Annotated in this window: 40 protein-coding genes, 2 pseudogenes and 1 riboswitch (1 of these 43 running past the window's edge); of the genes and pseudogenes, 13 read left to right on the forward strand and 29 right to left on the reverse strand. The window is 49.5% G+C overall.

Features of this window, described 5'->3' with window-relative positions:
* Positions 1-775 precede the first annotated feature (775 nt).
* From ACFQ03_RS09740 to ACFQ03_RS09755, 4 genes are all read right to left on the reverse strand, one after another.
* The gene (locus tag ACFQ03_RS09740) at positions 776-1,660 is read right to left on the reverse strand and encodes a carbohydrate ABC transporter permease (protein WP_379287793.1); all 885 of its coding nucleotides are present in this window, start codon (positions 1,658-1,660) and stop codon (positions 776-778) included.
* Between the two features lie 18 nt (positions 1,661-1,678).
* Positions 1,679-2,629 (reverse strand): ABC transporter permease, encoded by a 951-nt coding sequence (locus ACFQ03_RS09745; RefSeq protein WP_379287797.1) that lies wholly within the window; start codon positions 2,627-2,629, stop codon positions 1,679-1,681.
* Between the two features lie 84 nt (positions 2,630-2,713).
* Positions 2,714-4,363: an extracellular solute-binding protein gene (locus ACFQ03_RS09750; RefSeq protein WP_379287799.1), complete on the reverse strand. Its 1,650-nt coding sequence runs from the start codon at positions 4,361-4,363 to the stop codon at positions 2,714-2,716.
* 239 nt (positions 4,364-4,602) lie between these two features.
* Positions 4,603-6,186 (reverse strand): stalk domain-containing protein, encoded by a 1,584-nt coding sequence (locus ACFQ03_RS09755; RefSeq protein ID WP_379287801.1) that lies wholly within the window; start codon positions 6,184-6,186, stop codon positions 4,603-4,605.
* A 639-nt stretch (positions 6,187-6,825) separates the two neighbouring features.
* Here ACFQ03_RS09755 and ACFQ03_RS09760 point away from each other — a divergent pair.
* The 5 genes from ACFQ03_RS09760 to ACFQ03_RS09780 all read left to right on the forward strand — a co-directional run bounded on the left by ACFQ03_RS09760 (position 6,826) and on the right by ACFQ03_RS09780 (position 16,713).
* The gene (locus ACFQ03_RS09760) at positions 6,826-6,966 is read left to right on the forward strand and encodes a hypothetical protein (protein WP_186328444.1); all 141 of its coding nucleotides are present in this window, start codon (positions 6,826-6,828) and stop codon (positions 6,964-6,966) included.
* 551 nt (positions 6,967-7,517) lie between these two features.
* On the forward strand, positions 7,518-7,916 hold the full coding sequence (locus ACFQ03_RS09765) for a helix-turn-helix transcriptional regulator (protein ID WP_186328445.1): 399 nt from the start codon (positions 7,518-7,520) through the stop codon (positions 7,914-7,916).
* A 554-nt stretch (positions 7,917-8,470) separates the two neighbouring features.
* Complete coding sequence (locus ACFQ03_RS09770; protein ID WP_379287804.1) at positions 8,471-12,559, forward strand: FIMAH domain-containing protein; 4,089 nt, start codon at positions 8,471-8,473, stop codon at positions 12,557-12,559.
* Between the two features lie 346 nt (positions 12,560-12,905).
* On the forward strand, positions 12,906-15,272 hold the full coding sequence (locus tag ACFQ03_RS09775) for a twin-arginine translocation signal domain-containing protein (protein WP_379287806.1): 2,367 nt from the start codon (positions 12,906-12,908) through the stop codon (positions 15,270-15,272).
* Positions 15,273-15,312: 40 nt separating this feature from the next.
* Entirely contained in the window at positions 15,313-16,713 is a 1,401-nt protein-coding gene (locus tag ACFQ03_RS09780) for an extracellular solute-binding protein (RefSeq protein WP_379287808.1), read from the forward strand.
* Between the two features lie 42 nt (positions 16,714-16,755).
* Here ACFQ03_RS09780 and ACFQ03_RS09785 read toward each other — a convergent pair whose 3' ends face one another.
* The 12 genes from ACFQ03_RS09785 to ACFQ03_RS09840 all read right to left on the reverse strand — a co-directional run bounded on the left by ACFQ03_RS09785 (position 16,756) and on the right by ACFQ03_RS09840 (position 32,391).
* Positions 16,756-17,529 (reverse strand): SDR family NAD(P)-dependent oxidoreductase, encoded by a 774-nt coding sequence (locus ACFQ03_RS09785; RefSeq protein ID WP_379287810.1) that lies wholly within the window; start codon positions 17,527-17,529, stop codon positions 16,756-16,758.
* A complete protein-coding gene (locus tag ACFQ03_RS09790; protein WP_379287812.1) occupies positions 17,513-18,778 on the reverse strand; it encodes a M20 family metallopeptidase in 1,266 nt (421 codons plus the stop codon). Before ACFQ03_RS09790 ends, ACFQ03_RS09785 begins: the two co-directional genes overlap by 17 nt.
* An 84-nt stretch (positions 18,779-18,862) precedes the next feature.
* On the reverse strand, positions 18,863-20,020 hold the full coding sequence (locus ACFQ03_RS09795; protein ID WP_379287814.1) for a mandelate racemase/muconate lactonizing enzyme family protein: 1,158 nt from the start codon (positions 20,018-20,020) through the stop codon (positions 18,863-18,865).
* Positions 20,017-21,351, reverse strand: coding sequence for an aspartate aminotransferase family protein (locus ACFQ03_RS09800; RefSeq protein WP_379287816.1), 1,335 nt, complete (start codon positions 21,349-21,351; stop codon positions 20,017-20,019). Before ACFQ03_RS09800 ends, ACFQ03_RS09795 begins: the two co-directional genes overlap by 4 nt.
* Positions 21,352-21,935: 584 nt before the next feature.
* Positions 21,936-22,988 carry a zinc-dependent alcohol dehydrogenase gene (locus ACFQ03_RS09805; protein ID WP_379287817.1) on the reverse strand — a complete coding sequence of 351 codons (1,053 nt, stop codon included), beginning with the start codon at positions 22,986-22,988 and terminating at the stop codon, positions 21,936-21,938.
* 167 nt (positions 22,989-23,155) lie between these two features.
* Positions 23,156-24,034, reverse strand: coding sequence for a carbohydrate ABC transporter permease (locus ACFQ03_RS09810; protein WP_379287818.1), 879 nt, complete (start codon positions 24,032-24,034; stop codon positions 23,156-23,158).
* Positions 24,035-24,046: 12 nt separating this feature from the next.
* Positions 24,047-25,018, reverse strand: a complete 972-nt coding sequence (locus tag ACFQ03_RS09815) for an ABC transporter permease (protein ID WP_379287819.1) — start codon at positions 25,016-25,018, stop codon at positions 24,047-24,049.
* A gap of 88 nt (positions 25,019-25,106) precedes the next feature.
* Positions 25,107-26,759, reverse strand: coding sequence for an extracellular solute-binding protein (locus tag ACFQ03_RS09820; RefSeq protein WP_379287820.1), 1,653 nt, complete (start codon positions 26,757-26,759; stop codon positions 25,107-25,109).
* 453 nt (positions 26,760-27,212) lie between these two features.
* Positions 27,213-28,610 carry an extracellular solute-binding protein gene (locus tag ACFQ03_RS09825; protein ID WP_379287821.1) on the reverse strand — a complete coding sequence of 466 codons (1,398 nt, stop codon included), beginning with the start codon at positions 28,608-28,610 and terminating at the stop codon, positions 27,213-27,215.
* Positions 28,611-29,410: 800 nt separating this feature from the next.
* A complete protein-coding gene (locus ACFQ03_RS09830) occupies positions 29,411-29,581 on the reverse strand; it encodes a hypothetical protein (protein WP_186328446.1) in 171 nt (56 codons plus the stop codon).
* On the reverse strand, positions 29,578-30,594 hold the full coding sequence (locus ACFQ03_RS09835) for a TIR domain-containing protein (protein ID WP_379287822.1): 1,017 nt from the start codon (positions 30,592-30,594) through the stop codon (positions 29,578-29,580). Before ACFQ03_RS09835 ends, ACFQ03_RS09830 begins: the two co-directional genes overlap by 4 nt.
* Positions 30,595-30,882: 288 nt before the next feature.
* Positions 30,883-32,391 (reverse strand): LysM peptidoglycan-binding domain-containing protein, encoded by a 1,509-nt coding sequence (locus tag ACFQ03_RS09840; protein ID WP_379287824.1) that lies wholly within the window; start codon positions 32,389-32,391, stop codon positions 30,883-30,885.
* 261 nt (positions 32,392-32,652) lie between these two features.
* Between ACFQ03_RS09840 and ACFQ03_RS09845 the strand changes: the two genes are divergently transcribed.
* Entirely contained in the window at positions 32,653-33,666 is a 1,014-nt protein-coding gene (locus ACFQ03_RS09845) for an NAD(P)H-dependent amine dehydrogenase family protein (protein ID WP_379287826.1), read from the forward strand.
* 516 nt (positions 33,667-34,182) lie between these two features.
* Here ACFQ03_RS09845 and ACFQ03_RS09850 read toward each other — a convergent pair.
* The 8 genes and pseudogenes from ACFQ03_RS09850 to ACFQ03_RS09885 all read right to left on the reverse strand — a co-directional run.
* Positions 34,183-34,473: pseudogene (locus tag ACFQ03_RS09850) on the reverse strand (ankyrin repeat domain-containing protein); the annotation flags it as partial.
* Complete coding sequence (locus ACFQ03_RS09855; protein WP_379287828.1) at positions 34,474-36,375, reverse strand: 3'-5' exonuclease; 1,902 nt, start codon at positions 36,373-36,375, stop codon at positions 34,474-34,476. It lies immediately after the preceding pseudogene.
* Between the two features lie 233 nt (positions 36,376-36,608).
* Positions 36,609-39,041, reverse strand: a complete 2,433-nt coding sequence (locus tag ACFQ03_RS09860) for a TOTE conflict system archaeo-eukaryotic primase domain-containing protein (RefSeq protein WP_379287830.1) — start codon at positions 39,039-39,041, stop codon at positions 36,609-36,611.
* A 547-nt stretch (positions 39,042-39,588) separates the two neighbouring features.
* Positions 39,589-40,776: an SLC45 family MFS transporter gene (locus ACFQ03_RS09865; RefSeq protein WP_379287832.1), complete on the reverse strand. Its 1,188-nt coding sequence runs from the start codon at positions 40,774-40,776 to the stop codon at positions 39,589-39,591.
* Between the two features lie 4 nt (positions 40,777-40,780).
* Positions 40,781-41,518 (reverse strand): glycerophosphodiester phosphodiesterase, encoded by a 738-nt coding sequence (locus ACFQ03_RS09870; protein ID WP_379287834.1) that lies wholly within the window; start codon positions 41,516-41,518, stop codon positions 40,781-40,783.
* 268 nt (positions 41,519-41,786) lie between these two features.
* Positions 41,787-42,650, reverse strand: coding sequence for a GNAT family N-acetyltransferase (locus ACFQ03_RS09875; protein WP_379287836.1), 864 nt, complete (start codon positions 42,648-42,650; stop codon positions 41,787-41,789).
* A 628-nt stretch (positions 42,651-43,278) separates the two neighbouring features.
* A complete protein-coding gene (gene htpG / locus ACFQ03_RS09880; RefSeq protein ID WP_379287838.1) occupies positions 43,279-45,171 on the reverse strand; it encodes a molecular chaperone HtpG in 1,893 nt (630 codons plus the stop codon).
* Between the two features lie 118 nt (positions 45,172-45,289).
* Positions 45,290-46,315, reverse strand: coding sequence for a PTS transporter subunit IIC (locus ACFQ03_RS09885; RefSeq protein ID WP_144940049.1), 1,026 nt, complete (start codon positions 46,313-46,315; stop codon positions 45,290-45,292).
* A 971-nt stretch (positions 46,316-47,286) separates the two neighbouring features.
* Between ACFQ03_RS09885 and ACFQ03_RS09890 the strand changes: the two genes are divergently transcribed.
* Together ACFQ03_RS09890 and ACFQ03_RS09895 are read left to right on the forward strand one after the other, a co-directional pair.
* Positions 47,287-47,667 carry an ATP-binding protein gene (locus ACFQ03_RS09890; protein WP_144941923.1) on the forward strand — a complete coding sequence of 127 codons (381 nt, stop codon included), beginning with the start codon at positions 47,287-47,289 and terminating at the stop codon, positions 47,665-47,667.
* A gap of 19 nt (positions 47,668-47,686) precedes the next feature.
* A complete protein-coding gene (locus tag ACFQ03_RS09895; RefSeq protein ID WP_379287843.1) occupies positions 47,687-49,213 on the forward strand; it encodes an ATP-binding protein in 1,527 nt (508 codons plus the stop codon).
* Positions 49,214-49,331: 118 nt separating this feature from the next.
* Here ACFQ03_RS09895 and ACFQ03_RS09900 read toward each other — a convergent pair whose 3' ends face one another.
* Complete coding sequence (locus tag ACFQ03_RS09900) at positions 49,332-50,174, reverse strand: nucleotidyltransferase domain-containing protein (RefSeq protein ID WP_379287845.1); 843 nt, start codon at positions 50,172-50,174, stop codon at positions 49,332-49,334.
* 464 nt (positions 50,175-50,638) lie between these two features.
* Between ACFQ03_RS09900 and ACFQ03_RS09905 the strand changes: the two genes are divergently transcribed.
* Positions 50,639-53,497 (forward strand): PAS domain S-box protein, encoded by a 2,859-nt coding sequence (locus tag ACFQ03_RS09905; protein WP_379287847.1) that lies wholly within the window; start codon positions 50,639-50,641, stop codon positions 53,495-53,497.
* A 187-nt stretch (positions 53,498-53,684) separates the two neighbouring features.
* Here ACFQ03_RS09905 and ACFQ03_RS09910 read toward each other — a convergent pair whose 3' ends face one another.
* Both ACFQ03_RS09910 and ACFQ03_RS09915 read right to left on the reverse strand, forming a co-directional pair.
* Positions 53,685-54,128, reverse strand: a complete 444-nt coding sequence (locus tag ACFQ03_RS09910) for a DUF2269 family protein (protein WP_379287849.1) — start codon at positions 54,126-54,128, stop codon at positions 53,685-53,687.
* A gap of 62 nt (positions 54,129-54,190) precedes the next feature.
* Positions 54,191-54,379: pseudogene (locus ACFQ03_RS09915) on the reverse strand (AraC family transcriptional regulator); the annotation flags it as partial.
* 264 nt (positions 54,380-54,643) lie between these two features.
* Positions 54,644-54,730: riboswitch (cyclic di-GMP riboswitch) on the forward strand.
* Between ACFQ03_RS09915 and ACFQ03_RS09920 the strand changes: the two are divergent.
* From ACFQ03_RS09920 to ACFQ03_RS09930, 3 genes are all read left to right on the forward strand, one after another.
* Positions 54,711-55,517, forward strand: a complete 807-nt coding sequence (locus tag ACFQ03_RS09920) for an EAL domain-containing protein (protein WP_379287851.1) — start codon at positions 54,711-54,713, stop codon at positions 55,515-55,517. (Overlaps the previous riboswitch by 20 nt.)
* Before the next feature lie 19 nt (positions 55,518-55,536).
* Positions 55,537-55,884 carry a hypothetical protein gene (locus tag ACFQ03_RS09925; RefSeq protein WP_379287886.1) on the forward strand — a complete coding sequence of 116 codons (348 nt, stop codon included), beginning with the start codon at positions 55,537-55,539 and terminating at the stop codon, positions 55,882-55,884.
* Positions 55,885-55,886: 2 nt separating this feature from the next.
* Positions 55,887-56,681: a GGDEF domain-containing protein gene (locus ACFQ03_RS09930; RefSeq protein WP_379287887.1), complete on the forward strand. Its 795-nt coding sequence runs from the start codon at positions 55,887-55,889 to the stop codon at positions 56,679-56,681.
* Positions 56,682-56,924: 243 nt separating this feature from the next.
* Here the strand turns inward: ACFQ03_RS09930 and ACFQ03_RS09935 are convergent, their stop codons facing one another.
* A complete protein-coding gene (locus ACFQ03_RS09935; protein WP_379287853.1) occupies positions 56,925-57,137 on the reverse strand; it encodes a hypothetical protein in 213 nt (70 codons plus the stop codon).
* Positions 57,134-57,337, reverse strand: a complete 204-nt coding sequence (locus tag ACFQ03_RS09940; RefSeq protein WP_379287855.1) for a helix-turn-helix transcriptional regulator — start codon at positions 57,335-57,337, stop codon at positions 57,134-57,136. Before ACFQ03_RS09940 ends, ACFQ03_RS09935 begins: the two co-directional genes overlap by 4 nt.
* A gap of 248 nt (positions 57,338-57,585) precedes the next feature.
* Here ACFQ03_RS09940 and ACFQ03_RS09945 point away from each other — a divergent pair, with 248 nt between their 5' ends.
* Positions 57,586-57,671: the 5' portion of a class I SAM-dependent methyltransferase gene (locus ACFQ03_RS09945; protein WP_150960508.1), read on the forward strand. Its footprint extends 463 nt past the window's final position; only the first 86 of its 549 coding nucleotides appear in the window; it begins with the start codon at positions 57,586-57,588; its stop codon lies beyond the right edge, outside the window.

Below are 57,671 nucleotides of genomic sequence, written 5' to 3' on the forward strand. Positions count from 1 at the left end.
TACAGTTAGACGTGCCGCTCCGCTTGCAACGATGCCTGCAGACGGTAAAATAGACGGATTTTCAAGGTAGTTTCGTTATTTTTGCAATTTGGCTCATTTTACCTGCATAAAATCCAGCTAGATCATCAGCAATAAAGATCACTTGGTTGTAAATGTGGTAAAACTTTTCCGCACCGCGCGAGATCCCATTGCGCGGTGTATGGCGTCGCATAACGGTGGTCAACCACCTTATGGAGCCACTTTTCCCTGTGTTAGGAGGCAGCTATGCCGTTAGGAATCTTTGGTTACTCACCCTGTGGTAAAAAAGACTGCACAGTCCAAGCAAACCGCTTAGACTGTGCAGTTCATTTTGAACGTGATACCTTCGCGGAATCCCCACAGGCGACTCAGCGTGGAAGGCAATGCATCCGACACCGTGTGGACGAAAGTGCGAGGCAATTCATCTGACGCCGTGAGGACGAAAGTGCAAGACATTGCAATGCATCCGCGACACCGTGTGGACGAAGATGTGAGACCTATGCTGTGCGAGCGAAGAAATGCGACAATGAGTGCGCCTATCCAACTTGGCCAATGCCGTGTAACCGAAGAAGTGTGCCGAGAAGGCAGACAATGAGCGCAGTATCCGGTCTAGCCATTGTAATGCACCCGCAGGAGCGTGGCCGAAGAAATGTGGACCATAATCGAAGGCTATCCAGCCAATCCAGTGCGGCCGAAGAAGCGTGCAGAGAAGTGTTGACGATCAACGAAGCCGATACACATGCCGTGCCTATTACGCTTATCCTTTCACCGCTCCGACCAGCTGACCGTGTATGAAGTATTTTTGCACGAAGGGATAGACAATGATAATAGGCAGGACGGTCAGCATTAGCGCTGCCATTTTGATATTCTCCGGATGAACACGCGGTTCGCCTCCGATGAGGGCCTCCTGGGTTTGCTGATCGATAAATTGAGAAGCACTGATCAGAATTTCCCGCAATTGCAGCTGAAGTGTCCACAGTTGGCGGTCACGGATATAAATCAACGCATTGAACCATTCGTTCCAATATGCGACAGCGCTGAACACGACGAAGGCCATCGTCATCGGCAGAACAAGCGGCAGAATGATATTCCACAATATTCGCCATTCACTGGCCCCGTCTATTTCCGCCGATTCCATCAGCTCCTGGGGCAGTTGATTGATTTGGTTGCGAAAGACGATGATATAGAAGATGCTGATGATTTGCGGCAGCACAAGGGCGGCGTATGTATTGGTCATCCCCAGACCATTGACAAGAAGATAAGTCGGAATCAAGCCGCCGCTGAAATACATCGGAATAATCAAATAAATGAACAGTGCCGATCTTCCCAGCAGATGCTTGTGAGCCATCACATAACCTGCCGCAAGCGATAAAGCAATCGTCAACACGGTATTCACCACAGTCAAGCCGACGGTATTAAGGAAGGTCCGCAAAAACTGCTTGCTGTAAGCGAGCTCGTGATAAGCTTTCAGCGAAAAGCCTTTAGGCCACAAGCCTATTTTTCCAGTGGCGAGGGCTTCGTAGTTACTCAACGAAATAGCTATCGCGTTGATAAACGGAACGAGAATCGAAATAGAAAAAGCAATGAACAGCAAGTAATTAAAAATAATAAAAATTTTGCGCACCGGTGATAGATAGCTCATCGCTTAGCCCCCGCCTTTCTAATATAGTCCCAATCCGACGAGCTTCTTGGAAATCCGATTTGCGGAAATAAGCAGAATGAACCCGAGCAAGCTCTGTACTAAGCCAATGGCTGTCGTCAAGCTGTACTGCGCCTCCACCAGACCGATCCGGTAAATATACGTGCTCGTTACATCGGAGACATCCAGAACCAGCGGATTCTGCAGTGTAAAAATCCGGTCAAACCCTACGGAGAATATGCCGGAAAGCCGGAGCAGCAGCAGTAGTACAATCATCGGCACCATCGCCGGAAGAGTGATATGCCAGATTTGACGAATGCGGCTCGCCCCGTCCATCATTGCGGCCTCGTACAAGCTTGTATCGATTCCCGCAATAACCGCAAAATACAGGATGGCGGACCAACCGACATTTTTCCAAATTTCCGCGAATACGGCGATTCCCCGAAACAACCCCGGCTCCGTCATGAAGAAGATCGGTTCGATACCGAACCATCCCAGAAGGGTGTTCACCATCCCCGCCTCCGGAGACAGCATTTGGTAAAATACGCCGGAAACAACGATCCACGACAGGAAGTGCGGCAGATATGAGATGGTTTGAATGATTTTTTTGAACCGCATGTGGATAATTTCGTTCGCCAATAAAGCAAACAGGATCGGTGCGGTAAAGCCGAAAGCAAGATCGTAAAAGCTGATGATCAGCGTATTTTTCAGTACCTTCCAGAACGTATCATCCTGCAAAAAATAGACGAAATGCTTGAAGCCCACCCAGGGGCTGCCCAAGATCCCTTTGTAGGGTGAAAAATCTTTAAACGAAATAATGATGCCATAGAGAGGAATGTAATGGAAAACAAATAATAGAAGGATAGTCGGAGCCAGAAGCAAATATAGCGCAAAAAGCGTTTTTTTATACACCCTCTTTTTCCGTATCGGAACGGGCGTGGCGGAAGATTGCGGTGTGGAATTGATAGCCATGATCCCACCTCCAATAGAGAATTCAGTCCGCAGAGCAGGCAGGAGACACTTGCCATGCGGATAAGCTTAGGATTTCGTCTGCCGTTACCAGTCTACCTCTTTCACGCCAAACCCTCTTAGTTTGTCTTTGTGATCATTCATGTATTTGGTATATTCCTCATAAATAAACCCGTACTTATTGCCGAATTCAGCCACCTTCTGGTCAAACTGCTCCATCGTAATGCGACCCATGATCGCCTCGAACGTCGCCTGTGAGATGAAATTATTCGCTTCACCCCTTTTTCGGTTGGCCTCGTCGGACAATTGGGCGAAATGGCTTAATCGGCGCCCCTTATCTTTGGCATAGCCTTCCCAGGTTTTCAAGCCTTCCATCCTTCTGTCAAACTCTTCTTTATTCATGACCTGTTGAGCAGCGGCTATACTGGAATCCTTGCGGTCGCTGAAACCGAAGAGAATGGCGAGATGCAGCTTATAATACTGGGTCTTGTCGGATAGACCCTTGCCTTCAATCGGCACCTTCTTATCCCCCTGGACTGTATAGTCCTCGCCTTCCTTGCCCCAGAAGATCATGTCGTGGAGTTCCTCTGAAGCCAATGCCTCTATAACCTTCCAGGCTTCGTCTGGATGCTTGGATTGGCTGGAAATGTAGATCCCGTGATCGGTAATAGGAAGTCCTTCGTAAGGTTGAGCATATTTCGGGTCCTTCAATACGGCCGGGTATTGCTTGAGGGCCGGGGATAACTGCCATTCCATATGCTGCTCCTGCGGCAGTTTCGCCTGTCCGGTCGGAATAAATTGATCTGCCTGATTGTATTCAAACAGAACGTCCCTGTTTCTTTTCTTGTCTCCATATTTCACGTTATCGTTCGTTGCAAATTCTTTATCGAGAATACCTTCTTCATACAACATCTTCATGGTTTGTACAGCTTCACGATATTCCGGAAGCATAAAATTGCTGATCACCTTGCCATCCTGTACGCGATAATCATACGGAAGCGCACCGTACCAGAAGAAAATAGGCAATCCGCCAAAGCCGAGCGCGGTGTCGGTATTGGCCACGCGATTAGAGAGGATTAACGCGTTCGGTTCAGCCTTATGCACCTTCCTCATAAACTCTATCCAACCATCCACTGATTCCGGATATTCACCGTCATTGTATTTAACCAGCATGTCATAGCGTACAGCGACTCCTGCGCCTTGGGGCGAGCTTGTATTGCGCATCGGTATACGGTAGTAATGTCCGCTCGGTGATTTGGCCAGCTCCATCATTTCCGGTGTAATCACTTTTTTCACAGCCTCGGATTGGTCGTAATATTTCTTCAAGTCGATAAAACCGCCCTGATCCGCTGTCCGGTAAGCTTCCGTCGGATACCAGCTATGAACGAGATCGGGCAAGGAACCGGAAGATAGCATCAGATTATACTTGGTTTTGAAATCCTGATATCCGGGCACCTCGAGCTCCAGATCAACCCCCGCTTTTTCCTTGATCAGGTTGATATACGGATTATCGCTCGGATTGACGCCATCGGGATGTGCCATTCCGGAATTGCCCATGAACAGCTTCAGCTTGACGGGTGCCGACGTTTTCGTCTGGGGGCTGGCTCCCGGCTTGGATTCGTCCGGTGTCGATGTAGCGCTCGGGCTGCCGGAATCCGAACATCCGGCAATCGTCATACTGCACACCAGGGCCGCCGCGGTCAACAGAACATTGGAATGCTTTTTGAATTTTGCCATGCTCAATAGACCTCTCCTCTCGTCTGTTACATGAATGGTTGCGCTTTCATAACATAGATAGAGGAATGTTATGCTATTCCAAGTACTATTATGACTGAATATGAAAGAAGGAACTGCTATGGCGAATCGTTAGGACCAGGAATTCATTTTGGTCTTCGCTCTGCGAATTTGGCAAAAAATAACTGCACAACCTAAGCTAACCGCTTAGACCGTGCAGTTTTCTTTGGACGCTAACGTTGCTATTTGGGCGACTCAATCTGATATCGATCGATTTCATACCCGACCTCGTCATACAAAATCACTTCGTCGTCTTCGCCGTCCCATATGCTCTCGGTAGTCCAGATAAAATATCGATTGCTAAATACCGTCCCGCTGCTCTCCCTTATCCCGCGAACAGCACTTTCTCCGGTCATGATAATCATTCGACTGGCTGAACCTATTACAGTGCCTTCAGGAAACTGAAACGTTGCTCCTCCCTTGGAACTGACCAATGTCCAGCCGGAAAGGTCTTTTTCGTCCATTTCGGGGAAGTTGGAGATGATGATTGCCCCATCGGCATCTATTCGCGAGATTCCTACCGGATGATACATAGAATGTACCCCATCCAAGAGCTTTTCGCCATTCACACCTATTTTTCTATCTATCGCTTGCCAGTTCAGTTCATCCAAGAAGGAGTACCAGATAGAGCTGCAGCAGACTGAACTCGCATACCCGCTGGAGATCATGGACGCGTCGAAAAATGTGCCGTCTTCCAGAAAGACAAAGCCTCGGGGGATGTCCAATGGCACCTCCTTCGATTCTACCCATTGGACCCAAACCACTTGATTATCTAAATGCTCTTTGGTGTATTGATAAGCCTTCTGGATAGCGATCTCTCCGTAACTTCTTTCCATCGATCCGACATTGACGCCGGCTAACCTAAGCTTCTGTTCTTCCCCGTTCCAATCCACCAGCAATGTAATTCCGTCTATAACCTCTTTCACCTTGACTTTGGTTTTAGGAGCGCAGCTTCCTACCACTTTATAAGCCTTGTCTTCCCAGCCTACCAAACAGCCTAACGCATCCCCCAGCTTCCTGACCGGAATATAGGAAACTCCATCTCGTATTTCTATCGGAAAATCCATAGGCTGACCGTTTCGAATCGCCAAACCTTGCTCTATGGAATAACGGATGACGCTTTCTCCCTTAGTTATTTCGATCTCATGAGTCGATGCTTCCCATGTCACGGTGGCTCCCATGGATTCTCCCGCCTGTTTCAGAGGAACATAGGTCGTTCCGTACTCAAGAAACGGAGAGCGTTCGAACTCAACTTGTTTACCGTCCACATACACAGCCGGAGGTCTTACGGCCCCATAATCGTTCGGGTTATACAAGGGCGCCTCGAAATCAACCGGGCTGATGAGAATCATTTCCTCCCAGGTTAAAAGCTGAGCCATCATTTCTTTGGTTAGCCGAGTATGGAAACGGATAGGATGTACTTTGGCCAATGCAGGCGAATCCCCGAAGGCCTCTCTGAATTTTCGCTCAAATTCCGAAGCCTTCGCTTCTCTTATGATCATGGCGGCTTCGATGGACTCTTCATCTTTTGCTGATTCCGCCCATTTTCTTAATTCCTTGCTAAGGAAAGGCTTCGAGTAATATTCGGGGTCCGCCCATTTCAATTCATCTATTGGGGTCACTTCGAGCTTATCAGAAGGAATAATCGTCCCATAATCTTCAATGATAGTTGATTGTAACGGCCCTTCTTCCGCCGATGATGCTTCGGGCATAAAGGCAAGGCCGAACAAAAGACTGACTAAAAAAAACATACACTTGAGGAACAATTCTATCACGTCCTTTCTATTGAACTTGCTCGAATCCTGGGAAATGTTTAAACAACCTGCCCCGTTTTTTTCCTCAAGGCAGGTTGTCTTATCTAAGGACGTACTTTTCCAACGATATCTAGGGAGATATAGGAATCGGCCATCACTCTTACTCCAATGGTGTAAACCCCAGATTTAGGCTTGGAAATGCTGACATGTCCATAAGGGTTTTCACGCGACTGACTTTTATTTTCCGTGAACTTCGGCTCTTGGGATATATCTTGGCCACCTCTTCAACAATTAATCTCACCCACCTACTAAAATTATCAATTTGTTTATTTGAATGCTGGCCAGCAGTTCAAACAAATAATTTTAAAAATAGTAAGTACATGTAAGGCAAGAAATTTATAACCACTATGCGTCTTGACAAGTCAATTCATATACCTCTCAATTGGAATATACCACATATATTTTGAAAATTATACCATAAATTCGACAAATTTGTTACATTTTAAATCAGCAACTTTCTAATATAGAAAATTCTACAAAAATATTCTATTCATCAATTTTTATATACAGATATTATGGCTCAAAACCATAATCAGTGCTTGAAAGAAATCCGTGGCTCCATAATAACTATATAACAGTCAAAGGATTTGGTTGAAAATATTGGTTTTGATGCCTGGCCATCCGATCGTGCAAATGTTAAGCCAGTATGAATGGGCGAAATTTCTGTTATTCGCTAATGTAGATTTAAGCCAATATGTCAACGCTTTTCAGCAATTGGGGGAGCAGTATTAGGACATACGGGTTTAGTTATACGTACTGCAAGCGTAGGTTCAATCGTTGTAGTAATTGCTTTAGTATTTGCTGGTATTTCCTTGACTTCATCTATGCCTAAAAAATCCGAGAGTTTTCTTTCTAAGGAATAAACGAAGAGACATACTAGGTGAGAGGCTGTTTGACTTTCAACTCAAAGGAGAAATCAATTATTCGCTTTCGCTTAGTGCACCCGCACGCTTTTGATTGGGAGCCAGTCGTACGAACTTAGGCCCGGGGACTTCGTGGTGATACCGCCGAATACGTTGTTTGCGACTGAATGGACCGCTGGCCTCCAGTGCTCCATGCACTATTTCTCCGTTGGCATATCGGCCTTCTGTCATGGGATGGAGTGGTCAGAACTGTATGGCATACCACGCCATTGTCGGCCTCCAGGTCAGGAGACCGCAAGCCTGTGCACCGTTTGGAGGCGACTGATACAAGCCTGGGAGCAGGCCCCCCGATCCCTCAGTACATCTGCAACCGGAGCGCTTTCTGCAGAGACGGCATCACGTCACCTGTACGCAGAGGCATTGAGCAAGCTGTGGCTTGCCGAGGCGACTAAGGTTTTGCAGCCATTCATGGCAACCCCGGAACCGCTCATCGATGAGCGTGTGCGGCGTGTATGCTTCTACATTCGGAGCGCGTACATGAACCCGATTCGTCTTACAGACATGGCCAAGTTGGTCAATATCAGCGAAGGACATTTACGCCTGCTGTTCCGAAGAGAGCTGTCTCAATCGCCTTATCAATATTTGTTGCTCGTCCGAATCGAGAAGGCGAAGGAACTGCTCCTTTATACCGAGCTGCTGCTAACGGAAATCTCTTACCGTGTCGGGTTCGACGAGTACGGCCATTTCATGTCGACCTTTCGCAAGCTTGTGGGGCTGTCCCCCTCAAAATACCGGAAGGCGAACAATCCATATAGTTAATTTCACCAAATAAGTCATCATTTTCTTAGCTATTTGACGAAAATAACGGTCATCAGGCATCTGTTGATCTATTTGGAATTCCCGTACACTTTTACCGCAAGCAATCAATAGTCCTTATCCAGCAGTTAGAGGGGGATTATTTGACGCTTACCTATCAACGCTGTAGATTAGGCCTTTCGAAATAAAACCTGAAGACTATCTTTGTAAAGATTTGTTATATTTCCATCAACAATGGTTGACGGAAGCCCGATCCGATAATATATTAAAAGTAACAAAGGATGAACCTAATTTGTGGTAATTAAGTAAATGACTGCACTACCAATTGCATAATTCGAAGGTGGAGACCATGAGAAAACCTTTGAAGCCAGCTTCTTCTCTTTTGGATGGAGACGGTTTCTTTGAATTTCTTATGGTCTTTTTTGTAATGCCTTTCCTATGGACGACCAAGCTTCGAAAGGGGGTGACGCCTTCCATCAAGGACAGGAATGAGAGGGTGACGGCAAGATCAAGCAATACCGTTAGTAGTAAGAACCATTAAGCCAAGGAGGTAGAAAATGATAAGAACAAAAGTAAATCGATGGCTGTCTTCCGCACTTGTTCTGTGCATGGTATTTTCTCTTCTGTTTTCTTTTTCCCCTGCCGGCTATGCATCCGCGCAACAGGTTCAGACCACGGTCAACTATGATCAACTGCCGCACTTTCTGATTACAGAGATCGTCCCCGATTCGTCAAATATTGACGGGGCCGACGGCTTTGAATTTGTTGAAATTTACAACAACACGGACCAACCTATCAACTACAAGGATTATAAGCTCATCTATCGCTACCCGAACGGCCTGGAGTATGACCAGTTATGGAAGACTATCCCTGAAGAAGTGATCATTGAACCGGGAGCCACCCTGGTCCTGTGGATCACGAACAATGCCAATCAGAAAGCGACAGTAGCCGATTTTAATGCCAACTATGGAACCAATCTGGTTGAGAACAAGGATATCGTCAGGACTGAAGTGAGCGGCGGAATGCACAACAGCCGCGAGAGGACGATGATCATCGCAACCAATACCGGTTACGAGCTTGTCCAAGCCAGCTATAACGTTGGAGTGAAGGATACGGCACCGGATAAAGGTATTTTCTACAAATATCCGGAAGACGGCTCCACCACCATGCAGTTGATCGGCAGCGCGACCGATCCGGCTACTCCCGGCTCCGTCAGTCCGGAACAAATTCCGCCTGAACCGGTCAAGATCAAGCCCGATACCGTTCCTCCGGTCATCGAAAATCTCACCGACCAGACGGGGATCGGGGACGCCCAGGACATTCATATCGTCGCGAGCACCCATGACGATGTCATGGTTCGAACCTTTACTCTGCATTACAGAAGTGAGAAGCAGAGCGAATATACCAGTGTCAACCTGAAAATGAGCCGGGAGGATTCCCTGTTCCATCACACCATTGATTTCCTGGAATTCCTCGGAAGCAACTATGTAGAGTATTATTTCACGGCTTTCGACGGTACGAACGAAACGGTTAGCGATATTTACAGAATAGATATTGTTCAGGAGCTTCCCAGCCCGAGATTGAATTGGCAGGACGGGGATATTCTGACGGGCCGTTCCACAATTGTGGCTTCAGCCGACGGGGTCAACCCGGATGAGTTGAAGCTGTTCATTGACGGGACGGAAGTGAACGATACTTACCGGTCCCTGGAGAAAAACGCCTATTTCGCCTTTGAAGCCGACGGCATAAATGCCGGTTACAAAAACTCGGTCAGCTTGGGAAGCGACATCATCCGCCTCGTTGACACGAATATTAACGGCTTTGAAACAGTCATTGTCCCGATCGATCCGATCCGGTTTCATCAGAACAATAACACCGTGACGCTTCGCGCCGGCTCTACCAAATCCGCCATCGAAGAAGATCCGCAAGAAAATCTTGATGATTTCGATGTGCGCAATGTCCGGCTCCTTCTAAGCGACGGAACCGTAGTCAGAGACCCCCGATACAGTGATCCTAACGAAATTCTGGATATGGGGGACAATGGAAGATACCTGCCGGTGGTCGACTTCACCTTCGACATTCCGCAGGACAAGCTGACTTCCAAAGCTTATGTATGGGATACCTCAGCCGTATCGGAAGGCGATCACCTGATCCGGGTAACGGCTCCGGAGCAAGGCGAAGCGGCAGCCCGCATCCGGGTCGACAATTCCGCTCCTTTCATCCAGACGACTCTGGAAGAGGGCAAGCTGTACAAAGGCGCCTTTACTATCGACGTCACCGTGACGGATAAAGTGGCCGGGGTCGACAAGGTAGAGATTCTGCTGGACGGCCAACCGATTGAAGTTCCTTACGCGACCTCCTCGGCGGCTATGAAGCCCGGCGAGCATTACCTGCAAGTTTCCGCCCTGGACAAAATAGGCTTGAAGAGCGAAAAGAACGTTCGGTTCTCGACGATAGAGGAAACCCCGCATCAGCCTGAACTGATCAGTCCGCAGGACGGGGCCGCGAATGTAGATCCTCGCCCGACTTTAAGCGTTAAAGTATCCGATCCGACGGATGACGAGTTGGACGTAACCTTCTATCAAGGTTATAAATACAATGCAGCCACCCCAGGCATGGTCCGGGTATATAAAAATGCTACCGATACGGAGCCTCCCCGCTCAGCCGCTCCGGACGGCGAAGAGGCCTTGACGGAAGCGGAGCTCGCGACTCTGGCGTCCGTGGATCAGCAATATGTCACTCTGGACTCGACTACCCAGTTTCCTTACCTGCGCTTTGAAGTCGAGTTGGACGGCAATATGACTGCACAGGATACGGTAGAGGTGGTCTGGAAAGGAAATTCCTTGGCCAACCGCAAAGTGACGATGTATGCCTGGAATTACACGGAAAACCGCTGGAAAGCCGTCGATTCCTTCGTGACCAAGTCCGAGGACGATTTTACGCTTAGCGGCACCGTTGACGTTAACGATTACGTGCGTGAACAGAAGGTTAACGTCATCGTTCAGGATCAGATTCCGACACCGGACGAGTACGATTATACCTTCGTGTGGATGACGGATACCCAGTTCTATACGGAGGTATTCCCGGGGATTTACGAATCCCAGGTTAACTGGATCGCCGAGCAGGTGGACAACATGAAGATCGATTATGTGATCCATACCGGAGACATCGTCAACGTGCACGATTACGAAATCCAATGGCAGCGTGCCGATCAGTATATGAAAGTGCTGGATCAGGCCGATATTCCGTACGGAGTGCTGGCCGGCAACCATGACGTCAAGGATTTTGGCCACAACGAGTTCGACTATTCGAACTATTACCGTTACTTCGGTGAGGACCGTTTCCAAGACAAGCCTTATTATGGAGAATCGTACAAAAATAACCGTGGTCACTATGATCTGATTTCCTCTCACGGCAATGACTATATTATTGTCTACATGGGCTGGGGAATCGGAGAGGAAGAAATCGCTTGGATGAATCGGGTGCTCGCGGAACATCCGGACCGCAAAGCCATCCTTTGTTTCCACGATTATTTGACGGCTAACGGCAGCCGGGCGGAGATTGGCGACATTCTGTACGACAGGGTGGTTGTACCGAATGAGAACGTCGTGCTGGTGCTGAACGGCCACCGCACCGGCAGCACGCTTAGAACGGACGAAATCGACGATAACGGAGACGGAATTGCAGACCGCAAAGTGTATCAAATTTTGACGGATTATCAAGGTCATGGGGAAGGCGGCGACGGCTTCATGAAGCTGTTCCATTTCGACACGGCCACGGATACCATCTATGTCAATACGTACTCTCCTTATAAGGAAAAGTATAACTACTATGACCCGATAGAATTTCCGGGTAAGGACGAGTTCACACTGGCTCTTAGCCTGGAGCCGCAAATCAAGCGGGTAGCCACGGATTACTTCGAAGTCAACCTTTACTCCGATACGGTAATCGGAACGGCGAACGGAATACCGAGCGGACAGACGGCCAGCATCGAATGGGATGGACTGGCTGCCGATCAAACCTATCAATGGTATGTAATCGCGGCGGATGCATTCGGAGGCCGGATCGTTTCCGACATCTGGAGCTTCACCACCGGAGCCGGTTCGGAGCTTCCCGCCCCAAGCCACCTGAGGGCAACCGGAACGACAAGCACCACCATCGATCTGGCTTGGGACCCGGTAAGCAGCAGCGGCCGGAACATCCATTATGAATTATATAAAGATAATCAGCTGCACGCTGCGGTCACAGAAGCTGTATATACGGTGACCGGGCTGGCTCCGAATACGGAATACCGTTTCTACGTGGTGGCTGCGGATGACCAAGGATATAAATCCGCGCCCAGCGAGGCGATTTCGGTGAAGACTTCTCCTCCCGCACCGGCTGACGGACTGCCTGCTATACGCCGGTTAGTGGACGACTATATCGCTTCCGGCGAATTAAGCGGCCCGTTGGCCAAGCAGTTGTGCAATACTCTGGACCAGGCCCGGCATCAGTATGATAAGGGACGGTTGGAGCAAGCCGCCAGAGATCTGGAGAAATTCCTGAAGCATTTGAATAACAAAGCCATGCAGCGTCACATTTCAGAGGAAGCGAAGGAGCATCTGGAGCGGCAGGTCAACTCGTTGCTGCAGCAGTGGCGTTCATAGTACGTTTGAAAAAGCCGGGGAAGCAAAGCTGCTTCTCTGGCTTTTTTGTTGAGTGCGGCATCAGATTCTGATTGTTGTGGTGTCCGTTTCTAGCTACGTTTTCTTGTATCTCGATTGTTTAACACAAGTTCGAAAGTCCCATTGACAACGCTTTCAAACAGTCCGTATACTAAATTGTAAACCAGAACTAAATCAGGGACTTTTTCCGATTGACGGTTATTGCATCATTCAAGAAGAGACGGCTGTCGCCCTTGTCCAAGGACGTACGGTTTCTCGAGGAAGTATAAGAACTTTAAAAAAGCTTCTGACGGAGCTCTATAAATATCCACTGGGAGGTTTTCAAAGAATGGATAAAGAACAGCTTCCACATGGCTTGGAAAAAGATACTAACCCGCAGGAAATCCCCTCTCCCTCCATCAGCCGAAGAAAGGTGCTCAAGGCCCTCGGCATGGGAGGTGCCTTGTTGGCGGGAAGCGCCGCACTCCGTCCGGGACTCGTATTCGCGGATAATCCGGATTCGTCAGGCAATTCCGATGCCGCCGCTCTGTCCGGAGGCAATCAGGCCCGTTCGGTGCTTCATGTGCCGAATGTAAAAACGCTTCTTGAGCTTCCCAAGGGGCAGCTCAAGGATGGCGTGAAGGTGCATGTAGGAGGATATTATTCAGACGGTGACGGAGGGGCCAAGCCGGTTCGCTGGGCGGCCTCGAGCACCAAGGCCGATAACGGGGGAACCGTTCACGCGCCAACCGGCACAGGACAACAGCCCGGACGCTGGGAAACCGTGCATAACGGAGTGGCGGATTTCCGCTGGTTCGGTCTGTTCGGCGCGGACAAGAATGCCGATGCGGCCTTGGATGCCATGGTGAACGACGCTTCCATTCACCGGATCGAAGCTCATACCGATCTGAATTTCGCCAAGCGCCATATTTTTCACCGCAGCGGCGTTGAAATCGACTTCCATGGACATACGGTCACGACGGAAGGAATCGAGCTGAATACGAGGGATAATCCGTTCGGAGCCGTTCTCTTCTTCCAGGGCACGGCAACCGGAGAAACCCAGACGGTAACGCTGAGTACGGATCTGGCCGAAGGAACGGACGTGCTGGAAGTAGCCAATGCCTCTGCCTTCCAAGTGGAGGACTGGTGGCATGTCCAGGTGAAAAATCTTCCGCAGGGCAGCACGCAGCGCGAACTGGATTATTTGCTCAAGGTTACCGAAATCATAGACGGCACCCACATTCGGGTCAATTACAAGCTGGGTTGGGCCATTGCGTCCGGCCGGCAGGTTACTTACCGGAAGATGGCCCCGGTCTTCCGCTGCAATGTGAGAAACATGAGGTTCGTTGGCATCGCCGTCCCTCCTAATGGATCGACTAACCAGAGACCGTTCGATACCTGGGACCAAATCGGCTCCAATCCGGTCGCCTACGAATTTGCAGTGGAATGTGATGTATCCGGTATTCGGGCCACCAAGGTGTTCTGGCCGGTGATTATGCGGCGATACTGCTCCCACTATGTGACAGAACGCTGTGAGCTAATCAACCCGGAAGAGAGAGACTGGGGAGGAACCGGCTATCTGACCCAGCAGATCAATGTGCTGTATGGGCACGTCAGAGATTGCAATACAAGTAATGCCCGTCACTTGAACGATTTTACCTGCGCCGCGTACTGCCTCGTAGAGAACTGCCATGGGGACGGCGATGATTACGGGCCGTTCGTTACTCACGGACAGTTTGAACACGATCTGGTTTACATAGGCAATTCCGGGCTGCTCTCTTTCGCCAATAGCGGCACGACCTGGGGAGACAGCGCCAAGCGGATCACCGTCAAGAAGCATATCGCATCGAGAATCGTAGCCAACAAAAGACTGACCGACCTCACCCTGGAAGACTGCCATGCCGTAATCAAGGAAGGCCTGTCCAATTCCGGTTCCATATGGGTAAATGTCGATGGCCTGAATATGAGGGGCTGCACAGCCAAGGCTATGATTACCCTTTCCAAGGGCTCCTCCCGTTCAAAGAGGAAAAATATATTGGACAGCTGCGGTTTCGGCATGCTGAAAGGGTACGAAATTGCCCGTCCTATCCGTAAAGGAACCGAGTCTGTCGGCTATACGCCGATCAATGGAGACCTTCTGATCCAGAATTGCGAATTTTACAATGTGGAAGAGGTCAATATCGGTAGTATTAACCGCCTTACCCTGATCAACACCTGGTTCAAGGGCCTGCCCCAGACTCAGGGCATCATCAACATCGGCAGCAGGGAAATCGTCATATCCGGCGGCGGATTGATCGATTGCGGCTTCGTGCTTACCGGTGCCTGGGACAAAACAAACCGGGACGGAACCAACCCGGAACACAAAACCGACCAGTCCATTACTATCGGCGGTGGGGCCGTGTTCAGCGGGACGAATGGGGAGAAGGCTTTTCTGAAGAGTATTGATCCGACCAATGTCATCCGTTGGAGCTTGGGCGATTACACCAGCAAGCCCTCCGACCCGGATACGGCGCACTTCCATATACAGGGCGGCAGGCATCAGTTCAAAGCGGTAGGCTCCAGCTATATAGGCGGCAAATATGTCATTCTCGAAAGCTCCTTCAGCCGCGATCAATATTTCTTCATGACATCCTGCATTGAGCAAAATGTCATCCGTGCATTGCTTCCTGCGGAAACGGAGAGAGTGAAGCACACCGAGGGAAATATGATATTATAGGCTGGAGATCGATCGGCTAGAAGAGGGTGTTTTCATACTTATGGAAAAACAGAACCAGCGCGAGCAGTCGCGCATGCGGTTGAACGACTTTATCCGGAGCTTGAGGGAGGATATTGTTTCCGGCAAGCGGCAGCCCGGCGAGCATTTGCCTTCCGAGAAGACTCTCTCGCAGCAATACAGATTAAGCAATCTAACCATTCGCAAAGGGCTGGATAAGCTTGTTTCGGAGGGGCTGATCGCCAAGATTCCGCGGGTCGGCAATGTCGTCATCGGCTCCTCCGGGAGCCCTCTCGTTACCGTCAAGCTGGGAACCCATTCTTCGGTTGCCGCCGAAGCCAGGCTGGAGCATCTGTTAGAGCTGTTTCATGAGAGGTTTCCGCACATCCGGGTTCAGACGGTACCGATTTCCAGCGAGAGCTATAGACAGCTTCCCGACTATTTGACGGGCGGCATTGCAGATGCCGTCATGATAAACTACACGAGCTTCCAGATGCTTATGGAAAAAGGCCACGGCGATCTGTTGGCCCCGCTGGAGCGTGAGAAGGACATCTATCCCTTCTTGTCCGACGGCTTCACGTACGACGGGGCTCTGCTGGCTCAGCCGTTTATTTTTTCGCCGCTTATTCTTTGTTATAACAGGCAGCACTTCGCGGAGAAGAACATTCCGGAGCCGGACGGCCGTTGGCGGTGGACGGATATCATCGCGAATTCCACCCGTCTAAGCGAGCCCGGCGAACGAATCGGATTCCATTGCGACCTGCTTTCCCTTCACAGATGGCCCCTGCTTCTGCTACAGACCGGCGAAACCTTCGAACGATACGGAGATGGAAGGATTAAGCTGGCCGGAACCGCCATGATGGAGGCGATTCGCTTCTGCCGGACCCTGATCCGGGAGCTCCCCTTGTTATCGGCGGGGGTAGTGACGGGAGAATCGGAACATCTGCTGGCCCAAGGCAAGGCATCCATGATTATGACGAGCTACTTTTATTTAAACTATTTGCGTGAAAAGTCCCTGCCGTTCGATATCGCCCCCGTCCCACACCAGGGTATGCCGGGGACTCTGCTGCTTAGTACCGGCCTGGCGATCAACAGCCGCTCCCCGGTGAAGGAAGCGGCTGTCCAATTGGTTAAGTTCCTTATTTCACATTCATCCCAGCTTATCATCCGACAGCATACATACAGTTTGCCGGCCCGGATAACGGCTGCGGAATGGTCCGGCCGGGAAACGCTCTATCGGCCCTCCCGCTTTGCGCTGTTCCGCGAAACGATCCCGGAATTCCGTTATTTCTCGGCCTTGCGCATCCGTGCATCAGAGCTTGCCGCCATCCATCAGGAAGCCAAGCTGTACTGGGCCGGTCTCGAAAGCGAGGAAGCCTTCTGCAAGCGGGTGGAGCAAATGCCGGCGCCGCCTGGGCAGCATGGGAGTCCAATGGATTTTTAATCCCGGAAGGAACTCCTTTTTGTACAATTAGGCACCGCAGTCTTAGAAGTCCGCGGCATTGGCCAAATGGCCTCCATCCACCAAAATGGTTGTACCTGTGACATAAGAGGCTTCGTCAGAAGCCAAGAACAGGAAGACGTTGGCCACCTCCCGGGGCGTTCCCAGCCGCTTCATCGGAGTGCGGGCCGCCAATTCACCGAGATTCAAGGGCTGTTCCCCATCCTTCTTCAGATCGTCATTGATGGAGGTATCGATAAAACCGGGGGCGACCGCGTTCACGCGGATCCCATACGGGGCCAGCTCCGCCGCCATCGAGCGGGTAAGCAGTTCCACCGCACCTTTGGATGCATTGTAATGCGCAAGATAAGTACTCCCGGCCAGACCGTTCTTGGAGGACATATTGATGATGACTCCTCCCTTTTCCTGATGTGCCATTATGTTGGAAGCCCATTGGCTCAACCGGAACATGGCGCCGACGTTGACATTCATAATCCGGTCCCAGTGATCTGCCGGAATTTGCAGGAAGGGCTCGCGCACGGCAATTCCCGCGTTGTTGACGAGAATATCCAGTGCTCCCCATTCCTGCTCGATGGCATTCGTCACTCTGTCGACCGAAGCTTCATCCGTCAAATCGCAGACGGCCGTTCGGCTGCCGCCTGCCGTAAATCCGGGAATCGCCTGCAGAGAGGACAGCTCTTCCTCCCTGCAGTCCAGGACGTATACCCTCGCCCCCTCACTGACAAAAAGCTCCGCGATCGCCCGCCCGATTCCCCTGGCGCCGCCGGTTATGACCGCTTTTTTATTGCATAGCCGCATCGTTGTCCCCTCCGGTCCACCCAACATATTTGCCGATGAGCGTCATATATACCTGGGCGGTCATTTCAAGCTCCCGAAGCTCCACATACTCCGTCTCTCCATGAGCGGACGTTTGGTCCGGGCCATGGCACAAGGCGGGGATTCCCCAAGCATTTACGAAAATTCCCGCATCGGTCACCAGCTTCTTGCCCACCTTGGGAGCTTCTGCGCCTCTGACTTCACGGATCGCTTCGATCAGCGCCTCGACAGCCGGACCGTCCCGGTCTATCCGGTAACCGTCACGCACCTTCTCGATAGCGAGCCGGATATCCACCTGATGCCGGTCGGCTACCTGCTTGACCATCTCGCTAAGCTCCCGTTCGATTTCCTCGAACCGCTCCTCCGGGCCATAGCGTCTGACGCCTTCCATGACGGCCCGATTAGGCATCTGGTTATAGAATTCCCCGCTGTGAACCGAGCCTACGAAATAAGATGCCGTCCCAATGTCCGCTATTTCCCGTTCCGCCAATTCCGCGTTACGCCGGTTCAGCGCCAGGATCATCTCCGCCGCTACGGTGATCGGATGGGGAGTCCCCTCCGGCGTATGAAGCTGATGGCTGGGCTCTCCCTCCCGAACCACTTCGATACGGAAGGTGGCAGAGCCCATCTGGGCGACGGTGCATTCGGTGGTGGCCCCTTCCATCACTACAACCGCATCCGCCTGCCAGTTGAACCGGCGGGTCAGCTCCGTCAAGTCTTCCCCTCTGCCTCCGGGACTCTCGTGCAGGCTGTTGGCAATGACCATCAGTTGTCCGTTCAACTGAAGCTTGTTGTCATGGAGGACTCGCAGCACTTCGACAATGGCGGCCAGAGAGCCTTTCATATCGCAGCTCCCTCGGCCGTACAGGCGGCCATTCTCGATTTTGGCCAGCGTATGCGGCAGCGGCACGACATCCATGTGCCCGTTGAAGACCAGCTTGCGCCCCTGACCCGGGCTGCCAAATTCAGCGACCAGGGTAGGGTTTCCGGGATACAGCTCGTGACGCTCCACCCGGCAGCCGACAGCTTCCAGCAGGCTTTGATAAAATTCGGATATAGCCACAGTATTTCCCGTAATGCTATCGATATTGACCAGATCCAGTGTATTTTGAACGATCCGGTCTACTTGGATCTGCGACAGCAACGATGCCATCCGTGAGGTGTCACACTTGCTCTGTTCGTTGCCGGGATTTCCTTCGCGGTGATTCCCTTCCGGCGATTCCGGTTTCATCCTGCAGCCTCCTCTCCTTTCCGGCTTCTCTTAGGCTTTTCCAATTTGAAGAAGCTAGGCAAATTCTCTCAATAAGCAGGATTTTTAAGCTTCTTCGGACACGGCCAATCTTTTCTCCCAACCATCCCTGAACAACGGCAGAAAATGCCCCGGATTATACGGATGCTGCTTCGCCAGCTCGATATTCAGCTCCGCTCCCCAGCCCGGTCGATCGCTCAGCTCGATATAGCCGTCCTTCACTTCTACCGGATGGCTGATGATCTGCTGCGTCCAGTCGCTATTGAAGTCGTCGAAGATTTCATGGATAAAAAAGTTCGGCGTCGCCGTATTCAAATGAGCGCAAACCAGGGAGCATAGCGGACCTTGCGCGCTGTGAGGTGCAATTACGCCGTTGTTCGCATGCGTCATGGCACAGATTTGCTTGGCGGCTGTAATGCCTAAATACTGGGGCTCCAGTTGGATGATATGCACGGCATTATGCGCCAGCAGCTCGGAGAACTGCTCCCGGCAGTAGTAATCCTCTCCGCAAGCAATCGGAACCGGGCTGCGCTTGGCCACTTCCACCATGGACGAAATTTTCTGCGGAGGAACCGGCGCTTCGAACCAGGTCGGCTCGTATTTCTTCATCGCATCGGCGAACTGGAGTGCAGTATGCACGCTAAACCGGTTATGGCCTTCGATCAAAATATCGGTATGCGGCCCTACCGCTTCGCGTACGGCCGCGATGATTTCCAGAGCAAGCTGAAAATCTTTGCGGTCGACGACTCTCCACGCCGAACCGAACGGGTCGAATTTCAGGGCGGTGTAGCCTTTGGCCACCACCTTCTTCGCCTGCTCGTAGAAGCCTTCGGGAGTGCGAGCCGTACGGTACCAGCCATTGGCGTATACGCGAAGCCGCTCGTGGCATTTGCCCCCCAGCAGCTTGTAGACCGGAACATTCAGTGCCTTGCCCATAATATCCCAGCAAGCATACTCGATGCCGGACAGTGCCGCCCCATGAATTTGGCCTCCGTCGGAATAGAAATCCCGGAACAGCTTCAGGGAATGCTGCTCTACGTCGAAAGGGTCCTTGCCAATAACAAAACGCTTCAATTCATGAATAGCCGCTTCCGTCGTTTTGGCAAATCCGTTCAATGTCGCTTCTCCGAGCCCGGTGATGCCCTCGTCTGTTTCTACCTGGGTAAAGACCCAGTTCTTCCATTCGTTTCCGACAATATAAGTTTTGACGTCCGTGATTTTCATGCTTTTCCGGCCTCCGTTCCTTGCTTGTAAGAAGATTTCAATTCTTTCAGCACGGTCTCGATCATTTCCAATGTATAGTCGATGTCCGCTTGCGTATGACTGTAGCTGATATGATTACGTTTCAGATTCATCGGCAGCTTGAAAATGCCTTTCTCCATCAATTTCTTGCGGTAAGCAACATAGAACTCGGCATCGTTATGCTGCAGCTCTGCGTAATGCTTGGGCTCGAAATCCATGAAGTAAGTGGTCCATACCGAGCCGAAGCCGCTGACCACACCCTGGATGCCCAAGCGGTCCAGAATGCCTCTAATTTCCGAGCGGACATGATCGCCCAGCCTGAAAATAGTCTCATGAACCGGCTCCTGCTCCATCAGCTCAATAGTAGCTATCGCCGCTGCAGTCCCGACCGCATGACCGTTATAAGTTCCGGCGAACCATACGTCTCCGCCCGGCTTCGTGTTGAAGCGTTCCATATACTTTCGCTTGCCGGCGACAGCGGCGATCGGAAAACCGTTGGCCATCGCCTTGCCCATCGTTGTCAAATCCGGAGTAACCCCGGCCACCTTCTGGAAGCCGCCGATATCATGCCTGAAGCCGGTAATGACTTCATCGAAAATAAGCAGCGCGCCGTGGGCTTCGCACAGCTTCTTCAATCCCGCCAGGAAGCCTTCGCGCGGCAGGATGCAGCCAATGTTATGAGGAATCGGCTCGACGATAATGGCCGCGACGCTGCCCTCTTCCCGCTGCAGCGTCTGCTCAACATCCGCCAGATCGTTGTAGGTGCAGATCAGCGTATTGTCCAGCGCTTCCTCAAGCATTCCGGCCGAACCCGGATCCCGCTTGCCGACCATATCCCAGGCGCTTAACATATTTCTGGCTACATAGTCATGCCAGCCGTGATAGCAGCCCTGGAACTTGATCAGCTTGGGCCGACCGGTTACCGCCCGGGCAAGGCGGATCGCATGGTAGGTCGCCTCTGAGCCGGAATTGCAGAACAGCACCTGCTCGGCGGAGGGCACATGCTTGCAAATTTTCTTGGCAAGCTCAATCTCCAGGTCTGTCGTTCCGTTGCCGAACAGATCGGTTCTCTGCAGCGCCTCTATAACCTTCCCGTTAACATACGGGTGGTTATGGCCGAGGATATACGGCCCGAAAGCCGCCTGATAATCGATATATTTATTGCCGTCCGCATCATAAATGTAGGCCCCTTCGGCTCTGGTGAAGACCAGGTGGGGCTCCACATTGCGGATGGAGGTGTGGACTCCCCCCGGCGTATAAAGGTTTGCTTCTTCGTACAATGCCTGACTGGCTTCGGTTTTCAACTGGATCACCGCTTGTTCCTCTCCATTCATCCTAAATTTTTTTTAACCAGGGCGTGGCGGTAGTTCACAATATTTGTTCGTATTATCGTACCGTACCGGCACATTCTTAGGCTTCCATCGCTCTAGTCATGTAAAATCCGGTTCCCCGAGACCGCCGCTGGCGCAATGCCTTAAAGACCGTCTTTTTGCCCGAATTCGATCAATCCCGGAAAAGACGAGCAAAACTGCAGGTCTTTCACCGCAAAAAACGGAAAATCAGCAAAATGGCGAAAAAGACCTGCACATTTGTTTGTCTTTGGCCCATTTTTACTAAAATCCATCTGAAGACCTGCATTATCGCTGGTCTTTTGGAGCTATGGGCGCTTTCGGAGCTTTAGGCGCTTTAGGCGCTTTGGGCGCTTTGGGCGCTTTACGAGCTTTACAAGGGTACCTCATGTGCTACAGGTGCTTTTGGTGCTTTAGAAGCCTTCGGGGCGTTATAAGCTTTATTTGCTTTAGTAGATTTAGTAGCTTTATCAGCTTTAGAAGCTCTTCCAGACAGTCCCGTCACAATTGCAGGTACTTGTCGCGGTGTACCCCAAGCCTAATCACCGTCATCTCTTCCCGCCGGCTGACGCTTCTTCCTTGCCGCCTTCCTGTTGAGCGGCCGCCGGATACTCCAGCACTGCGCCCAGTATATCGTGGGGTGCCTCGGCATACCGCCGAAAAGCGGCCGAGCATTGTTCGATCGGATAAACATCCGTAATCAGCGGCTCTACCCGGATATCTCCTTCAGCCATAAGACGAATATATTCCGCCATGTTCCTGCCTTCCGTCCAACGAACGTAGCCGATCGGGTAATCCAAGCCCCCCTTTTCATACAGCGGGTCATAACGCCCCGGCCCTCCCGCACGAGAGATGAGCACCTGAGCCTCCTTGGCAAACAGCCGCTCGCGGGAGAAATCCATCTTCAAGTCGCCCACCACCAGCACCTTGCCGCGGTCCCGGATCCACTCCAGCGACTGATCCATCAGTTCGCCGGTCTTGCCTCCGGCACAGAGAAGCACCGCATCGACGCCTTGGCCGTCTGTAAGCAAGCCTATCGTCTTCTCGACTTCCTCCGCACTCCGGCATACATGCCGGATGCCCAGTTCCTCCGCCTTCCGGCAGCGAGCCTCCAGCAGATCGTGAACAATGACGCGATATCCGGCCGCCCGGGCAATCTGGGCCGTCAGTTGTCCGAGGATTCCCGCACCGATCAAGAGCACGCTTTCTCCAAACTGGAGAGATGCTTGTCTAAGCGCATGCACCGCAATAGCACCCAAGCCGACCGTAGAGGCTTCCTTGAGGGTAACGGAATCGGGAACCGGAACGGCCAAATGCTTGGGAACCGCCAGCCATTCCGCATGCTTGACGTAGGGGGCTCCATAACAGGCGACTCTCTGTCCGACCTCCAAGCGGGCATCCTTCCCGACCTTCCGGACGACTCCCGACGCACTATAGCCTAATATGGTAGGTGCAGCGTAATTATGCCCGTTCATCATCAGCTCCGTTCCCGGACTGATTGCTGAATATTCCGTCTGAACCAGCACGAACCCTTCTTCCAGCAACGGATCGGGAACGTCTGCCATGCGGATGCTTCCTTCGTGTGATACAACAGCTTTCATGTGGTTCTCCCCTTTCCTTTCTGGACGAAAAGCTACCTGCACGAGTCTCTATCGGATTTGAGTTAAATCTAAGCAGACTGTTGAAAAAGTGCCTTCGGGACAAAACTATGCCTAAAAATGCGCATAAATACGGGTTCCCTGCCGTCATTTTTACGAAAATTCTTGGTCTATTCCTTGAGCGCCCCGATCATCACTCCCTTGACGAAATATCTTTGCAGGAAAGGATAGATCATCAGGATAGGCACGGTGGCCACAATGATGGTGGCGTATTTAATCGATTCACTTATGCGGTGGACCTCATCCTGCGTCGCATTGGTCAGCATGTTCTGGGCCGATGACTGAATGAGAATCTCCCTGAGAATGAGCTGAAGCGGAAATAAAGATCGGTCCTGCAAGTAAATCATTGCCGAGAACCAACTGTTCCAATGTCCTACCGCATAGAACAGCGTCATCACCGCCAGCACGGGCATCGACAGCGGGAGAACAATTTTCCACAGCACCTTGAAATCATGCGCTCCGTCTATCTTCGCCGATTCGATCAAGCTGTCCGGAATGGACTGGAAGAAGGTTCTCATGACGATCAGGTTAAAGGCATTGACCGCCCCGGGCAGAATCAAGGCCCAGCGAGTGTCGAACAAGCCCAATTCACGAATATTGAGGTAAGCCGGAATGAGCCCCCCGCTGAAAAACATCGTAAATACGATAAAAGCCATCACGAAATTTCTTCCGTGTAAATTTCTTCTGGATAACGGGTATGCGCCCAGAGTGGTCATAATCAGGTTAATGATCGTTCCAACAACCACATAGAAAATGGTATTGCCGTAAGAAGACCATATATTTTGATCGGAGAACACCAGCTTGTAAGCATTCAGATTGAAGCCTACAGGCAGCAGCTTGACCTGGCCCGAAGCGATCGCGTATGCATCGCTGAAAGAGGAGACCAGCACATACCACATCGGATATAGAAATAAAATGGAGCACAAGAGCAAAAACAGCAGATTAAAACCGTCAAACAACTTTTCTCCCCAGCTTTTTTTAACAACCAATGGAATGCCCCCTCACCATAAACTGCTCTCGGTCGTTTTTCTGCTGATGCGATTGGCGATCACTAACAGTGAAAAATTGATGACGGAGTTAAAAAGTCCGACGGCCGCCGAGAAGCTGTAGTCCGCCTCCATGATCCCTCTCCGGTAGACAAAGGTGGAAATGACATCCGCCGTATCGTAGGTGGCCGGGTTGTACAGCAGAATGATTTTGTCCCAGCCGACATTCAACAGCGTTCCCACATTCAGAATCAACAGGATCAGCACGGTAGGCATAATGCCCGGGATCGTAATATGAATCAATTGCTTCCAGCGCCCCGCGCCATCCACGACGGCCGCTTCATACAAGCTCGGATTGATGCCGGACAGAGCCGCCAGATAAATGATCGAGTTCCAGCCCACGCTCTGCCACAAACCGGAGCCGACATAGATCGTCCGGAACCATTCGGGAAGAATCAGGAACTGAATGGGCTCCTGAATGACACCGATCGCCTGGAGCAGCCCGTTAATAATCCCGTCCGGCTTGGTAAAATCGATAATCATTCCGCATATGACGATTAGCGATATGAAGTGCGGCAGATAGGAAATCGTCTGTACCACCGATTTGAACGCTTTGATTCGGATTTCATTCAACAGTAAAGCAAAAGTGATTGAGGCCGGAAATATAACGATTAGGGAATAGAAGCTCATCAAGAACGTATTTTTCAACAGACGCCAAAAATAATAGCTTTCAAAAAAGCGCTGAAAATGCTTAAATCCCGCCCACGGACTGTCCCATATTCCCTGATATGGATTGAAGTCCTTGAAGGCAATGATGGCGCCATACATCGGTTTATATTCAAAAATAATGAAATAAAGGATAACCGGAAGAAGCATCAGGTATAAATATCGATTCGCAATCAGCGGCTTCATTCGGCTAAGCATCGGCTTTTTCCTCATTGCAGGTTTGGCGCTTCCGATTTTCTCCACTTCCGTCGGTGATGCCATGAAGATGGTCTCCTTTCCCGGCAGTACTTCTTAATGAAGGAGGAGGACCCCCCGGATTCGGGGAGCGCCTCTGTTGCCAACTCTCGTCTTATTTTCCTCTGAACCGGTCATAGGCCGACTGATACTGCTCCAGCACCTTCGTAATCCCCATTTTCTCCAGTTGGCTGATGACATTGTCGTAGCTGTCCACCGGAATCCGGCCCATAATGATCCCGTTGATCGTTTCGTTCACATAAGTATCAATGTCGGCCATCATCGGCACGATCACGTCATTCTCCTGCGGAGTGAATTGAACGGGAGGCAGCTTGGCGTCGAAATCAATGTACTTTCCGTAGAGCTCGAGCGGATTTTCCGTCTGGCCGTTCGCTATACGGATCTGCTCGGCATAGCGGGGATCCGCTATCGTCGCCCACGTTCCTCCACCGATCGTATGATTCAGCAGCGCTTGGGTGTTGGTCAATCCGTCCTCCGGATGAGTGACCTCTTTCTTGTAAACGGGCTCCCCATTAACCAAATCGTAGGATTTCCCCTCTACTCCGAAGTTGTTGAGAAGAACGCCTTCCTCCGAGTATTGATAATCGAGCCATCGGATCACTTCCTCCGGATGCTTGGTCTGGGAGGAAACCGCCAGTCCCACTCCGGCAGCAGGCCAACGGAAGGAGACGTGTCTTTGGTCCCCGCGAGGCCCCTTGGGAGGCAGTGCGGGAGCGATTTCAAAGGTCGGATGCTTGCCTTCCATCAGAGTGGTGAAGTTGCCCATATAGGAGCCGGACCATCCGAACCAGGCCCCTGCCAGATCGGTGGTGACTTTCTCGGTCAAGGTCTGGAAGGTAGTATCCACCAAATAGTTGGGATCGAGCAGCTTCTCGTTGTACAGCTTGTTAAGGAATTCGACGACTTCCTTAAAGCGGGGGTCATGCGGACCGTATTTCACCTTGCCGTCCTCGACGAAGAATCCGAATTCCACCCCGAAGGCCGGAGCGAAGGTCATCATGACATTGTTGAGATTGACGGTGACGAACGGAATTTCATCCTGCTTGCCATTTCCGTTAGGGTCCTGCTCGCGGAACGCCTTCAGCATTTCGTACCAATCATCGATCGTTTCCGGCATCTTCAGCCCCAGCTTATCGATCCAGTCCTTCCTTACCTGCGGGAACATCTGGGTCAAATTCTCCGAATCCAGAACGAGGTTGGGAAGATAGAAGATATGTCCGTCCGGAGAAGTGATCTGCCCGCGGATCTCCGGATTCTCGTCCAGAATTCTCTTAATATTGGGAGCATGCTTGTCGATCAGGTCCTCTAACGGAAGCAGGGCTCCCTTCTGACCGTACTTGCCGGCTTCCCTGTCCCATGCTTCATTGAAGATCATGTCGGGAAGCTGGCCGGAGGACATTAACAGGCTGAACGCTTCCGCACTGGCTTCGGTAGAGTGCTGGAACTGAATGTGAATGTTGGTGTTTTCCTCCATTTTCTGAAAGGACAGCTTCTCGTTAAAATCCTTCCCCCTGAAGTTGCCACCGCTTGGCGCCCACAAGGACAATTCCAGCTTCTTATCTGCTATCGGCAGTTTAAGTCCGCCTACATCCCTTTTGTCGCTCGCGTTTTCCTGGCTGTTCCCCTGATTAGGTGTCTCTTCTTTAACCGATTCAGCCTTGCCGCCCGAACATGCGGATAATATAAGTACGAATACTAACAGGACAGCAATACTTAGATGGCTCTTGCTCCTTCTTCCGGTGCTCATCTGTTGACCTCCCTTAATCCTTATGTGGATGGTAATTCACACAAACATCAGTAAACATTAGAAATACATTAGGTCTGTTTTAAAGCGCTTACCTGATTGGCAGTTCCTTCTCTTCCCCGACCAACGACATCGCTCCCCGCTCTAAGCGGCAGCAGGCTGGTTCCAGCCGTCTAGGAAGCGTATCAATCGTTCTCAAACCAGACACAACGTCTGGAGAAGAACACCTCCCCTACTCAAAAAGTCAGCAAGTTGTATATAGAAAGAGAAATATTGATTCCAATTTGATTCCCACAATCGTTATTTTTGGGCAATATTATCCCATATCTGATATACAACTGATTTACATTGATTATATTTTGATAAGTAAGCGTTGTCAACGAAAACATCCAAGTCCCCGGCGCAAAAAAAAGAAGCGATAGCGGTCTTCCTTCACCGCTATCGCTTCGTCATCTGTCAAATTAATTGCTTCGATTGCCTCATCCACTTACTCAATTCCCGATGCAGCTCTTCTTCATCAATCATATTGGACCAATAGGCGTTCAGGCTTTTCCGGAAGCTTTTCAACGCATGGATGGGCAGGCCCAGCTCCCGGTGATAGTAAAACGTCGGAAACATTTCCCGGTACATCAAGTAGCGGGAAGGACGGTTGATATCGTTGTCGACATTCATTTCGGCCATGCTTTTCCGTGCGGGAATGCTGACCGTTCTTTCCCTTATTAACCTCTGCGCTTCCGGAGAGATGAGGAAATCAACTAATTTCCGGGCGGCTTCCTTCTCCCGCGAATTCGCGGCAACGGCCGCTCCTATCGTAATGATGAGCGTCTTCTGGGGGTCCCGGTGCTTCAGGGTCGGTAGAGGCGCCAAATCATAGTCCAGCGGCAAATGCTTGGTTTCGTTCAGGTTAAAGTAAGTGGTCAGAATCATCGAGACCTGCTCCTGCTCGAACAAAGGGATGGTCGCATCCTCGTAATCTCCGGCCAAATATTTAGGAAAAATCGTATGATTGTTGACCAGCTTGCTGTAAATTCTGAGGCTGTTCGCTGTTTGGGCAGCCAACCCCCCGTCCTCGGCCTCTTCCACGCAGTCTAGCCCGCTCTGAAGCAGGAAGACGGAATAGCGGTTTTCCGAAGCTGGGACGAAATAAATCGCATGCCGGCCCCGCCTCTCGGACAGCTTAACGGCGGCATCGATCAGATCCTCCCACGTCCAGTAGCTGTCAGGCTCAGGCAGCCCCGCTTCCCGGAAGTGCGCCCGGTTATAACAGAGCACCACGGGCGAGAAGGAGATCGGGTAGGCCAGCAGCTGGTCTTGATGGATAAAGGCTTCATTGGCGATCGGATAAAGGGACGTGTCCTTCTCCAGCGGCTCGAGCAATGAATCGAACCCGCTCTCCACCATTTCCTGAAACTGCAGACTGTTGAAGGAAACGACATCGAGGAGCCCGTTATCCATCAGCTCGCCTGCCGATTGAACGTGATCGAACCGGTTCAAGGTGATGGGCCGGACATGAATACCGGGATTCAACCGGTGGAATTCCACAAGCAGCTCGTCCAGCATGAAGTCGCTGGTCAATGAGGAGTTGCAGCCGAAATTAATTCTGATCTTCTCGCGCGCCGTTTCCATCACCATACTGCCTACCCGGTCGATTTTGACAATAAGGCCCTCTTCCACAAGCTGCTCCAACCCTCTGCGGACCGATTTATTGCTTAATTGGAACTGCTTGGCCAACGCGCTCTCGGAAGGCAAATAGGTTCCAGGCTGACGAATGCCGCTCAATATGTCCGTCCGCAGCTTGCCCACCATACGGTCCAACCGTTCCTGGAACGATTGGCGTCCTGATTTACTATTCATGTATGAAAACTCCCAACGGTTAATAGTTTTACATCAGATACCCTTATTTTCTACAAACGAAGATAACCTGTCAACTGAGGGGGAGCGGTGGCGTATAGAAGGGGCTTGCCCCCCTTAACCAGAAGCCGATCACTTTCCCCCAGCGAGCGGTGAGACGATTCCGCCCGTAACCGACATTGATCTTCACGCCGCCCGCAGCACCACCCGTTGATGCAAATTATGGCTGATTAATGGGAGCGATATTTTCCATTTTCGCCTGTGGGAAGTTGGGAGGAGCCATCTGGCTGGATCTAACTGGATTTTATACAGGTAGAATAAAGTGAATGGTAGAAAAGGATTAAACTAAGTGGAAAATATACAGTTAGAATCGAGAATTTTGGCCAATTTTCCACTTTTTATATAAAATATATGGAGGTTTTCCAGTTAGTTTTCGAATTTCACCCTAAAAGAGTAAAACTAACTGGATGAAATCCATTTAGACACCTACGCCGATTCCCCTGGCACTCCGACCTGTCAGATAAAGTGCACGTCCCGAAAAAGGTTACTAGAAAAATCGCTGCCTCCGCCGGAAAAATTAAAAAAGCTCCAAACGGAGCCCTGGAAAAAACCCCACAAGTGACGTATGACCTTCGAAGCTTATTCCGGGTACTTTGCGGGAAGCCCCTCTCGATGATGAATAACCCGGCATTAGCGGAAGCTTTTTGTGCCAGTAGGAATCTTTGTTCTGCACCACAATCACACCGTACATATTGCCGCCTAAGTAGTAAAACACCGCATCCTCGCGGATGCGGCTTGATATTTTACTTGTATATAGGCTTTCCGTATTCCGCCTTCTTCTCAAATAGGACGGTATACATCTCATCGTGTCCGTCTAAGGAAGGTGCAAGGACAATCTTGGTTCCCTCGTCATGCTTGAGCGTGGAAGGCTTAAGTGCAGATTTCCTGAATGCCTGCCTTGGTTTATGGCTCATGTTGATTCCCCTCCTAATAAATCATGGATTGAATCCAACAAAGGTTTATTGAGATAGCAGATTTCTTCAAAATGCCGGGGTGTAACCTGAGTGGTTCCTCTAAGATGAATAGTAAAGACGTATCTCTTAGCTAAAGGATAACATAAGATGTATTCCTTCACAACAGATTTGCGGTTGCGCTGGCTGAACGTGACATTTCCATTCGTATGAACGTCCACAACGTGGATAATTTCATCCCCGGGCTTCTTGTCTTTGTTGGCATTAAGGGAATATTCCAGCCCGATCCGGCCTACCCCGTCGCTTCCGACCTGCCGGATGACGTCCTCGAACGCTTTGAACAGGGCGGCTCCGCTCACGGTATAAGGGCTGGACAAGAAGGAAAGCCGGAGGGCTCTGCACATTTTATTATATAACGCCGTATCCAAGGCTGCCTTATCATTCAATTCTTCAAAAAAACCGATGATTTTCAATAATCGGTCCCTCTCCTCCTCGGATTCCCGAAGAAGCACTAACGGATCAGGCTCTTTGCGGCCGAGCCGTTCGATGATTCCGCCGATTTTCCCGCAGGCTACGCCGACGGCGGCATTCCAATTCTGTGAATGAAAGGGATAAGTGAGAGTGGTCATGCCGAATAAATCGGAAGGCGTTCGGAAGCCTTCAATCCGTGATTCATCACCGTCCTCCTGCTCGGGAATATCTTTAGGGACGAGGAAGAAGACGCGTTCTCTGCCCAGCTTGCTCCAGAACAACCCCATTTCAAAGACCGTGTTATCCCTCGTAGTATAATACAGCTTGCCGCGGAAGTTGGTGACATCGTCGGGATGAAAAACAAACACGGCAAAATCACTCTCTTGCATTTGCTGCTCCAAATCCTGCATCGTATAGCGATTCACTTGAAAGACTCCCCGGTGCCACGGAGTGACAACCGCGAAATGCTCCAGCTCCTCCTGGACGGCATTAACGATAGGAATCGCTTCCTTGGATGATCCTATAAATACGGCCGGTTTGCTCATACGCTCCCCCAGATAAGGTATGATCTACTTTCCACATTATAACATAAAAAGATTGGACAGGACCTTAGAATGAGGGGGAAGCGGGAAATGACATGCATTTTTGCGCGTCTTCTGCGAGTTTTACCGGATTTCCGTCAAAAGACATGTACTTCCTCTGCATGTCTTTTAACAATACGCGCCTCTCCCGGCCCTCGTTACGGCTTGGCAAGATGCGGTCTTCTCCAATTTAAGGGGCGACAACCCCTACTTCATTGTGGAAACCGACAGGAGCAAGTTAACCGGCGAACCTTACGGTACGAAGGCCAAGGTGGAAGAAAGCCCGGCGATATGCCCCCTATCCGCCCACAAGATAAAATACGGATAGACAGTCCCTCCGATAACAACCGGTCGCGGGTACCTGGCAATTAGCGCGCTCTGTCCTTTCATCTCCGCAGGCTGGTCTTTGGAGGGAAGGATGAAGCAGGCTTCCTGTCCGCTCACCCGCGCTTTAATGATTCGAGGCTGGGAGCCATAGGGCCTTAAAGGATGAAAGGCTTCCCCGCGGCACACCTGACCCAGATCAGCCTCCGCGGAAATGGCCGACACTTGAAAGAACCCGTCCGGCCCCTCATATCTTTCATCGTTTACCCTATGCCAATGCGAAGGATACAGCAGTCTGATCTTATAGACCGGACTGAAATAAGTGATTTTCTCCGGGCGTTCGACGTCAGCAGACGGCGACCACTGCAGGGCGGTGATCCTGATTCCGTCCAGCCATCGGATAGGCTCGGGGTGCCGAAGGTCGACCACCCACATTTCGTCAGCGAAATCCTGCTCCGTACAACCGGACAAATAAGCGATCTTCCGTCCATTCGGCGACCAGGAGACCGGTGTGGCAAAACAATCGGAGACCGCCCTTACCCGATCATTGTCTCCCCGGCGTCCTACGGTTCGGATCTGCGAGTAATACCCGCGCCCTTCTTCGAATGCGGTGGCGCTGTATGCAATATGCATAGAATCGGGGGACCATTCCGGGAAGTAGTTTTTGGCGAGCGGCCCCCCTTTCACTTCATACACTCGACCGGTCGCTAATTCCACAGTATGAATAATCGAAATACTGACGCCGGGAGTGGTATACAGAGCAAAAGCCCCATCCGGCGAAAGCCGGACATTGTGAAGAGGGCCTTCCGTATTCCGCGTTATCTGCTGCTGACCCGTTCCGTCCGTGCGTATTCGGTATAACTGGCTGATGCCGGAAGCATCCGGAGCCTGAAACAATAGCCGGGCACCGTCAGGGAACCATTGGACGTCCGTTGCCCCGGGCCGCTGAATGCTGTGCGCTTCATGTGTAGCAACGTCATAGATAAGAATGCGGTCCCGCTTAGTGTAAGCCAGCTTCCGGCCGTCTGGCGACCAATCCAATACGCCCCCCTCTCCTTCATCCAACTGATCGATGCCGGCAAGTGAGCCGGTTGTGACTCCAACCACATAGACGACTCCATTCTTGCCCGCGAACGCTATTCTGCGGCTGTCCGGCGACCATACCGGAGTGGAGAAGGAAGCCCCCAATCCGTTCGTTAACGGCCTGTTCGCCCCGGTACGGGGATTAAACAACCATAGATCGTCATGCCCGCCGCGACTGGAGAAATAGGCGATCAGCCCTTCGGCTCCAGAAGGAATGGAGAGCCGCTGGCCGACGTAAATCGTGTATGGCGAGCTTAGCAGGTTTGCCGATATAAGAGACTCCACCGGAATCTCCCACCGCTTGGCAATCTTATATAAGGTATCTCCCGAACGAACCCTGTATGATAACTGCATGGATCACATCTCCCGATGGTTTATTTGCCCATATACTATTCGTTCGGTTCGTGTCGGGTTCGAAATTCGGCTCTGTCATATGTAAGTTATATTAACCTATCATTTTTTCATATCGATGGCCGAAGAATAACCGGAAATGATATAATGGGAAAAAATGGGACAAACATCCTCGTAGCATTAGATTGTGGATACTAAACCATGCGATGAGCCGTTTGCAAACAATTGCTGCCGAACGCGCTCTTGGGAAAGGGGAATTAGCGAATGCCGTCTGAACCTATTCAAGTCCTGCCCTACGGCCTGGGACCGATCGGAATCAAGATCGTCGAGAATTGCCTGCTGACTCAATCCGTCCGCCTGATTTCCGCGGTCGATATCGATCCTGTCAAAATCGGGCGGGATGTCGGAGAATTAGCCGGAAGAGAGCATGCCGGCATACCGGTTGTGGCCACGGTAGAAGATGCCGGGACTCCTCTGATTCGCGGCCGGAGGATCGCCCTTCATGCAACCGGTTCGAAGCTGGTTAGCGTGTGGCCGCAAATTAAGCAGCTGTTGGACCACGGGTATTCGGTGGTTTCAACCTGTGAGGAATTGTCCTATCCTTGGCATCGTTATCCTGAACTGTCGCGGGAAATCGACCAATACGCCCGCGATCGCCGGCAAATCGTCATTGGGACCGGAGTTAATCCCGGCTTTGTCATGGATTCCCTGGCCCTGTTCATCACTTCAGTCACCCGAGACATTTCCGCAATCCATGTATCCCGCCGAGTGGATGTGGCCAAACGCCGAATTCCGCTGCAGAAGAAGGTGGGGGCCGGTATGACCCCGGAACAGTTCAAGCAGCTGGCGGAACAAAACCGCATCGGGCATGTCGGTCTGGAAGAATCGCTGCGGCTGATTGCTTACGGATTGAATCTCGGCTTGTCCGATGTGACTAATACTATCGAGCCGGTCATTGCCGAGGAAGACATCGAACTGGCTGCGGGGCCCGTCAAGAAAAATGAGGTGATCGGCCTCCATCAAATATCCCGCGGACTGGCCGCGGGTCATATTCCGATCGAGCTGGATCTGATTATGTGTGCAGGCGCCAAGCAGGAAGACCGGATTACTCTGGAAACTACAGATATGGGCAAGCTGGATATCGTCGTTCCCGGCGGCATCTTTGGCGATACCGCGACGGCCAACATCGTCGTCAGTACCGCAAGAACGATTCATTCGTTCTCGGGAAGCGGGCTGCTGACCATGGCGGATATCCCGATAACGAGGAATGTACGGTAACCTTTTCTCATCCCTTGGTAAGAAGTTGTAAGGCGAGCCAATGTGAATAGAACGATAGCGGCCACTTTTTATTTAGATGACGAACATGAGTACAATATCTTCTAAGGTAAAATACTGAGAGATGCTGGAACAAGGACCTCGGGTCCCGTCCGGCATCTCTGCTTGTTAGTGGACGCCTCAATTCATTACTTAATCCACAAGCCTGCCAAAATTACGATGATGAGCCCCGGCACCAGCCATATTTTTCTCATCAAACATTCCTCCTAAGCTCAAACAGGATGAGACAATATCTTTGTCCAACAATCGCTTTTCTTGACTCAGCACGCTAATGCCAATGATTAGCACCCCTGTTTCAAATGTAATGAACCCACCTTTCTCCAGTCTAGAGAGGACCTTACATCAACCTTAAATTAAAAATCACCATATTCCAATCAGGGAAAAAACAATAAAGCCGATTATTCCCAAGCTAAGGAATGATCAGCTTTTACTTTTATTAATTGAATTAATTAACGAGGGCTACAATTCTCCTTCCAGCATCCTTGTCAAATAAACGTCGGGCTGAGCCAACAACTCGCCAAAGGTGCACAGGCCCGCATATTCCCTATGCTCTTCATCGTAGCTACCGATGCATCTGGCCTTCGGATTCAGACAATCGCGATATGGGAGTGTATTCGGCCATCTCCGCATTACTACCGCTCACCGCAATCGTGTAGGCCCGCTCGCCGCCTTTTTCCATCAGGGTCACATCCGCGCCCCTTTCGACCAAATATTTCACCAGGCAAGATCGCCATTCCGTGCAGCTAAAGTTTACCCAGATTGTGTCTTCGACGACGCTTGCTGATTCCGCTGTTGAACCACCTTATCCAAATATTGAGTGAATTTGGATTCGCCGCTGTAAGTCAGAAATAACCATTTCAAAGCCCGGGTCATGCCGATATAAAATAAGGAGACCTCTCTTTCTTCCTCTTCTTCGAGCGGAAAGGGCATGCTCTCCACATTGACGATAAAAACGGCTCGAAAATCAAGCCCTTTAGCACTATCGATAGTGGAAATCTTGATCGTATTTTCCTCACGGACAAAATTCCGCTTGGTCTCCGGATTCTCAGTAATCCACGTATATGGCAAATCATGCTTGGCCAAGCTTTGTTTAATTTCATCAATATATGAAGTATGGTGGCTGTTCTTGACACGATACAGGATAGCTATCTCGTGATACGACATCTTCTTTTCCCTATGGAGGAACTTTATCGATTTGGATACGAAATTCATTTCCTCCTGTATATTTCTAAATTCCTTGATAATCGGGTCAGGACCTTTTCTCTTCGTAGATTGTGGGGGGATGATCTCTACACCCTCTATAGTTCCTTCCCGTACTTTATTCTTTAATAGGGAATATTCCTGGTAAAACTCCCAAGCAAACTGAACAATTTGCGCCGTATTCCGGTAATTGATAGACAGAATTTTAGAACGTCCCCGGAAATCCAGACCAATATCCTGGGCTAAACTCGTCCTTCTCTTGAAAATGGACTGGGCACGATCTTCTACCAAGAGCAGCGATTGCGTGTCCGGATTCAAACAACAGCTTAACAGCTTGAGCCAATCGGGTTCAAAATCCTGTCCTTCATCGATCAGAATGGCATCATAGGTCGGCAGGATCGCTTCTTTCCTATCCACTTTATCCAGCAAAGCGGGGATCTCGCTGTCCTTCAACTGCAGGCTGTTCCTCAACCATTCATGAAAATTATACACTTCTACCTTGGCATGTTTGTCCGCCGAAGAGCCGTTTATTAAATCCAGCAGATCATCCGGCTCTTCCATCATTCGCGCGATCATCTGTTTCAAATGCCGGGATAATGGAATTCCGTAGCTTAACACAAGAATTTTCCAGTTTGGATAAGCTTTGGCCAGAATTTTAGCCCGGCTAGCCAGGACAAGAGTCTTGCCGCTTCCGGCGACCCCACGGATGAGCCTATGCTTATCACCAAGCTGTTTCGCCATATTTTCCTGATGGAGGTCCATGGTTTTAATGTTATGCAGCGACAGAAGAAGCTGATCCTGATGAGTCACAGGCGGCTTAAATTCCGCACTAATTCGCACCTCAGGGAAAAGGTGAAAGCGGATGGCTTGAATATCTTCGTTAGTTAAAATATATTTTTTCCGATTCCAAACCGTAAACATATTATGTATCTTGTCGCACAAGGTTTCAGGCGAGAAGGCTTCATCATCGGGATCAATTTCATCTCTGCATAATACAAACTGAGGCTCTATTACTTGATATAGATCGTATTTGATAAAATCCTCCTGCTTAAGTCTAGTAAAAACCGTCCCAAAACCATAGGGAAACTTTAAATAGGAACCGTTATCTTGAACGAGGTTTTGGTCCTTTTTCAGATGGTTTGTTATTAATCGGGCATTATCCCTCGCTTGTTTCAGTGGACTTTTGGCAGTCACCAATTCCCCGGCTTTATTTCGCAAAATCCATTCATCCTGATTGATTTGATAAATCGTACCCTTGGTGTAGTCTTTAACCTCCAAAATGACCAGCCCCAAATCAGGGCCTATAATCACGAAATCCGGTCGTCTCCCCCGAATCTCGGGTTCATAGTAAACGATATAATCACTAGGCAAATGAGCCTTTAGAGTTTCGAATAAAATACGTTCCCCGGAGGTCGCTCCCCTTGGAATGATTTCTGGTACCATGTAAGCCATATCCGTCTCTCCTAGTATTTTTTACCTAGAACCTATTATAGTACTATTGTACTGGAAAAGAGTATACAAATATTTATAAAAATTGCTGCAAAAACAGATTTATGGTTATAGGTTAACGCTATATTTCTCTTGCATTCTAATTCAGAACAAAAAAGAGACCGGGGCTTCATGCCCCAGTCGTTGGATTCTAATGGCGGTTATGAAAGTCTAATACCAAGGGGATAACTTACGATCTATAACTCCGCCCCTTTATAACCCATCGTACGATATCCTTTAACCCGTTTCTTGTACATGGCCATTAATACAGGAACCTGCATATCGACATAATCATAAATTTGTACTTCGCTCTTGTTGATGTGAGAACGGTGCAATCTGCCTGCATACTGTTCCAGCTTGCCTTTCCATGAGATGGGGTGAACAAGAAACAGTGTATCTAACCTGGCATCATCAAAGCCTTCGCCGATTAGTTTGCCTGTCGCAATAAAGAGACGTTCTTCATGGTCAGGAATACTGTCGATTTGCTTTCGAATATGTTCCCGCTGTTTCTTTCCCATTCCGCCCCGAAGAACGATCACATTTTTAGCAAATTTCATAAGCCGCTTCTCAAAGTACTCCACATGTGCCGTCCGTTCAACAAGTAACAAAGGGGAGCGTCCTTGATCCAAACAATGCAGTAAATCGTTAAAAATCATCGTGTTTCGCTCCTCATCTTCCACAAGCCGCTGAAAAACTTCTTGAATTCCCAGCTTCTCCGAATGGAGTGGCAACCGGAAGGAGGTGTAACGAGGATTGACGGTTAAAGAAAAGCTTCTTGAAGCGGCCTGCATCTTGGTATCTATTCGCATTCGTACAGGCCCCAATTGCATCATTACGATCGCTTCATGGCCATCCTGCCTCTTCGGAGTAGCAGTTAATCCAAATACGTATTTCGCTTTGGCTTTGACCAACACTTGTTCGAAACTGAAAGCAGAGATATGGTGGCATTCATCTACGATTATTTGACCGTAATCGCTAATATAATCCTTTACTACCCCTTTTCGGTTTAAGCTCTGGATAATGGCTATATCCACAATTCCCGTGCGCTTATCCCTGCCGCCTCCAACAACTCCGATGGATTCTTTCGGTAAATCAAGAAAGGTTTGCAATCTCTGTTTCCACTGATCCATCAGTTCCCGACGATGTACCAAGATCAAGGTGTTTACTTTGCGCTTTGCTATAATATTGGCGGCTACAACAGTTTTTCCAAAAGCTGTTCCTGCCGATAGAATCCCAGTATCATGCACCATAATGGACCTTGCAGCGGCATCCTGCAGCGTTGACAGCGTCCCGCAAAACTCCGTTTTTATTAAGGTGCCTCCAAACCTTTCATCCTTAATCTGAGTAAAGACATGATTTTGTTTAAAGAATTCTATAATCTGCTGCAAGCATCCTCTGGGTAACGCTAAATAATTTGGAAGATCCTCAGCACAACAAATAACCCTAGGTTTTCCGAAAGTGGATAGTCGCATCGCTTGTGCTTTATAAAAATCAGGGTTTGCAAAAGAAGCCAGCCTCATTAATCGATTGATCACATTCGGAGAAAGATCCTTTTTGCATATATATACTCGATTAGAAAGAACCAATTCCACCATTTCAGGCATTGACTCATGGAAATGAAAGTTTGCAGGCTTGGCTTCCAACTCCTGCAACCGTGCTTCCTCGTCTGAGTCCACCATGTCTATTTGAAAGAGGTCACCCTCCAAATCGTTCATTCGTAAAAATTTCAATACATCTTTCTCATTCATTTTCTCTAATTCCGCAAGAAATTGCCATTGGTCCTTATAGGGTTGAAAGGCTTCGTCCACAAAAACACTGTTTCCACTTTTCCGTGGTCCTCCTTGGAGCGGAAGGGCAATCAGATTGCCGAATCCTCCTTTCGGAAGCGTATCCTGGTTTGGAAACAATCGATCATAAGAATCTAGTCCCAGTTGATATCTGTAATTCATTGTAAGAGTCAATAGAGCGGTGCCAAGTTTTCTTGCCAAACTTGCAGGAATCGGCTCTTGGAAAAAGATCCAAATATGTCCGCCATTTCCGGAACGTGAACGCTCCAAAGCAGCAGGTATCTGCCTTTCTTTACAGACACGCATTACAGCTGCTGCATCTTCTTGCCAATTATTTTTATCAAAGTCAATGGCCAAAAACCAGCAAGTTTCATCCGGAAGCATAGGGTAGAGCCCTATGGTTCTGTCAGCCCTAGCATCCAGATGATTGGATATTACAGAATCAGTAATGGGCAAGAAATCCTGATGAGGACAAACCGAGCACTTCACTTTTGGCTTTTGGCAAACCGTGGTCCATTCATTACTGCACGCGGGTGAATAACCCGATTTCCCCTGTTTATTCTGCCAGCGTATGGGATAAACATCTTCACGGCCGCGAAAATAACTCCGGAATAACTCTATTTTATCTTCCGCTGGGGAGAACCGATGAACACCCTTTGGCTCTAATTGCTCATAAGAATAATTCATTTGATCAGTCTGGTTTATGTGTACGGTCTGGCTTATATCTTCAGATATCTTCTTCGGTATCATTGCTTTTAATTGACATCTAAGCTCTTCATTTTCCCGTTTAAGCTGTTCGATTTCTAGCCGCGCGAGTCGAAGCTGTTCGTGCAAGTTGTCCAATGCGACTCCCCATCCTTGCAATTCATATAGTAGGTAATTTCATTGTAACGGGAATTTTGAGTAATTGCCAAAGCAGCTGACCACTTATACATTTATTGGAAAAGGGAGGTTTGTTTAAATATGGTCAACCTTTAACTAAAGCTGGGAATACAACACTACTCCACTGCTGCTGGTTCCCAAAGTCATTTCAAAACTTACATGCCGATACTTTTTAGATCGTTCTTTGGCTTCAGGTTTCCGCTGCCGTTCTCGTTTGCTATGTAAAAAAACTGCGAAAGTGCATCTTTTTGCAGGGAGTCGCTCGCCATTGGCTGAGAACCTGCGAAAGTGCATCTTTTTCTACGGTTCGAGAGATGGAGGGCGGTTATTGGCAAAAATTGCTACATTTTTGCAGGCTTTGCTTCTTATCCTGCAAATTCTCTTCATAGTTGATGTATTTTCGCAGGAATTTGGCTATTATCTGCCGCCCAGCGAGGGACCCGTCCGAAGCCGGGCCCCTGAGGTTTGAAGCAAATACGAGCCTATGCGTTCATATGGCGAAATGTCGCTAAACCGCCTCGGTCCTAGAAACCGAGGAGCTTCCGTTATGCTTGACGAGCAGCAGGCACAGCAGGGCCAGCAGCATGCTTCCGGAGGCGCATAAGAAGAGCGAGCCGTAACCGAAATGGTCGATGGCGAGACCCAGCAGCGGCGGAGAAGAAATGGCGGCCAGCGACGAGACGAGGTAGTACAAGCCCGTCCGGGTGCCGATGCTTCGTTCGCTGCCGGTGGCTACGACGAACGGATACGAGTTGATATTGATGCAGGCCCAGCAAATCCCGCCTAGAGCCAGCATGACCCGCAGCATGACCAGCGTTTCGATCAGCGGAATGGCGGCGAACACCAGAAATAAGCCGATCACGCCGATGAGGATCATCGTTTTTTTGCCGAACCGGTTGCCCAGCCAGCCGCTTGGAATCGCAAACAGGACGAAGAACAAGGAAAAGAACGTTAACGAGAACGCAGACGCACTCTCTTCCAGCCCCATGTGATGCTTTCCATACAGTGTAAACAGCGCCTCTACCCCCTGATAGGAAACGAACCAGAAGAAAATCGCCGCCAGCAGCAGAACCGTTGTGCGATCCAGTTCCCCGAGCAGCTTGACCCGCTCCGTATCCGCAGCCGCCCATGTAATGGAATCCCGCTTCTCCTTAATAAAACGGTACAAGATCAATAACGACAGCAAAGTAATGGCGGCGGCCGCCACGAAAGGAAACGACGGGTTGGCTTTATACAGCATCGATCCTCCGCCAAAAGCGATTATCGCCCCGACCCCGCCCATGAAATTAATGATTCCATTGGCCTTGGTCCGCTGCGCTTCCGGTGTAATATCCGGCATCAGCGCAATGGTCGGAGACCGGTACAGGCTCATTGCCAGATTCATCAGCACCATGAACAGCACCAATGTAATGAAATTGGTATGAAGCGGAATGAGGATCATAAACAAAGCAGCGAGCGGCATACCGATCAGCAGATAAGGCATCCGCCTGCCGAACCGGGAGACCGTCTTGTCGCTGCGGTTGCCGATCCATGGCTGCAGGAACAAGGCACAATAATTATCGAGCGTCATCATGAAGCCGATCAAGGCCGTGCTTTGCAGGAACGGATCGAGGAAGAACGGGACGAAAGCATTATACAGCGACCAGGTAATGCTAATGCTGAAAAATCCGAAGCCCAGCAGCCAAGTCTTTTTCATACCCTTAATCCTCCATTGTCTTCAGCAGTTCTGCCAGACGGTCAGGGTAGTCCGTTATGATGCCGGCTACCCCGGCCTGAATCAGCCTGCGCATTTCGGCCGGCTCATTGACCGTAAACGGATGATACGCCATTCCCCGTGCAGCCGCCTGGGAAACCCACTCCGGGATAACCGCATAATGATACGCATGAAGCGCAGACGCACCGAATCGCGCCGCATACTCCCACGGCTCGTATAAGCCTTCCATATAGAGAATGCCGGTCCGGATCTCCGGGGCCAGCCGCTTGCAGTGCGCCAAGGAATAATGGTTAAAGCTCGAGAGGATCACCCGGTCGCTCATTCCAAACCTCCGGGTCGCTTCTATAACGGCCTCCTCTATACCGGGATACTGCACGACCCCGTTCTTCAGCTCGAGATTCACCTGGAGGGAACGGGATTTAACCAGCTCGAACAAATCCTCCAGAGTCGGAACGCGCTCCCCCTTGAATGCCGGACTAAACCAGGAGCCCGCATCCAGCTCCCACAGCTCATCCCCTGTCACATCCTTCACCAGTTTGGGCAAGCCCGTCGTCCGCTGCAGCGATTCATCATGAATCAGAACCAATCGGCCATCCGCCGTCATTTGTACATCGGTTTCGATCGCCGTCGCACCGAGTTCGATACACCGTTCGAAAGCCGCCATAGTGTTCTCCGGACAGTAACCGGATGCTCCCCTGTGGGCAATGTTTAAAACCGCTTTCAACACACAAGCCTCCATTTCGCAAATACCATTTTCATCCATTATACAACAGATCAAATCGGGAACCAGCCGTAATTTTGTAAAAAAAGCTCCTAACGTAGCCTTGGCGAAGACGAATAACCCGGTATTAGTGGTAGCTTTTTATGCCAATAGGAATCTTTGGTTACATCGTATTATCATGAGGAGGGTGAGCTTCCTCTATCTATGGACGACCTATTTGAGCTATCCCGATTCGATGCCCCTCTTGGCTGCTAATTAAGAAAGACCTAATTCAAGCTTGAGAGGTAAGGGGATGCTTGCAATTTTCCGGCCAGCGGTTATTTCCGTTTGCCTTTACGAACAATACCTCATCGCCATTAAACAAGCGGCTTGTTATCCCCATTCCTTGGTCGTCGGGAGTGTAATGGAATACGATTTCTTGAGTGTCTTCATCAGAAATTTGTGCAAGGATGGCTTCCAGATTGATTTCTCTTCTTCCGATCAAGTCGTAAAGATCGATTCGGCCTTCCTTCCTCTGAAAGATAGCCGTAACGTCCTCCTGTTCCAAATAATAAATATCGTTATTAAAAACATTTCGGCAATAAAACATTAATATCCCATGGGCACGGTCCGTTCCAAACCGCCGGGAAACCGGAATTCTCTCTGAGGTAAAATGAGTAAGGAAACGAACATGTTCGCTATTATTCATATCCAGCTTGCGGATGCCGTTCCCCTTCTTTGGCCCTGCGGAATAATCCAAAGTAAACTGGTGCTCCTCTACGGGCTCAAAACCAAACCTGGGGTAAAAATCCAAAACGTTCCGATTAGCAAATAAATAGATGTAATCGCATTTGTCCCCGTATTCATCCAAAACCCGGTTCATTAAACGGGCAGAAAGCCCCCGCTTCCGATAATCCGGATGGGTCATTACCGTTCCGATTTGCAGTGCGCTTCTTCGCTCGCCTTGGATAATCAGATCGAGCAGATTGATCGATACATTCGCCGCGACGACCTCTCCATCCACATAAGAAAAAGGAATGTACCGGTTATCCCACTCATTCAGATTTATGCCGAAAATTTGATTGGCAAGCATCGTCAGGCTCTTTCCATAGGGTTCATCCGCCTTGTAGCCTTGGACAAATTTTAAATTATTCATAAATTGATACCCCTTCTTTTATTCAGTTGATCAAAGGTCCCCTATGGACTATATTTCTTGACGCTGGTTGAAGATACCTTCTTGCGTTAAAAAGGTGTCGTTCTATTAGGGTTTTCCGCCATTTTGTTTCTTTTGACATCTTTGCAGAGCGGCAGTAAACTAAAAGGAAATCCGCATCATTCCATAAATATCTATAGGATAACTCGTCATTAAACTCCGAGATTGCCTTAATAAATTTATGTTAGGAGGAGAAGCTGGCCCGAGACTTCTGCTGTCGGGGAGGTTCAGGACCTCCCCTTACCGCGCTCGCTCGCTGCAGCACAACGGACAATCGTGACATTTACTCAGCCGTTTGTACGATTTTTCATACAATCGCATTCGTTCGCTCCGCCCCCACAAAAAAAAGCAGACTCACGCCTAATCGCGTAAGCCTGCCTATCCTTCACCTATTGAAGGAACTTATTGATGATCGCCGGCTTCGTTTCTTCAGCCAGCGAATACACTTCGCCGTCCATTCTTCCGAGGGGTTTTGAACCCCTTTTGCCATCCTAAGGGGACTCCAAGGTTCATGGAATCCTGTAAGTCCATGCTTCCCCGCCCCGCGTTGCTGCAGCTATGCCGCTGCCTTTTACTTGGCAGAAGAGACCATGATCTTGCAGATATCATTGGTGAACTGTACAGGGTCCTCTACCGTCAGCCCCTCGATCAACAGAGCTTGATTGTACAGCAGATGGGTGTACAGGTCCAATTTTTCCTTATCGTTGGCAAAGGCATCCTTTAAAGACTGGAACACTTCGTGATTTTTATTGATTTCGAGAATTTTCTCTGCCTGCACATTGGGATTGTTCGGCATCGATTTTAAAATTTTCTCCATCTCAATCGTCACTTCGCCGTCCGTGGAGAGACATACCGGGTGCGATCTCAACCGCTTGGATACTCTAACCTTCTTGACCTTGCCCGCTAGCAGCTTCTCCATATGCTCGAACAGCTCTTTGTCCGCTTCGTCCAGAGAATCCTCCTGCTCCTTGTTATCCTCGGTCTCGATTCCCAAATCACCGCTGGACACCGACCGGAATTCCTTCTCCTTGTAGCTCATTAGCATCTTGACGGCGAACTCGTCGATATCCTCGGTGAAATACAGAATTTCATACCCTTTCTCGGCGACAAGCTCGGTTTGCGGCAGCTTCTCGATCCTTTCGATCGATTCTCCGGAAGCGTAGTAAATATACTTCTGCTCTTCCGGCATGGCGGATACATATTCGTCGAGAGTGACCAGCTTCTTCTCTTTGGAAGAGTAGAACATCAGCAGGTCCTGCAGCTCCTCCTTGTGGCTTCCGTACTCGCTGTATACTCCGTACTTTAATTGTCTGCCGAATTGTTTATAGAACTGCTCGTATTTCTCTCTTTCTTCCTTGAGCATACTCTGCAGCTGATTCTTAATCTTGTTCTTGATGTTCTTGGCAATCAGCTTAAGCTGCCTGTCATGCTGAAGCATCTCCCGCGAGATGTTAAGGGATAGATCCTCCGAATCGACCATCCCCTTGACGAAGCTGAAGTAGTCCGGTAGCAGGTCCGGGCATTTGTTCATAATCAGCACGCCGCTGGAATACAGCTCCAGTCCCTTTTCATACTCGGCGGAATAAAAGTCGTAAGGAATGTTCTCGGGAATGAACAGAATCGCATTATAGCTGATGGTGCCCTCCACGCTAAGATGGATATGCTTGAGCGGCTTGTCGAAGCCGTAGCGCTTCTCGGTGTAAAAATTGGCGTAGTCCTCCGGAGTCAGCTCGCTCTTGTTCTTCTTCCAGATCGGGACCATGCTGTTGATCGTCTGCTCTTCCTGATATTCCTCGTACTCGTTCTCGCTGCCCTCTTTAAGCCGGGAGCCGGTTACATCCATGCGGATGGGGTAACGGATGAAGTCGGAATATTTTTTGATAATCGCCCGTAAGCGGTATTCTTCCAAATATTCGTCGTACTGATCATCCTCGGTGTTCTCTTTGATCTTCAGAATGATGTCCGTTCCGACCGTTTCCTTCTCACAAGGTTCAACGGTGTAACCGTCCGCGCCCTTGGATTCCCACTTATAGGCTTCATTGCTGCCCAGGGCTCTACTGATCACGGTGACGGACTCCGCTACCATGAAAGCCGAATAGAAGCCGACACCGAACTGCCCGATAATTTCGTGCCCGTCCTTCACTTCGTTCTCTTTCTTGAAGGCGAGGGAACCGCTCTTCGCAATGACACCAAGGTTGTTCTCCAGCTCTTCCTTCGTCATCCCGATTCCGGTATCGGAAATCGTCAGTGTCCGATTCGCCTTGTCCGGCTTCACCTTTATGTAATAGTTGTCTTTATCGAACACCATTTGCTCATCGCTCAACGCTTTGTAATAAATCTTATCTATGGCATCACTGGCGTTGGAGATCAATTCCCGCAAAAAGATTTCTCTATGAGTGTAAATAGAGTTGATCATCATTTCCAACAGTCTCTTCGACTCGGCTTTAAATTGCTTTTTGGCCATGGTTCTCTCTCCTTTCATGCTCCTGTACTACGGTCAACCGTTTTTAGCACTCTCATGACAAGAGTGCCAATCACTTGTTTTATAGCATTTCTTCCGTATAAAGTCAATATGGAACCGACTATCCGGACGGGCGGTCCCCGGTATAAATCCGCATCTGCCCAGGCTGAATCCAGCCGCGGCTCCGCATCCATTCCGACACGATCAAGCTGATGGCCGCCGGGCCGATAAAATGAAGCACGGCTATCTGAATGAAGACCGCCGGGGAGAAGCCCATCGTCGTCAAGGTCATGATCTGGCCGACCAAACCGCTGGTGCCCATGCCCGCTCCTGCGGCATTGTTCGACATGGGCCAGAGTGTGGCTCCGATCGGAGCCAGAATCATTCCCGCCGCCGTCGGCGGAATGAGAATAAGCGGATAGCGGACGATGTTCGGCACCTGCAGCATAGAGGTGCCAAGCCCTTGCGCGAGCAGGCCGCCCACCTTATTCTCCCGGTAGCTGCTGACGGCGAAGCCGATCATCTGCGCACTGCAGCCGATGGTCGCCGCCCCTGCAGCCAACCCGCTTAGATCCAGCATGAACGCAATGGCGGCACTGGAAATAGGCGCGGTCAGCGCAAGCCCCATTAAGGTCGCCACCAGAATGCTCATAAGGATGGGCTTCTGCTCGGTCCCCCATACAATCCAGCCTCCGAACGCGGTCATCGCGCCCGAAATTGCAGGCCCGACAAATTTGGCCGCGAGGAAACCGGTGATGATCGTTACGAAAGGCGTAACGATAATGTCGACCTTCGTCTCCTTGCTGACCAGCTTGCCGAGCTCGACCGATACTAACGCCGCTACATAGCTTCCGGCGGGTCCGCCGAACTCCGCTCCCGCGGCCCCCGTCGCGACAGCCGCAAAGATGACCAACGGCGGCGCCCCCAGACCGTAAGCTATCGCCGCTCCAATGGCCGGCCCCATCAAATTCATGGCGAGCTGACCCATCTCCGAGAAGAGCGGCCAGCCCAACTGCTCGCCGATCGTACGCAGAATCAGCCCTATGATTAAAGACGAAAAAAGCCCCAGCGCCATATAGCTAAGCGCATCAATGATATAGGCTTTAGCGGTAAGCTGAATTCCTTTCCGTTTCAAAAAGCTGCTCATATCGCTTCCTCCAGACGTAACGGATAAATTGCCACCTTTCCTTTTCCACAACCTGGCTGCAAAACCCTTCTTTCGCTATTGAAACAAGAGGAAGGCTGTTCAGGCTGTTGAAAAAGTTCTTTTGGGACAAATGCATGAAAAAAAACATGTAATATTAGGTTTTCGTATCGCTTTCTTTGCAGAAAACAGGGTTTCTCGACAACCTTTTGTTCAGATTCTTCTTCTGATTCTTTATCTGATTCAGATTAACTTTCGCAAAGGGCGCGAATCGGTTACAAAGGGTCATGTGAAAGGTAGAACGCTAGATTTACGGCTATCCTAGTTGTCGTTTTAGCGCGAGAGAAGCGAACTAACTGTATTTTATGCAGGTAGATGGGGGCATTTTGTAGAAGACGACTAAACTATCTTGAAAATCCGTCTATTTTACGTCTGCGGGCATCGTTGCAAACGGAGCGGCACGTCTAACTGTATTTTGTACAGGTAGATTCAAGCGAATGGGCGAAAATGATCAAACTAACTGGATAAACTACAGTTAAAATGGGCAACTTTGGGCGAAACGGCTGTTTTGGCGCAAACTAGCTGTAGGTTTTCCAGTTAGTTTCCATATTTCTTCCGAATATAGAAATCTAACTGTATGAAATCCATTTAGTTTTCAAATTTCACAGTATTGAAGCAATTCAACTCTATTCTACCTTGAAAATCCATCCATTTTCACCATCTGATGGTGCCGTGGCCAGAGGCACGGGGGTCTAAATGGAAAAACAGCATTTAGAATGGATCAATTTGGGCGATATCCCCCATTTTGTACAAACTAGCTGGAGGAAATCCAGTTAGACGCCCACGAGGCTACCAATAATGGAGCTAGAACATGACTTTTGGCATCGGCATAGAGAGATAGGTTAATAGAAATGCAATGTCGCAGAAGGTTTTCTACATCTTCTTGGCGAATTGTTCCTATAGGTGACAGGAAAATGATGACACAAATAGTGCAGTCCGAAGAAGATATTTGGGACGCAGTCTACAAAATAAAATACTTGTTGAAAGGCCTGCCTTTTTCAGAAAAAGATACGCAGTGCGTCATCGTCAGCCTGCTCGAAATTGCGCATAATGTGTTGGACCATGGAGGAGGTATGGGGACCGTTATTTGCAAGAGAGTAGACGGAGGAATTTGTTTCATTGTATCCGATCAGGGGCCTGGAATCCCTTGTGTAGACACCATCCTGAAGGGACAATATACGTCTCATTCAGGATTGGGCTTAGGATTAAACGGAGCAAAACGATTAATGGATGAACTGAAGATTGAAACATCTACGAAAGGAACGAGGATCATTGCCATTAAACGATATGTCTGATAAACGGGATGAACACAACTTGCGACTGGCTTCTGTAGGACAAATTGCCGCTGGCATTGCTCATGAGGTCCGAAATCCTCTAACAGCGGTTAAAGGCTTCTTGCAATTGCTGCAAGAGCAAGCGCCGCATAACTATATCGATATTGCTCAGCAGGAATTGGATAATGCGATTTCCACTCTGCAAAATCTCCTTAATGTATCCAAGCCGGACGCGGAAGATGAACCGGTAACCCGATTCAGCTTATGTGCGGAATTGGAATCCCTGTTAAGCTTATTTCAAGACCAAATATACCGTGTAACGATCGAGAAGTCTTTTGAACAGCCGGAGGTTGAAATTTCAGGCAGGAAGAACCAGCTTAAGCGGGCTTTCTTTAACATTCTGAAAAACTCCTTCGAAGCCATCTCGGGGAAAGGAACGATTCGAATCAGTCATTCCTGCGACAACAATACGGTTTATGTCTCGATCTCCGACACCGGAGTAGGCATTCCTCGGGAAAAGCTTATGCTGCTTGGAACGCCCTTCTTTACGACCAAATCGGAGGGAACCGGGATGGGGCTGACCTATGTCTATTCAACAGTTTATCAGCATGGCGGCTCGATCAGAGTAGAAAGTGAGGAAGGGCAAGGAACGACTTTTCTGTTGGAATTTCCTCTGAATGTTCCGGTTGATAAAGGAGTGGTAGTCATGGACCTGCAATATGAACAAGGAATTCAGCTCAAGGATTTTCTCAGCATCAACAAGGATGAATTCGAGCAGCGGCTGTTGAACGAAGCCGTAAACATTAGAGATATCATCCAGGATATAAAGACGATAGGCAATATCGATCTGTTGAGCAATGCGCAGAAATTGGTCCATTTGATGATTGACCATAAAGATTTGGAAATCGTCAACTTCGCTCAACAGGAAGGCCAGCTTTGGGATCGGCATTCCTCCCTCAACTTGGCGGTCAAGCTGGAATGGTTCCAGGCTATCCGGAGAGTATTGTGGGATTTCATTTATAATTACGAGCGTCTTAGCAAGCAGCAAATTACGCGGGAGCAATTTTTCGCTCTGGAAAGACAAATCAATACGACGCTGGATATTTTCCTTCGCCACTTCTTTATGAGCTATACCCGGTTCAAGGATGAATTAATTCAATCGCACAAAGAATTGATCGATGACTTGTCTGTGCCGATCATTCCTCTCTCCGCTTCGGTTTCCATTCTTCCTCTGTTGGGAACGGTCGATACACACCGGGCTAAAGTGATTCAGGAGAAGGCACTGCACCAAATCGGGGCCTCCAAAATAAGGACCTTGTTAATCGATATGTCGGGTGTCGCCTTCCTGGATACGATGGTGGTCAAGCATTTGTTCAAAATAATGGACGGCGTCAGTTACATGGGCTGCAAAGCGATTGTGACCGGGATCCGCCCGGAAATCGCCAGTACGATTGTCGATCTGGGCATCTCCTTCAGCGATAAAGTGGAGACGAAAGGAACGCTGCAGCAGGCCTTGGAGGAGTTAGGGCTGCAAATCCTGGATTCCGAGACAAAAAGTACATCTTAGCTCCAGGCAGCCCCGGCTTGCAGCCGAATCGAATGCATCGCATACATAAGGACCCCTTCAGCCAATCCGCCTGGAGGGGTTCTGTCATTCATACCCATGCAGCCGGCAAGGATGCTTGTTACGGGGAACGCTGCAGCAGCGCTTCCGTTTCTTCAACCAGTCGGCGGAGCATTAACACGCCTTCTCTGATTCGCTCTTTATCGGAAGATATCAGGCTGACGGCCCGGTCTATTCGGCTCTTGTAATTATCCGGCTTCAAGGCAAAGCTGTCGGCTATCGCGACTGCCTTCTTCTCGTTGATGCAGTACTGTTCGTTCCTGGCGAATAGGACTTGATTCAGACAGGAAATCGTGCGGAAGCAGCACCCTGAAACGTAAGATATATCGTCCTTATCCGCATGATTCTCGGCGAACATCAAGGAGAAGGACGCTTCAAACATGAAATAGCGAAGAATGGCATCCTGCAGCGCCTTGGGGTAGGGCATCGTCTTCGCCTTCAATGCGGAGATCCGATACTCGGGATCGGCCAGTATTTGGCATATGGATATCTCGCCCATATACATAACATTGATGAAGGCATGAGGATGACCCGCATGATAATGCGCGGTGACCGAACCTGACAAGCCATCGTCAATAACTTGAGCTACCCTCTTCACATCGCGAAAAATAAAATCAACATGGTAGCCCCGGACGACAAGCCATCCTCCGCCATTAACCCATGGCCCCCATTCGCCCAAGGAGGTGATAAGGTCCTCCCTATGCTCATCATCCAACTTAGCAGCTATAAGGGCTAGAGCACGCACATCAAAGCCGGCGGCTTCATCATAGTAAATTCCGATATCGATATCCGAATCGGGACGATGCGTCCCCTTCGCCCGCGATCCGCCCAGGACGACTCCCACAATGCCGGGCACGCCCTTCAACTGCTTCATTATCTCTTCCAGGATGGCCTGTATTTCCACTAATCTCTCTCCTTTCTAACGATCTGTTCTGCAGTCTTTTTATCATAATCCTTCCCAACTTAGACGCCACGGCCTCGAAACCACTCTAGCATGAAATAGGTGTTGGAAGAACGGATTAAACAGCTATTAATTAAAAAGGACAATAAAACAACCGCTGCCGGACAAGACATCCCGACAGCGTTATTATGGACTAACGGATCATATTCCTCTTTTTCCATAAACCTTATGTCTAACCGCTGCAATTAAACAAAAAAATACAGACCGATCCGAGCATTTGCTAAATCCCTGAACCAACATTCTTCTAAATGGCCATGCAGGAAAATTATATTTTATGTAGAAATAATAGGATATTTCAAACTGGGCCCATACCAATAACTGTTGTAAGGAAACTACTCCGGATTGTATAGAGCAACTGGTAAATCATAAACGCCGATGGATCACATTATTGCATTAGGGGGAAATTTATGTCGTCCACAAACAGATTCTATACTTTCAGTTATCATGGGGCTTCCAACGATAAGCTATTGATCGAACAGGAATGGGAGAAATTCGTGTCCGGTTGTTCTGCGCCGATTAATGTAAGGCCTTTCATGTTCCATTCCTGGAAACGGTGCCTGGAACAAGGGATCGATCCGCACCTTATCCAAATTCCATATAGCTTGGGGACGGATCAGATCCAGGAGTACGTCACCTCCGATCCGTTATTCCGGATGGTCAAACCACTCTTGATCAAGCTGAAGCAATACGCCGGAAATACCGGTTATCTTGTTACTTTCTCCAATCCTGCCGGGGAAATGGTCTACTGCGACGGGGATTTGTCCCTAAAGCTGAAAGCGGAAGACATTCACTTGTCGCCGGGTGCGAATTGGAGCGAGAGCAGTGCGGGAACGAACGGGATTGGTACTTCTCTGGTTACCGGGCTGCCGTTACAGGTGTTTGCCAGCGAGCATTTCTGCCAGGAAATTCACGAATGGACCTGTTCCGCAGCTCCTATCCGCGATCCCGGTACGGGCAAAATTGCCGGAATCGTCGATTTATCCGGGTTCTGGACGGCCAACGATCCGAGAACTCTGGCAGCCGTAATCCGCACGGCTCGGGAAATCGAGAGTCTGCTTTATAACCAGTTGAGAATAGAGCGTTTAAGGCTGGCTCAATATTTTGTGGAATTAACCCATAGGACGACACTGCCTCTTGCGGTTTTGGACCGGGCGGGACGGGTCGTTAAGGCTTCCCCTATTCTGTATGAGAAAGGATGGATTTCCCCTGAACATTCGCTAGAACCTCCCTCTTTCGCCAAAGAATCCTTGTCCTCAACAACAACCTGGGAAATGACGGACAACCTTGAGAATAAGAGGTGGCTCTTCGAGCTTTCGCCCTACTATTACGGGGGAGAAGCCATCGGATCGGTTGTTCATGCCCTTCCGCCGGAGATTAGGGCCAGCCCTTCGTTACCTGATTTCCGTCATTTTCCGACATCCCCGACACTGGAGAATAACAAAGCAGCGAGCGAAGAGCGGACCGCCGCCCAACCAGCCCCCTTCTATCAATCGCTGTTCCGGCATCACCCCGATGCCATCTTCGCTTATGATTTACAAGGCTTTCTCCTTGAAGCCAATCCCGCTGCGGAGAGATTGCTCGGCTATGATGCGAATGAGTTGAGCAGCATAGCGGTCTGTGATCTGGCCTGCCCGGACAGCAAGGAGCTGAAGAGGAAGGCTTTCGCCCAAGCGGCGGGCGGTATGCAGCAAGAATTCGAGGCGGTTTTCCGGCATAAGCAGGGACACAGCATCCATGCCATGGTGAATAGTTTTCCGATCATTATGAATAACGAAATTGTCGGCGTCTTCGAAACCGTTCGCGGAATTCAACCGAATCACCAGCAGATGGCCGAGGACTTGAAATTGACCAAAGAACAGCTTGAATTCTATCTAAGCAATACTGAGGATGCGATCCTTGTCGTCGATGCCGATTTTCATATCGTTAAAGTCAACCAAGCCTGTGAACGTATGTTTGGCTGGACGGAGCAAGAGCTGCTTGGCAAAGAGCCCCCGATGGTGCCGGGCCATTTGGAAAGCGAAAACGAAGACATGCGCAACCACATGCTGCGTTCACGGCACGTCATTCCTTACGAAACGGTGAGACAGCGAAAAGACGGCAGCCTGATCCATGTTAACCATTGTGCCGCTCCCCTCTTCGACAGTAAGGGCAGCGCAGCCGCCTATGTACTTATTTCAAGGGATATTACCGCCCTCCATCAAATGCACGATATGCTGATTGAAAGTGAGAAGCGGCTGCGGACGTTGATCAATTCCATGCCCGACCTCGTCATCTTCAAGGACGATCAAGGGAAATGGCTCGAAGCCAATAATACGGCGATAGCCGCGTTAAATTTGGAGAAGATCGATTATCAGGGAATGACGGACAGGGAGCTGGCCTCCTGCAATCCATTTTATCGGGAAACCTTCATTAAATGCTCGTTGTCCGATCGCCGGGTCTGGGACAAAGGCAGCCTCATCCGCTTCCAGGAAATCATCCCGCATCCTGGCGGCAGGTCCACAATCTTGGATATTATCAAAGTTCCCATTTATCATGGGGACGGCAGACGCAAAGGATTGATCGTCATCGGACGCGACATCACCGAGCTGAAGCAAACGGAAGAATTGCTGCGCAAAACCGAGAAACTCGCTGTTGTCGGTCAATTGGCGGCAGGAATTGCCCACGAAATCCGCAATCCGCTTACGACGCTTAAAGGCTTCCTAAGCTTGCTGCAATCTGCCACAACTGCGACGAACATCTGGTATCTGGAAGTCATGCTGTCCGAAATCGAGCAAATGGAGTCCATTACCGACCAGCTCTTGACTGTAGCCAGGCCGCAAACCATCAGGATGGAAAAGAGAAATCTGGAAGCTTTGATACGGCAGGTTTCTTCATTTTTGTATCCGCTTGCAACGATGCATAATGTACAGATTTCAGTGGAATCGGACTCTAGCGACTTGCTCGTCGAATGCGAAGAAAACCAGCTTAAGCAAGTTTTCATCAATATTATCAAAAATGCGATTGAGGCGATGCCGCAGGGCGGACAAATTGCCATGAAGGTGAGGCGGTCCGGGGATTTCGTTTCGGTTCAAGTGGCGGACTCCGGCTGCGGCATACCGCAGAACAGAATCGCCCGCTTGGGCGAGCCATTCTACAGCTTAAAGGAGAAGGGGACCGGCCTCGGGTTAATGATCTGCTACAAAATTATCAAGGAGCATAAAGGAACCCTTCAAATTGACAGTGAAGTAGGCCGGGGAACGACCGTCGAAATTATTTTGCCGCTCTAGGCAGTTATAAAGTCATAAAGTTCAGGTTGCGCGGCTAAGAACGCCCCAAAGTGATTTGCTAACTGGGTTATATATGCACGGGTGAATTCAGGACCCTGGAGACAAATCTTTTCTTCCGTATCTCAACGATATGCCCACTAACTATATACTTTACGTAGGGCATTTACCCTGCTCCACTGCTTTTCATTTACGGTTTTAACGCCATCAATATGATAATGGCAACGACGAGTAGTTTACAAAACCAATCATAAGGAGTCAGTTTACTAGACAAGATTTTATATTGTTGCGGAATCTCTTCACTTTCACAGGTTCTGATCATTTCATGCATAGTTTTCATTTTAGGTCCGATAACCATTTCCGAGTAAAGGCTGAAAACTACGAACAAAGCAATGGATGTGTCGAACCACAACATCTGAAACAGTGACGGGTTGATCCATCCCATCAATAATCCTGTAAGCAATAAAGCGATCCAACCAATAGTGGCCGCCTTATTCAGTTTCTCAACGCCTTGATGTGCATATTTTAATTCAAGTGCCAACCATACAGCGGAAGCTTGCCGATATGACTGGAAAGCTTGATCCTGAGAACGTAAAGTATACGAAAAGCGGCGATATGTGAACCCCTCCCCCAAACCAATTCGTGATAAACTATTAGACTTGAGAAGTTCCTCATATTATATTTTTTAGAATACGACCGAATAAGATTCAAGGCTTTTTCTAGACGCTTTTCCCTCAAATAACCAAATACGGTCGTTCCATATAGTTCTTTAAAACCAATTTTTAATTTGTTGTCGTTAATGCCAATCATACGGGATAATTCGAGCAGCGAGGGGGGATTTGCCATACGCTCCAACATTATATCGCGTGCCTGCTGTATTTTTTGCCTTTCAATGCTGGATAATTTGGGAAGGAAGCTTCGGCTCAACGAGATAGTGCGTCAGAAGTTCTTTTTTCCGATTATAAGTCCATAAAAACAAATCCCTGCCGCCAGGTTTTATAGGCCTTACAAACTATTTTTTCAAACAAAAACGGCAGAATGGTTAAATTTTGAAAAAAGAACACATGTTTTGTAGGAATCTGTCGCTTGATGGCGAATTTGATAATAGGTACAAAGGATTGCTAATGGTCCTTTCGACGGGTATGCTCAGTACGATAATCGCAAACCTCTTGAAAAATTGGGACGCAAAACCTACGGGCCTAAGGATCTGCTTTCTATGGCGGCCGGGTTGCCGAAATGGTCGTTCTATCCGGAAAGGAAATTAGTCATGCCATCCACACAAGCTCTTATCAAACAAGAAGATTTATATCACGAGTTCCAGCCGATCTGCCATCTTCATACCCACAAGACGATTGGCTATGAAGCTTTAATCCGCTGCTCAACGGAACCAAGAATCGATCGGCTGTTCCGGGCCGCTGCAAGACATAATATGCTGTTCACGCTGGACACCCTTTCCATTTATAATGCAATTTCCGCGTGCTTTGCTGATCCAGGGAGGGTGGAATCCGATCAGCACCTGTTCGTGAACGTATTCCCTTCGACCTTATCTTCGGATCGATTTACCAGATTCATATTTAAGCTCATGCAGCGGTACGGAAAGTACGCCCACAATATCGTATTCGAAATTAATGAAGCCATCTCGGAGATGGACGACTGGGACACCGGGCAATTTCTGAGAAACATCCATCTGCTGCGGGATTGCGGCTTCCTGGTTGCGCTCGATGACGTTGGAGAAGGGGCAACCACCTTGAAGAGAATCGTGGAAATCGGCCCCGACTTTATCAAGATGGATCGTTTCTTTGCCAAGCACCTGCTCTTCAGCAAACAGAAGCAAAAATTGTTAAAGTTCTTCGTTGATTTCTGCGGAGACGAATCTAATCTGATTCTGGAAGGAATCGAAGAGATTGAGGATTTGCGGCAATCCTGCAAGCTAGGCGTTCCCTTCGGCCAAGGCTATCTGCTGGCGAAGCCCGGCCCTCTGCCGGGTCGTCCACCGACCTCGTTTCGCTCAATCGAAGATTAAGGGAGTTATGACATTGGACATGAGGACGAATTATTCCAAAAGAGCTATGCTTTCATTGAAATTTTCCGAATTTGAAATGCCTCCGATGCAGGACATGCTCATTATCGGAAAAAGGGCGCCGATTGGTCCGGAAGCCGCACGCCGTATGGCGGAAGCACTGTCTCCCGAACAATTCTCCATCATCGAACTGGAGCACCCCCGAGTGGAAGCCGTTCTGGTGCGTAACTCGCTGTTGCAAATGCTGGAAAAGAAAGTGCTCATCGGCATTATTTTGGAGGAGGTGGAAAACCTGCTCAGCGATTCGATGGTGCTTCGTTCGGAGCTAAAGATCGAGATAGCCGTGCATCGGGAGGTGGATATGAGTTGAAAGTGGCCGATGTGATGACTTCGCCGGTTCACAGCGTTTCGCTTGGAAAGAGCGTATGGTACGCTTCGCAGCTAATGTCCGAACTAAAAATCGGCTCGCTGGTCGTCGTTGAAGCAAGAGAAGTTGTCGGAATCATTACCTCTCGAGACGTCCGGACCGCGCATCCGAACCGGATCGTGGCCGACGCAATGACGCCTAACCCGATCTGCGTCCCGGAGCATGTTTTCGTATGGGATGCGCTTCTGCTGATGGAACAAAACAGGATTGAACGACTGATTGTCCTCCGGCAAGGAGAGCTCGTTGGCATCGTCACACGAGAGTCTCTGACTACCCGGCTGTCCGAATGGTACGATTCGCTAACACAGCTGTATGGTTCCTCCTATATTCATGTGATAGGAGAGGAGCTGCTCGCGAGCGGTCGGTCCTTCCAGCTGCTGTTCATCGATCTGAACCGCTTCGGCGAAGTAAACAAGCGGTTCGGGCATCCGGTCGGTGACGACATGATCCGTGAATTTTCGAACAAGCTGAAGTCGCTGTTCGGACCGGGCGATTACATAAGCCGCTATGCCGGAGACGAATTTGCCATTATTACGCAGAAATCCGATGAAGAAGTGCAGCGAATTATCGATCAGCTCTCCTGCGGTCAATCGGTCGGCAGGGCCAGCGTCTCGGCCGATACCGGCTGGGTGAACGAACGGGTTGTGCCGGAATTCGGACAAATGACCTTCCGCGAGTTGATTTCCAAGGCAAGCATGCTGTCCACGCAAGCGAAGATCGACTATGCGGGCCGGAGGTAACCGCTTGAGCGCCTGCCGCATAGTCTGGCCTTAGTGCATTCGAATGTATCCGATAAGGAAAGCGAAATGCAACCGGGAATGCCTCCTCAGGCTGTCCCGGTTTTTTTTTCGGAGATTGACGCACCGGCTGCTCAAGTTATGCCAATACTGAAATTTTCCTTTGTACGATTCGGCCAGTGCAGACCTTGTAAACATAGTAACAACGGTTGGTCAAATCAACCAATCCCAAGACCCGCTCCTCGATCACTGCATTTTTCTCTTGTAGAAAACCCTCGACCCGAAGAAAACGACATTCCCTCCCAATAAGATGGTAAATTCCCATCCCGTTTTACCTACAGTAAAGAAGTTGGTTAAGGACCAAGCCAATAAGGCCACGGTAAAAAATACGAAAGCATTCCTTGCCGATTTATCGCTCTGGTATCTTTCCATCTCATCCGCCTTACGCAGTAGTTTCATAGGGAGTCCTCCTCGTATATAAATAATTGATCAACCTTTGTTCCGAGATGAATAGCCAATTTAAAAGCAAGGGAAAGTGAAGGATCGTACTTATCGTTTTCGATGGCGTTGATAGTTTGTCTTGTAACTCCACACTTGTTTGCGAGCTCCTCCTGGGATATTCTCATCGTTTTTCTAATATCCCTGATATTATTCTTCAATGTAAGGAATCACCTCGATGAAAATGTAAAAAAGTTTTTACATTGATTATCGTAATACTCTTTAACCAAAATGTCAAATTGTTTATACATTTCTTACAGCTTTCTCCCAAGCTTATGGTACTTTTTCGTTGTAAATACAATATTACCATTGGGCTTTTTTTGAAATTATTGTAGATTTATGATTAGACATATTCTGAAAGGAACTTTCTTAAATGATTACAACAACCATCAAGGGGATAAGTTAAAATTTGAAGACTCGTGCCGGGCTCTTCTCTCCGCGAACGGTGGACAACGGAACTCTGGCCATGCTGTCGGTCATTGAATTTGAAAAAGA

The organism is Paenibacillus residui, from assembly GCF_042677205.1.
Taxonomy (GTDB): domain Bacteria; phylum Bacillota; class Bacilli; order Paenibacillales; family NBRC-103111; genus Paenibacillus_L; species Paenibacillus_L residui.

Excerpts from the sequence above, each read along its gene's own strand:
- ACFQ03_RS09905 (WP_379287847.1), top strand. The coding sequence starts at position 50,639 with ATGTCGTCCACAAACAGATTCTATACTTTCAGTTATCATGGGGCTTCC.
- ACFQ03_RS09875 (WP_379287836.1), bottom strand. The coding sequence starts at position 42,650 with ATGAATAATTTAAAATTTGTCCAAGGCTACAAGGCGGATGAACCCTAT.
- ACFQ03_RS09885 (WP_144940049.1), bottom strand. The coding sequence starts at position 46,315 with ATGAGCAGCTTTTTGAAACGGAAAGGAATTCAGCTTACCGCTAAAGCC.
- ACFQ03_RS09805 (WP_379287817.1), bottom strand. The coding sequence starts at position 22,988 with ATGAAAGCTGTTGTATCACACGAAGGAAGCATCCGCATGGCAGACGTT.
- ACFQ03_RS09740 (WP_379287793.1), bottom strand. The coding sequence starts at position 1,660 with ATGAGCTATCTATCACCGGTGCGCAAAATTTTTATTATTTTTAATTAC.
- ACFQ03_RS09795 (WP_379287814.1), bottom strand. The coding sequence starts at position 20,020 with ATGAAAATCACGGACGTCAAAACTTATATTGTCGGAAACGAATGGAAG.
- ACFQ03_RS09775 (WP_379287806.1), top strand. The coding sequence starts at position 12,906 with ATGGATAAAGAACAGCTTCCACATGGCTTGGAAAAAGATACTAACCCG.
- ACFQ03_RS09845 (WP_379287826.1), top strand. The coding sequence starts at position 32,653 with ATGCCGTCTGAACCTATTCAAGTCCTGCCCTACGGCCTGGGACCGATC.
- ACFQ03_RS09785 (WP_379287810.1), bottom strand. The coding sequence starts at position 17,529 with ATGCGGCTATGCAATAAAAAAGCGGTCATAACCGGCGGCGCCAGGGGA.
- ACFQ03_RS09935 (WP_379287853.1), bottom strand. The coding sequence starts at position 57,137 with ATGAAACTACTGCGTAAGGCGGATGAGATGGAAAGATACCAGAGCGAT.
- ACFQ03_RS09745 (WP_379287797.1), bottom strand. The coding sequence starts at position 2,629 with ATGGCTATCAATTCCACACCGCAATCTTCCGCCACGCCCGTTCCGATA.
- ACFQ03_RS09770 (WP_379287804.1), top strand. The coding sequence starts at position 8,471 with ATGATAAGAACAAAAGTAAATCGATGGCTGTCTTCCGCACTTGTTCTG.
- ACFQ03_RS09815 (WP_379287819.1), bottom strand. The coding sequence starts at position 25,018 with ATGGCATCACCGACGGAAGTGGAGAAAATCGGAAGCGCCAAACCTGCA.
- ACFQ03_RS09840 (WP_379287824.1), bottom strand. The coding sequence starts at position 32,391 with ATGCAGTTATCATACAGGGTTCGTTCGGGAGATACCTTATATAAGATT.
- ACFQ03_RS09855 (WP_379287828.1), bottom strand. The coding sequence starts at position 36,375 with ATGGCTTACATGGTACCAGAAATCATTCCAAGGGGAGCGACCTCCGGG.
- ACFQ03_RS09890 (WP_144941923.1), top strand. The coding sequence starts at position 47,287 with ATGATGACACAAATAGTGCAGTCCGAAGAAGATATTTGGGACGCAGTC.
- ACFQ03_RS09750 (WP_379287799.1), bottom strand. The coding sequence starts at position 4,363 with ATGGCAAAATTCAAAAAGCATTCCAATGTTCTGTTGACCGCGGCGGCC.
- ACFQ03_RS09830 (WP_186328446.1), bottom strand. The coding sequence starts at position 29,581 with ATGAGCCATAAACCAAGGCAGGCATTCAGGAAATCTGCACTTAAGCCT.
- ACFQ03_RS09925 (WP_379287886.1), top strand. The coding sequence starts at position 55,537 with ATGAGGACGAATTATTCCAAAAGAGCTATGCTTTCATTGAAATTTTCC.
- ACFQ03_RS09790 (WP_379287812.1), bottom strand. The coding sequence starts at position 18,778 with ATGAAACCGGAATCGCCGGAAGGGAATCACCGCGAAGGAAATCCCGGC.
- ACFQ03_RS09835 (WP_379287822.1), bottom strand. The coding sequence starts at position 30,594 with ATGAGCAAACCGGCCGTATTTATAGGATCATCCAAGGAAGCGATTCCT.
- ACFQ03_RS09780 (WP_379287808.1), top strand. The coding sequence starts at position 15,313 with ATGGAAAAACAGAACCAGCGCGAGCAGTCGCGCATGCGGTTGAACGAC.
- ACFQ03_RS09920 (WP_379287851.1), top strand. The coding sequence starts at position 54,711 with ATGGCGGCCGGGTTGCCGAAATGGTCGTTCTATCCGGAAAGGAAATTA.
- ACFQ03_RS09820 (WP_379287820.1), bottom strand. The coding sequence starts at position 26,759 with ATGAGCACCGGAAGAAGGAGCAAGAGCCATCTAAGTATTGCTGTCCTG.
- ACFQ03_RS09865 (WP_379287832.1), bottom strand. The coding sequence starts at position 40,776 with ATGAAAAAGACTTGGCTGCTGGGCTTCGGATTTTTCAGCATTAGCATT.
- htpG (WP_379287838.1), bottom strand. The coding sequence starts at position 45,171 with ATGGCCAAAAAGCAATTTAAAGCCGAGTCGAAGAGACTGTTGGAAATG.
- ACFQ03_RS09825 (WP_379287821.1), bottom strand. The coding sequence starts at position 28,610 with ATGAATAGTAAATCAGGACGCCAATCGTTCCAGGAACGGTTGGACCGT.